62 protein-coding genes (1 of these 62 cut by a window edge) are annotated in these 56,344 nt (G+C 66.3%); 30 read left to right on the top strand and 32 right to left on the bottom strand.

The genetic code is table 11. From position 1 onward, the window contains the following. The 8 genes in view from A9X00_RS11765 to A9X00_RS11730 are tightly spaced (at most 57 nt apart) and all read right to left on the bottom strand, a layout consistent with a single transcriptional unit that may run on beyond the window. A protein-coding gene (locus tag A9X00_RS11765) for a DUF4190 domain-containing protein (RefSeq protein ID WP_067153069.1) crosses the window boundary here: on the bottom strand, positions 1-121 show its start. It extends 143 nt beyond the left edge of the window; the window shows 121 of its 264 coding nt (coding positions 1-121); its start codon is at positions 119-121; the stop codon falls past the left edge of the window. Between the two features lie 57 nt (positions 122-178). After that, entirely contained in the window at positions 179-925 is a 747-nt protein-coding gene (locus A9X00_RS11760; RefSeq protein ID WP_082975126.1) for an acyl-CoA dehydrogenase family protein, read from the bottom strand. A 51-nt stretch (positions 926-976) separates the two neighbouring features. Continuing rightward, positions 977-2,074, bottom strand: coding sequence for an acyl-CoA dehydrogenase family protein (locus A9X00_RS11755; protein ID WP_067153066.1), 1,098 nt, complete (start codon positions 2,072-2,074; stop codon positions 977-979). Between the two features lie 10 nt (positions 2,075-2,084). After that, a complete protein-coding gene (locus A9X00_RS11750; protein ID WP_067153064.1) occupies positions 2,085-2,507 on the bottom strand; it encodes a nuclear transport factor 2 family protein in 423 nt (140 codons plus the stop codon). Next, positions 2,491-3,705 (bottom strand): amidohydrolase family protein, encoded by a 1,215-nt coding sequence (locus tag A9X00_RS11745; RefSeq protein WP_067153062.1) that lies wholly within the window; start codon positions 3,703-3,705, stop codon positions 2,491-2,493. The genes A9X00_RS11750 and A9X00_RS11745 overlap by 17 nt, the downstream gene beginning before the upstream one ends. Positions 3,706-3,708: 3 nt before the next feature. Then, a complete protein-coding gene (locus tag A9X00_RS11740) occupies positions 3,709-4,035 on the bottom strand; it encodes a hypothetical protein (RefSeq protein ID WP_067153061.1) in 327 nt (108 codons plus the stop codon). After that, complete coding sequence (locus A9X00_RS11735; RefSeq protein ID WP_067153059.1) at positions 4,016-5,308, bottom strand: aromatic ring-hydroxylating dioxygenase subunit alpha; 1,293 nt, start codon at positions 5,306-5,308, stop codon at positions 4,016-4,018. The genes A9X00_RS11740 and A9X00_RS11735 overlap by 20 nt, the downstream gene beginning before the upstream one ends. A gap of 4 nt (positions 5,309-5,312) precedes the next feature. Beyond that, positions 5,313-5,846: a carboxymuconolactone decarboxylase family protein gene (locus A9X00_RS11730; RefSeq protein WP_067153058.1), complete on the bottom strand. Its 534-nt coding sequence runs from the start codon at positions 5,844-5,846 to the stop codon at positions 5,313-5,315. Positions 5,847-6,127: 281 nt separating this feature from the next. Here A9X00_RS11730 and A9X00_RS11725 point away from each other — a divergent pair, with 281 nt between their 5' ends. The 10 genes from A9X00_RS11725 (at position 6,128) to A9X00_RS11680 (ending at position 14,568) form a co-directional block, all read left to right on the top strand. Further along, complete coding sequence (locus A9X00_RS11725; RefSeq protein WP_066936757.1) at positions 6,128-7,426, top strand: amidohydrolase family protein; 1,299 nt, start codon at positions 6,128-6,130, stop codon at positions 7,424-7,426. A 106-nt stretch (positions 7,427-7,532) separates the two neighbouring features. After that, positions 7,533-8,699, top strand: a complete 1,167-nt coding sequence (locus tag A9X00_RS11720; protein ID WP_067153056.1) for an acyl-CoA dehydrogenase family protein — start codon at positions 7,533-7,535, stop codon at positions 8,697-8,699. Then, on the top strand, positions 8,699-9,460 hold the full coding sequence (locus A9X00_RS11715; protein WP_067153054.1) for an SDR family NAD(P)-dependent oxidoreductase: 762 nt from the start codon (positions 8,699-8,701) through the stop codon (positions 9,458-9,460). Before A9X00_RS11720 ends, A9X00_RS11715 begins: the two co-directional genes overlap by 1 nt. 5 nt (positions 9,461-9,465) lie before the next feature. Then, entirely contained in the window at positions 9,466-10,281 is an 816-nt protein-coding gene (locus A9X00_RS11710; RefSeq protein ID WP_067153131.1) for an enoyl-CoA hydratase/isomerase family protein, read from the top strand. After that, on the top strand, positions 10,274-11,419 hold the full coding sequence (locus A9X00_RS11705) for a thiolase family protein (protein WP_067153130.1): 1,146 nt from the start codon (positions 10,274-10,276) through the stop codon (positions 11,417-11,419). The genes A9X00_RS11710 and A9X00_RS11705 overlap by 8 nt, the downstream gene beginning before the upstream one ends. Before the next feature lie 103 nt (positions 11,420-11,522). Continuing rightward, positions 11,523-12,137 carry a TetR/AcrR family transcriptional regulator gene (locus tag A9X00_RS11700; protein WP_067153053.1) on the top strand — a complete coding sequence of 205 codons (615 nt, stop codon included), beginning with the start codon at positions 11,523-11,525 and terminating at the stop codon, positions 12,135-12,137. Beyond that, entirely contained in the window at positions 12,134-12,661 is a 528-nt protein-coding gene (locus tag A9X00_RS11695) for a hypothetical protein (RefSeq protein ID WP_067153051.1), read from the top strand. Before A9X00_RS11700 ends, A9X00_RS11695 begins: the two co-directional genes overlap by 4 nt. A 132-nt stretch (positions 12,662-12,793) precedes the next feature. After that, entirely contained in the window at positions 12,794-14,056 is a 1,263-nt protein-coding gene (locus A9X00_RS11690) for a cytochrome P450 (protein ID WP_067153128.1), read from the top strand. Then, positions 14,053-14,241: a ferredoxin gene (locus A9X00_RS11685; RefSeq protein WP_067153049.1), complete on the top strand. Its 189-nt coding sequence runs from the start codon at positions 14,053-14,055 to the stop codon at positions 14,239-14,241. Before A9X00_RS11690 ends, A9X00_RS11685 begins: the two co-directional genes overlap by 4 nt. A gap of 30 nt (positions 14,242-14,271) precedes the next feature. After that, positions 14,272-14,568 (top strand): DUF1330 domain-containing protein, encoded by a 297-nt coding sequence (locus A9X00_RS11680; protein ID WP_067153047.1) that lies wholly within the window; start codon positions 14,272-14,274, stop codon positions 14,566-14,568. Here A9X00_RS11680 and A9X00_RS11675 read toward each other — a convergent pair. The 9 genes from A9X00_RS11675 to A9X00_RS11640 form a co-directional block, all read right to left on the bottom strand. Beyond that, positions 14,565-14,765, bottom strand: a complete 201-nt coding sequence (locus tag A9X00_RS11675) for a ferredoxin (RefSeq protein WP_067153045.1) — start codon at positions 14,763-14,765, stop codon at positions 14,565-14,567. The genes A9X00_RS11680 and A9X00_RS11675 overlap by 4 nt on opposite strands. An 11-nt stretch (positions 14,766-14,776) precedes the next feature. Further along, entirely contained in the window at positions 14,777-15,982 is a 1,206-nt protein-coding gene (locus A9X00_RS11670; RefSeq protein WP_067153042.1) for a cytochrome P450, read from the bottom strand. 105 nt (positions 15,983-16,087) lie between these two features. Next, positions 16,088-16,888 carry an NAD(P)-dependent oxidoreductase gene (locus A9X00_RS11665; protein ID WP_082975093.1) on the bottom strand — a complete coding sequence of 267 codons (801 nt, stop codon included), beginning with the start codon at positions 16,886-16,888 and terminating at the stop codon, positions 16,088-16,090. 18 nt (positions 16,889-16,906) lie between these two features. Next, the gene (locus tag A9X00_RS11660) at positions 16,907-17,722 is read right to left on the bottom strand and encodes an NAD(P)-dependent oxidoreductase (protein ID WP_067153041.1); all 816 of its coding nucleotides are present in this window, start codon (positions 17,720-17,722) and stop codon (positions 16,907-16,909) included. Then, positions 17,722-18,609, bottom strand: a complete 888-nt coding sequence (locus tag A9X00_RS11655; RefSeq protein ID WP_067153039.1) for an alpha/beta hydrolase — start codon at positions 18,607-18,609, stop codon at positions 17,722-17,724. Before A9X00_RS11655 ends, A9X00_RS11660 begins: the two co-directional genes overlap by 1 nt. Then, positions 18,606-20,261, bottom strand: coding sequence for an OB-fold domain-containing protein (locus tag A9X00_RS11650; RefSeq protein ID WP_067153037.1), 1,656 nt, complete (start codon positions 20,259-20,261; stop codon positions 18,606-18,608). The genes A9X00_RS11655 and A9X00_RS11650 overlap by 4 nt, the downstream gene beginning before the upstream one ends. Positions 20,262-20,387: 126 nt before the next feature. Continuing rightward, positions 20,388-20,705, bottom strand: coding sequence for a hypothetical protein (locus A9X00_RS29815; protein ID WP_082975090.1), 318 nt, complete (start codon positions 20,703-20,705; stop codon positions 20,388-20,390). 80 nt (positions 20,706-20,785) lie between these two features. Then, a complete protein-coding gene (locus A9X00_RS11645) occupies positions 20,786-21,082 on the bottom strand; it encodes a ferredoxin (RefSeq protein ID WP_067153125.1) in 297 nt (98 codons plus the stop codon). An 8-nt stretch (positions 21,083-21,090) separates the two neighbouring features. Further along, complete coding sequence (locus A9X00_RS11640; RefSeq protein WP_067153035.1) at positions 21,091-22,371, bottom strand: NADH-ubiquinone oxidoreductase-F iron-sulfur binding region domain-containing protein; 1,281 nt, start codon at positions 22,369-22,371, stop codon at positions 21,091-21,093. A 31-nt stretch (positions 22,372-22,402) separates the two neighbouring features. Here A9X00_RS11640 and A9X00_RS11635 point away from each other — a divergent pair, with 31 nt between their 5' ends. Further along, on the top strand, positions 22,403-22,885 hold the full coding sequence (locus tag A9X00_RS11635) for a hypothetical protein (protein ID WP_067153033.1): 483 nt from the start codon (positions 22,403-22,405) through the stop codon (positions 22,883-22,885). A 5-nt stretch (positions 22,886-22,890) separates the two neighbouring features. On the opposite strand, the gene A9X00_RS11630 is transcribed toward A9X00_RS11635, so the two are convergent. The 4 genes from A9X00_RS11630 to A9X00_RS11615 are packed head-to-tail and all read right to left on the bottom strand — an operon-like array spanning position 22,891 to position 26,458. Then, positions 22,891-23,757 (bottom strand): alpha/beta fold hydrolase, encoded by an 867-nt coding sequence (locus A9X00_RS11630; RefSeq protein WP_067153031.1) that lies wholly within the window; start codon positions 23,755-23,757, stop codon positions 22,891-22,893. Between the two features lie 11 nt (positions 23,758-23,768). After that, entirely contained in the window at positions 23,769-24,182 is a 414-nt protein-coding gene (locus tag A9X00_RS11625; protein WP_067153030.1) for a Rieske 2Fe-2S domain-containing protein, read from the bottom strand. A gap of 1 nt (position 24,183) precedes the next feature. Continuing rightward, positions 24,184-25,329, bottom strand: coding sequence for an amidohydrolase family protein (locus tag A9X00_RS11620; protein ID WP_067153028.1), 1,146 nt, complete (start codon positions 25,327-25,329; stop codon positions 24,184-24,186). A 37-nt stretch (positions 25,330-25,366) separates the two neighbouring features. Beyond that, the gene (locus A9X00_RS11615) at positions 25,367-26,458 is read right to left on the bottom strand and encodes an amidohydrolase family protein (RefSeq protein ID WP_067153026.1); all 1,092 of its coding nucleotides are present in this window, start codon (positions 26,456-26,458) and stop codon (positions 25,367-25,369) included. A 267-nt stretch (positions 26,459-26,725) separates the two neighbouring features. Between A9X00_RS11615 and A9X00_RS11610 the strand changes: the two genes are divergently transcribed. Next, positions 26,726-27,388: a hypothetical protein gene (locus A9X00_RS11610; protein ID WP_156772043.1), complete on the top strand. Its 663-nt coding sequence runs from the start codon at positions 26,726-26,728 to the stop codon at positions 27,386-27,388. A gap of 93 nt (positions 27,389-27,481) precedes the next feature. On the opposite strand, the gene A9X00_RS11605 is transcribed toward A9X00_RS11610, so the two are convergent. Genes A9X00_RS11605 through A9X00_RS11595 form a run of 3 tightly spaced genes read right to left on the bottom strand, consistent with a single transcriptional unit; the run spans position 27,482 to position 30,254 of the window. Next, positions 27,482-28,384 carry an NAD(P)-dependent oxidoreductase gene (locus A9X00_RS11605; protein ID WP_067153022.1) on the bottom strand — a complete coding sequence of 301 codons (903 nt, stop codon included), beginning with the start codon at positions 28,382-28,384 and terminating at the stop codon, positions 27,482-27,484. A gap of 9 nt (positions 28,385-28,393) precedes the next feature. After that, entirely contained in the window at positions 28,394-28,774 is a 381-nt protein-coding gene (locus A9X00_RS11600) for a carboxymuconolactone decarboxylase family protein (protein WP_067153020.1), read from the bottom strand. 55 nt (positions 28,775-28,829) lie between these two features. Then, positions 28,830-30,254 (bottom strand): aldehyde dehydrogenase family protein, encoded by a 1,425-nt coding sequence (locus A9X00_RS11595; RefSeq protein WP_082975084.1) that lies wholly within the window; start codon positions 30,252-30,254, stop codon positions 28,830-28,832. Positions 30,255-30,379: 125 nt separating this feature from the next. Here A9X00_RS11595 and A9X00_RS11590 point away from each other — a divergent pair, with 125 nt between their 5' ends. The 10 genes from A9X00_RS11590 to A9X00_RS11545 all read left to right on the top strand — a co-directional run bounded on the left by A9X00_RS11590 (position 30,380) and on the right by A9X00_RS11545 (position 39,656). Continuing rightward, positions 30,380-31,012 (top strand): TetR/AcrR family transcriptional regulator, encoded by a 633-nt coding sequence (locus A9X00_RS11590; protein ID WP_232006766.1) that lies wholly within the window; start codon positions 30,380-30,382, stop codon positions 31,010-31,012. 19 nt (positions 31,013-31,031) lie between these two features. Next, positions 31,032-31,772: an alpha/beta fold hydrolase gene (locus A9X00_RS11585; RefSeq protein WP_067153014.1), complete on the top strand. Its 741-nt coding sequence runs from the start codon at positions 31,032-31,034 to the stop codon at positions 31,770-31,772. Between the two features lie 61 nt (positions 31,773-31,833). Beyond that, positions 31,834-32,448 (top strand): TetR/AcrR family transcriptional regulator, encoded by a 615-nt coding sequence (locus A9X00_RS11580; RefSeq protein WP_067153012.1) that lies wholly within the window; start codon positions 31,834-31,836, stop codon positions 32,446-32,448. 264 nt (positions 32,449-32,712) lie between these two features. After that, a complete protein-coding gene (locus A9X00_RS11575; RefSeq protein WP_067153011.1) occupies positions 32,713-33,432 on the top strand; it encodes a hypothetical protein in 720 nt (239 codons plus the stop codon). 10 nt (positions 33,433-33,442) lie between these two features. After that, complete coding sequence (locus A9X00_RS11570) at positions 33,443-33,892, top strand: hypothetical protein (RefSeq protein WP_067153009.1); 450 nt, start codon at positions 33,443-33,445, stop codon at positions 33,890-33,892. An 84-nt stretch (positions 33,893-33,976) separates the two neighbouring features. Continuing rightward, positions 33,977-35,323 carry a hypothetical protein gene (locus tag A9X00_RS11565; RefSeq protein ID WP_067153007.1) on the top strand — a complete coding sequence of 449 codons (1,347 nt, stop codon included), beginning with the start codon at positions 33,977-33,979 and terminating at the stop codon, positions 35,321-35,323. Continuing rightward, positions 35,320-36,702: an acyl-CoA reductase gene (locus A9X00_RS11560; protein ID WP_067153005.1), complete on the top strand. Its 1,383-nt coding sequence runs from the start codon at positions 35,320-35,322 to the stop codon at positions 36,700-36,702. Before A9X00_RS11565 ends, A9X00_RS11560 begins: the two co-directional genes overlap by 4 nt. A 69-nt stretch (positions 36,703-36,771) precedes the next feature. After that, positions 36,772-37,389, top strand: a complete 618-nt coding sequence (locus A9X00_RS11555) for a nitroreductase family protein (protein WP_067153123.1) — start codon at positions 36,772-36,774, stop codon at positions 37,387-37,389. 97 nt (positions 37,390-37,486) lie between these two features. After that, positions 37,487-38,497: an acyl-CoA dehydrogenase family protein gene (locus tag A9X00_RS11550; RefSeq protein WP_067153003.1), complete on the top strand. Its 1,011-nt coding sequence runs from the start codon at positions 37,487-37,489 to the stop codon at positions 38,495-38,497. Continuing rightward, positions 38,481-39,656, top strand: a complete 1,176-nt coding sequence (locus A9X00_RS11545; RefSeq protein WP_067153002.1) for an acyl-CoA dehydrogenase family protein — start codon at positions 38,481-38,483, stop codon at positions 39,654-39,656. Before A9X00_RS11550 ends, A9X00_RS11545 begins: the two co-directional genes overlap by 17 nt. 56 nt (positions 39,657-39,712) lie before the next feature. On the opposite strand, the gene A9X00_RS11540 is transcribed toward A9X00_RS11545, so the two are convergent. The 8 genes from A9X00_RS11540 to A9X00_RS11505 all read right to left on the bottom strand — a co-directional run bounded on the left by A9X00_RS11540 (position 39,713) and on the right by A9X00_RS11505 (position 46,541). Continuing rightward, a complete protein-coding gene (locus A9X00_RS11540) occupies positions 39,713-41,113 on the bottom strand; it encodes an alpha/beta hydrolase family protein (RefSeq protein ID WP_067153000.1) in 1,401 nt (466 codons plus the stop codon). Between the two features lie 115 nt (positions 41,114-41,228). Next, positions 41,229-41,843: a hypothetical protein gene (locus tag A9X00_RS11535; RefSeq protein ID WP_197515138.1), complete on the bottom strand. Its 615-nt coding sequence runs from the start codon at positions 41,841-41,843 to the stop codon at positions 41,229-41,231. Beyond that, entirely contained in the window at positions 41,840-42,673 is an 834-nt protein-coding gene (locus tag A9X00_RS11530; RefSeq protein WP_067152998.1) for a hypothetical protein, read from the bottom strand. Before A9X00_RS11530 ends, A9X00_RS11535 begins: the two co-directional genes overlap by 4 nt. 123 nt (positions 42,674-42,796) lie before the next feature. Then, complete coding sequence (locus A9X00_RS11525; protein WP_067152996.1) at positions 42,797-43,243, bottom strand: hypothetical protein; 447 nt, start codon at positions 43,241-43,243, stop codon at positions 42,797-42,799. 84 nt (positions 43,244-43,327) lie between these two features. Further along, positions 43,328-44,584, bottom strand: a complete 1,257-nt coding sequence (locus A9X00_RS11520) for a cytochrome P450 (protein ID WP_369830742.1) — start codon at positions 44,582-44,584, stop codon at positions 43,328-43,330. 134 nt (positions 44,585-44,718) lie between these two features. Continuing rightward, on the bottom strand, positions 44,719-44,919 hold the full coding sequence (locus A9X00_RS11515) for a ferredoxin (RefSeq protein ID WP_067152992.1): 201 nt from the start codon (positions 44,917-44,919) through the stop codon (positions 44,719-44,721). Positions 44,920-44,940: 21 nt separating this feature from the next. After that, the gene (locus tag A9X00_RS11510; protein WP_067152990.1) at positions 44,941-45,816 is read right to left on the bottom strand and encodes a mycofactocin-coupled SDR family oxidoreductase; all 876 of its coding nucleotides are present in this window, start codon (positions 45,814-45,816) and stop codon (positions 44,941-44,943) included. Between the two features lie 23 nt (positions 45,817-45,839). Beyond that, positions 45,840-46,541 (bottom strand): SDR family NAD(P)-dependent oxidoreductase, encoded by a 702-nt coding sequence (locus A9X00_RS11505; protein ID WP_067152988.1) that lies wholly within the window; start codon positions 46,539-46,541, stop codon positions 45,840-45,842. Positions 46,542-46,823: 282 nt separating this feature from the next. Here A9X00_RS11505 and A9X00_RS11500 point away from each other — a divergent pair, with 282 nt between their 5' ends. The 8 genes from A9X00_RS11500 to A9X00_RS11465 form a co-directional block, all read left to right on the top strand. Then, the gene (locus tag A9X00_RS11500; RefSeq protein WP_067152986.1) at positions 46,824-48,341 is read left to right on the top strand and encodes an aldehyde dehydrogenase family protein; all 1,518 of its coding nucleotides are present in this window, start codon (positions 46,824-46,826) and stop codon (positions 48,339-48,341) included. Then, on the top strand, positions 48,338-49,543 hold the full coding sequence (locus A9X00_RS11495; protein ID WP_067152984.1) for a CaiB/BaiF CoA-transferase family protein: 1,206 nt from the start codon (positions 48,338-48,340) through the stop codon (positions 49,541-49,543). Before A9X00_RS11500 ends, A9X00_RS11495 begins: the two co-directional genes overlap by 4 nt. Before the next feature lie 325 nt (positions 49,544-49,868). Next, a complete protein-coding gene (locus A9X00_RS11490; RefSeq protein WP_067152982.1) occupies positions 49,869-50,687 on the top strand; it encodes an ABC transporter permease in 819 nt (272 codons plus the stop codon). Between the two features lie 19 nt (positions 50,688-50,706). Then, entirely contained in the window at positions 50,707-51,552 is an 846-nt protein-coding gene (locus A9X00_RS11485) for an ABC transporter permease (RefSeq protein WP_067153119.1), read from the top strand. 143 nt (positions 51,553-51,695) lie between these two features. Then, on the top strand, positions 51,696-52,850 hold the full coding sequence (locus A9X00_RS11480; protein WP_067153117.1) for an MCE family protein: 1,155 nt from the start codon (positions 51,696-51,698) through the stop codon (positions 52,848-52,850). Continuing rightward, positions 52,847-53,869, top strand: coding sequence for an MCE family protein (locus tag A9X00_RS11475; protein WP_067152980.1), 1,023 nt, complete (start codon positions 52,847-52,849; stop codon positions 53,867-53,869). Before A9X00_RS11480 ends, A9X00_RS11475 begins: the two co-directional genes overlap by 4 nt. Then, the gene (locus tag A9X00_RS11470) at positions 53,869-54,987 is read left to right on the top strand and encodes an MCE family protein (RefSeq protein ID WP_067152978.1); all 1,119 of its coding nucleotides are present in this window, start codon (positions 53,869-53,871) and stop codon (positions 54,985-54,987) included. Before A9X00_RS11475 ends, A9X00_RS11470 begins: the two co-directional genes overlap by 1 nt. Beyond that, positions 54,984-56,344, top strand: a 1,361-nt coding sequence (locus A9X00_RS11465) for an MCE family protein (RefSeq protein WP_232006764.1), incomplete at its 3' end; no start/stop codon positions are given. The genes A9X00_RS11470 and A9X00_RS11465, both read left to right, overlap by 4 nt.

Below are 56,344 nucleotides of genomic sequence, written 5' to 3'. Positions count from 1 at the left end.
TTATCACCGCCGCGATGCCGAAGGGCACCCCGATCAGCAGCCAACAGGTGAGCAGCGCGACGATGCCGACGAGCAGCGAGGCGACACCGACCTCGTTTCGGGGTACGTCGGGGTGGCTCATCGCGTCCGATCCTCGTGGGTTGCGAGACGAGTGTACGCGCAGGCGCCCGGTGGTCCCTTACAGCTGCGCCAGCCGAGGCGCGAAGCCCTTGTTTCGCAATGCCGTTCCGGCTTCGCGGGTCAGTTCCCGCGCGCTGCCCAGCAGCCCGTCGAGAACCAGCGCCCGCTCCACGTGGTGGTGCAGCTGGTGCTCGGCGGTGAAGCCGATCCCGCCCAGCACCTGCTGGCAGTGGCGCGCCGCGGTCAGCGCCGCCACCTCGGCCGCGGCCTTGGCCAGCAGGGAAGCCAGGCCGTCGGCGTCGTCCGGCTGCGCGGCGGCGTTCAGGGTCGCCTCCGCGCCCTCGATCGCGACGAGTGTTTCGGCCAACCGATGCCGGATCGCCTGAAAGGAGCTGATGTGCCGGCCGAATTGGACGCGGTCCAAGGCATGCTGGCGCGCCAGCGACAACATCGCCCGACCGGTACCGACCAGCCACCAGCCCAGCGCCCGCCGTCCCGCGGCGAGCGGCACCGGATCACCCTGCGGCACATGGTGTATCGGCAGCCCGTCCAGCGTCGGGGTGGCCCGATCGTCTCGCTCCCACACCACCCACGAACCCCCGGCGAAGGGCAGGGGGAGGGTTCCGCCGTCTTCGCGTCCGGCCGCCCGCAGCACCACGTCGTTGAGTACGGGGGCGTGCGCGCCGGTCTCGCCGAGCAGCCGGAACACCAAAGGTATTGCGAATTCCGGTATTTCGTCGAGCATGTCGTGCCAGCCGAGGTCGGACAACGCCGCGTCGAGCTTGGCGCCGCTCGCGGCGGTCATGGTGGTGCGCAGGGAGTCGGCCAGCAGCTGCAACGCCTCGGGGTCCACCGTTCACTCCTTCCCGAGGTCGAGCAGCCGGCGGGCGATGATGTTGCGCTGGATCTCGGCGGTGCCGCCATAGATGGTGGCCGCGCGCGAGTACAGGTACTCCGACCGCCACGGGGTGTCGTCAAGCTCGAGCGCCCCGGGCAACAGGTCGCGGACGGTGTCGTAGAGCCGTTGCTCGGCGGTGGCCAACAGCACTTTGTCGATGGAGGTGTCGGGGCCCAACCGCGCGCCGTCGCGCAATCGGTGCTGGGTGTCACGGGATCGGCAGCGCAAGGTGTGCAGCGCCAGATAGGCCGAGCCCAGGGCGGATTCGTCGGCGTCGTGCGTTGCCGGAGTCTCGGCGATGAGCTCGTCGAAGCGGGAGTAGAGGTAGGCGATCCGCTGCCAGAAGCAGGCGGAGCGCTCATACGGCAGCAGGTCCATCGCGAGTCGCCAGCCGTCCCCGGGCCGGCCGAGCATCCTGCTCGCCGGGATCACCACGTCGTCGTAGTAGACCTCGCAGAATTCGTCGACGCCGTGCATCGTGCGTAGCGGCCGGATGGTGATGCCGGGTGAATCCAGGTCGACGAAGAACGCGGTGATTCCGTCGTGCCCCGGCGCGGTGCGGGTGAGCAGGACGCAGCGTGTGGAGAACTGCGCGTAACTGGTCCAGACCTTCTGCCCGTTGACGATCCAGTTGTCCCCGTCGGGGATCGCCCGGGTGGTCAGCGACGCCAGGTCGCTGCCGGAGCCCGGCTCGGAAAAGCCTTGGCACCATTGCTCGCGGCCGCTGAGCAACCGCGGCACCATCTCCGCGGCGAGTTCCGCGGGGGCGTAATCGATCATCGTGGGCGCCAGCACTTCGAGCATCGAGTACGGGCCGGGCTCGGCCAGCCGACGGCCCACGACTTCCTCGCCGACGATCGCGCGAAGCACGGCGGGACCACCCAGGCCACCCACTTTAACGGGCCAGCCGTAGCGCATCCAATCGGCGTCATACAACGCGCGGCTGACGCGGGCGAATTGCCGCATGTGGCCCTGCAGCGAGTGGTCGGGCCCCGGGGTCAGATCGTTGTCGTCGAGCCACGCGCACAGGCCGGCCCGGAACTCCTCGACATTCACGGCTCGGCTTTCACGGCTGTGGTCGGCCGACGGCGTGCGGGCGCCCGGAGTCGTGCACGCCGCTGCGTCGGATGAATGTCATGGCGCGGGTTTTCAGCCGCCATCCGTCGGCGGTGCGGGCGTAGGTGTCGCGGTAGTAGCCGATCCTCATGTCATGGGTGGCGTGGTCGATGAAGCACAACGGCTGGGTGCCGCTCGCGGAATCGCCGTCGATGTTTTCTATCAAGGCAGTTCCGGTGAGGAACAACCCCTTTGGGGCCGCCGCCACCAACTCGGGAAACCTGTCCAACTGGTACGTGGAGCCGAACGCGCTGTAGGTTCCGTCCGGCGTGAAGACGCCGATCAGGCCGTCGATGTCCTCCTGGGTGATGGTGACCGCGTAGCGGGCGAGCAGCTGCTGAATCTCGACCAGGTCGTCAGTTCTGGTTGGCATAGACCTTGCCGCCTTTCATGACGAAGCTGACGTGCTGGGTAACGGTGATGTCTTCCAACGGGTTTCCCGGTACCGCGATGATATCGGCGAGCTGACCCTCCGCCAGCCGCCCCCGGTCGGTCGAGTTGATCAGCTCGGCCGCGGTCACCGTGGCCGCGCGCAGCACCGCCAGCGGCGGCAGGCCCCATTCGACGAGCGTGACCAGCTCGTCGGCGTTTTTGCCGTGCGGTATGGCGGGGGCGTCGGTGCCGACGGCGATCTTCACCCCGGCTTTGTGGGCGGCGAGGATCGAGGTGCGCGACCGCGGGAACATCTCCGCGGCCTTGGCCTGTAGCTCGGGTGGGGCGTGCGAAACGTCCATGCCCTCCGCCAGGCGCCGGGTGGACACCAGAAACGTGCCGTGCTCGACCATCGTGGCGATCGCCTCGTCGTCGATCAGGAAGCCGTGTTCGATGCAGTCGATGCCGGCGGCGACCGCATGCTTGACCGCGTCGGCGCCGTGCGTGTGCGCGGCGACACGCAGCCCGCGCCGGTGCGCCTCGTCGACGATCGCGCACAGTTCCTCGTCTGAATAGTGTTGCGCACCAGGAGGTCCCGTCAACGACATCACCCCGCCCGAGCAGCAGACCTTGATCAGCTCGGCGCCGTGTTTGATCTGGTATCGCACCGCCTTGCGGATTTCGTCGATCCCGTTGGCGATGCCCTCTTCGACCGTCAGATCCAGCACGTGCGGCGCGAACGCGGCGAACATCGTCGGATCCAGATGCCCGCCGGTCGGGGTGATGGCGTGCCCGGCCGGCACCACCCTGGGCCCCTCGATCCAGCCGGCGTCGATGGCCTTGCCCAGCGCGACGTCAAGCAGGTAACCGCCGGTCTTGACGAACAACCCGAGGTTTCGCACCGTGGTGAAGCCGGCGCGCAGCGTGCGGCGGGCATTGCCGACCGCGCGCAGTACCCGCGTCGGCGGGTCGTCCTGGACCTGGGACAGGCCGGGTTTCTCGCCGCGCCCGCCCATCAGGAGGTTGACCTCCATGTCCATCAGCCCGGGCAGCAGGATCCGGTCGCCGAGGTCGATCAGCTCACCCTCGGGCTCACCGCCCATGCTCGCGATTCGGTCACCCTCGACCCGGACGACGCCGGGGGACACGATCTCGCCGGCGTCGACGTCAAGCAGCCCGGCGGCCTTGAGCGTCAACACCGGCTAGATCACCGGTTCGCGGATGCACTCCACCCACGCCGCGCCGCTGTCGGGCACCCGCGGCTGTTTCCACGCCTCTATCGGGAACGACACCATGACGAGCGACTGCATGATGTGCATGAGACTCTTTGCGTCGTCGGGCAAGTCGTCCAACGGGTACTTGTCGCAGTAGGCGATGGCGTCATTCAGGCGGGGGAACGCCGCGTCGTAGAACGCCTGCATCTCGGGCATCGTCGAGGCCAGTCGCTTGGCGTAGCGCTCGGGTTCGGTCGCCAGGTCCCATTCCAAATAGGGCTCCAGGTCGGCGAATTCAGACGGTAACTTTGCCATTGCCCTGGTACTCCTTCGCCCAATTAGATACGAAATCGCCGGTCGTCTTGTGCAGATGACGGATCAAGACCTCCTGATCGCACAGCAGGAATTCCTTCACCGCGCGGGTGCCGATCATGGTCTGGGTCGCTTCCAGGGTGTTGGCGTCCTGCAGCGCGTACTCCTTGAACGTCACGGCGGCCAGCTCTTGGGCCAACCGCTCCCGCGCGTTGCGCGGCGGAACGAAATACAGCGTGCACTCGAAGGTGTGCTTGTCGACGGCGGTCGGCCAGTAGTGGTAGGTCAAAAACCAGCCCGGCTCCCAGATCAGCAGCATGAAGTTGGGGTAGAACAGCCAGGAGTCGATGCCCCACTGTGGCACCCTCTTCACGTTGATGCCCGGCGGCAGCTCCAACTTTTCGATGATCTCCGGCTTGTCCCAGGGACCGAACAAACCGCTGCGCAACACCTGGTCCATCGGCTTGACCATGGACATGTCCGTCGGCGGCGCCTGACCACCCCAGGTCGACTGCAGGTTGTGCGGGCCGGCCAACTCGTAGTGCAGCGCCTCGTAGCCGTACTTCTGGATCTTGGCGGCTTCTTCCTTGGTGTACTGCCCCTGGTGCAGGATCGGCGCGTGGTAGAACTCGACGAACGCGTCGATGAACAGCTTCCAGTTGCTGCCGACCTCTGCCCGGTATGAGTAGGTCTCCGTCATCTCGCCGAAGGGGTAGCCCTCGATGCTCTTGGCCAGCGGCCCGAGGTAGTCGGTGAGCGGCGCCGCGTTGCTGTCGAAGTTGACGAAGATGAAGCCTTCCCACACCTCGCAGCGCACGGGCGCCAGGCCGAATTGGCTCTTGTCGAGGTCGAAGAATTCGTCTTCCTGTTGGACGAAGGTCAGGTCGCCGTCCAGGCTGTAGCGCCACGCGTGGTACTTGCACGTGAACTGCCGGCAGGTGCCCGACGTCTCCTCGTGGGGAAAGTCGTTCCACACCAGCTTGTTTCCGCGGTGCCGGCAGACGTTGTGAAACGCCTTGACGGTCCCGTCCTTGGTCTTGACGATGATCACCGACATGCCCTTGCCGGCCGACGGCAGCTCCTTTGTGAAGTAGCTGCCGGTGCGCGGCAGGCGATTGACCCGGCCGACGTTGAGCCACGTGCGCTTGAAGACCGCCTCGCGCTCGGCCTCGAAAAACTTCGGGTCGATGGAGTCGGTGTAATCGACCGGCGAGGTTCCCAGTTCGGGATAGTTCTGTGTCCAGCTTCCGGCAGCTGGTTTCGGGAAGTGGGGCAAGGCTCTAACCTTTCTCGTTCTCGAGCTGAACGCCAAAAGTGTTGATGGCCATCGCGAGTGCGATGTAGCCGCCGACGGTGAAGACGAAGTCCATCCGCTGACGTTCGTCAAGCCGTTCGCCGAGGGTGGCCCACGTCTGATCCGAGACGTTTGACTTCTCGTCGAGCTCGTCGACGGCAGCGAACACGGCGCGGTCGAACTCGTCGTCCGTCTCGCCGGTTTGGGCGGCCGCGATCTCGGCCTCGGTGAGTCCCGCGTCCCTCGCGATGTCCACGTGGTGTTCCCACTCATAGGCGCAGCTGCGCCGATGCGCGACGCGCAGGATCGCTTGCTCGCGGACGCGCACGGGAAGGGAGGAAGCGAACAGGAGATAGCCGCTGAACCGCAAATACGCGCGGGTCAACTTCGGGTGGCGCACGAGCGTCGACATGAGCGTGCCGGCGTCCCGGGGGTTTCGCCGTTCGGGCGGCAGCATGCCGGACAGCGAGTGCTCGACGGCCTCGTCCCACTGGTCCGCAGGCAGCGGGGGCAGGCGCATCCGCGCGCCTCCTCTCGGCGTTCTGTCTGGTAACTCTCGGTCAAGGAGAATCAGATTCTCATTTCCAACCAATAGACTTGCATGATTCGCTCGGTTGGTCAATGCCGTCGGCCGGGATCCGCGCTGGCCGGGCCCGCGACGTTCGCTGGATGTTGATTCTCGCTGCGCGAGAAGATAGTTTTCAAATTAGTGATCTTGGCGCCGGGCGATCATTCGCCGATGCTGTGCGGGAGCGGCGCGTCCGAATCGCTCAGCTGGATCAGACTTGGAGAGGACTGGCCATGAACAAAGAAGACATGATCCTGATCAGCGTTGACGACCACACCGTCGAGCCGCCGGACATGTTCAAGAACCACCTGGCGAAGAAATACATCGACGACGCGCCCCGGTTGGTCCATAACCCCGACGGCTCCGACATGTGGAAGTTCCGCGACACGGTGATCCCGAACGTGGCGCTGAACGCGGTCGCCGGCAGGCCCAAGGAGGAGTACGGCATCGAGCCGACCGGGCTCGACGAGATCCGCCCGGGTTGTTACAACGTGGACGAGCGGATCAAGGACATGAACGCCGGCGGCATCCTGGCCTCGATCTGCTTCCCGTCGTTCCCCGGCTTCGCCGGGCGGCTGTTCGTCACCGAGGACCACGACTTCTCGATCTCGCTGGTACAGGCGTACAACGACTGGCACATCGACGAGTGGTGCGGGGCGTACCCCGCGCGGTTCATCCCGATGGCGATCCCGGTGATCTGGGACGCCGAGGCGTGCGCCGCCGAGGTGCGCCGGGTGTCGAAGAAGGGCGTGCACGCGCTGACCTTCACCGAGAATCCCGCCGCGATGGGTTACCCCAGCTTCCACGACGAGTACTGGAACCCGTTGTGGAAGGCGTTGTGCGACACCAACACCGTGATGAACGTGCACATCGGGTCGTCGGGCCGGCTCGCGATCACGGCGCCCGACGCCCCGATGGACGTGATGATCACCCTGCAGCCGATGAACATCGTGCAGGCCGCCGCGGACCTGCTGTGGTCGCGGCCGATCAAGGAGTACCCCGACCTGAAGATCGCGCTCTCCGAGGGCGGGACCGGGTGGATCCCCTACTTCCTGGAGCGGGCCGACCGCACGTTCGAAATGCATTCCGCGTGGACCCACCAGAACTTCGGCGGCAAGCTGCCCAGCGACGTCTTCCGCGAGCACTTCCTGACGTGTTTCATCAGCGACAAGGTCGGCGTCGCGCTGCGCAACATGATCGGCATCGACAACATCGCCTGGGAGGCCGACTACCCGCACAGCGACTCGATGTGGCCGGGCGCGCCCGAAGAATTGTGGGACGTGTTGTCCATCAACAACGTCCCCGACGACGAGATCAACAAGATGGCCTACGAGAACGCCATGCGTTGGTACTCGTTCGACCCGTTCACTCACATTTCGCGCGAACAGGCGACCGTCGGCGCGCTGCGCAAGGCCGCCGAGGGGCACGACGTGTCCATCAAAGCGAAGGGCCACGACAAGGACTCCCGAGGCGGCTCGTCCTTCGCGGAGTTTGCCGCCAACGCGAAATCCCTTACCGGCAACACGGACTAAGCCGTACTGGCGCCGAGCAGACGCAAAAGCGCCAAATTTGTCGGCGTGTCGGGCGCTTTTGTGTCTGCTCGCGCTGAGAGGAGACCCAGCAGTGCCCGGCGGTGGAATGAATTTCGAGCTGACCGATGACCAGGAGCTGATCCGCCGGTCGGTCGCCGAACTGGCCCGCAAGTTCGACGACCAGTACTGGATGGAAAAGGACCAGGCGCACGAGTTTCCGGCCGAGTTCTACCAGGCCATCGCCGACGGCGGATGGCTGGGCATGACGATTCCGACCGAGTACGGCGGCCACGGCCTGGGGATCACCGAAGCCACCATCCTGCTCGAAGAGGTCGCCAAATCCGGCGGCGCGATGAACGCCGCCAGCGCGATTCACCTGTCGATCTTCGGCATGCAGCCGGTGGTGGTGCACGGTTCCGACGAACTCAAGGCGCGCACGCTGCCCAAGGTTGCGACGGGCGAGGTGCACGTCTGCTTCGGGGTCACCGAACCCGGCGCCGGGCTGGACACGTCGCGCATCACCACCTTCGCCAAACGCGACGGCGACCGCTACATCGTCAACGGCCGCAAGGTCTGGATCTCGAAGGCCATGGAGTCCGACAAGATCCTGCTGCTGACCCGGACTCAGAGCTATGACGAGGTCGCCAAGAAGACCGACGGGATGACGCTGTTCATCACCGATCTCGACCGCAGCCGGGTCGACATCCGGCCCATCCGCAAGATGGGCCGCAACGCCGTCAGCTCCAACGAGTTGTTCATCGACAACCTGGAGGTGCCGGTCGAGGACCGAATCGGCGAGGAGGGCAAGGGTTTCCAGTACATCCTGGACGGCCTGAACCCCGAACGGATGCTGATCGCCGCCGAGGCGCTCGGCATCGGACGGGTGGCGCTGGACAAGGCGGTGAAGTACGGCAACGAACGCGAGGTCTTCGGCCGGCCGATCGGCATGAACCAGGGCCTGCAGTTCCCGCTCGCCGATTCGCTGGCCCGCCTCGACGCCGCCGAGTTGATGCTGCGCAAGGCGACCTGGCTCTACGACAACGGGAAACCCTGTGGGCGTGAAGCCAATACCGCCAAGTACCTGTGCGCGGACGCGGGCTTCGCCGCCGCCGACCGGGCGTTGCAGACCCATGGCGGCATGGGATACGCGGAGGAGTACCACATCACGCGTTACTTCCGCGAGGCCCGGCTGATGAAGATCGCGCCGGTCAGCCAGGAGATGATTTTGAACTTCCTGGGATCCAACGTCCTGAAACTGCCGAGGAGCTATTGATGACCAATCCGCTGTTCGACCTCACCGGCCGATCGGCGTTGGTCACCGGGGCCGGCAGCGGGATCGGGGCGGCTGTCGCGCGGGCGTTGGCCGCCGCCGGCGCCGCGGTACTCGTCAGCGACATCGACGGTGACGCGGCTTCGGCTGTGGCACAAGGGATTTGCGCCAACGGTGGCAAGGCCGACGGCATCGCCCTCGATGTCCGCGACCGGCGGGCGGCCGCCGCGGCGGCCGGACGCGCAGCGGGGCTCACCGAGGGGGCGCTGCACATTCTGGTCAACAACGCCGGCGTGACCGCGCCCGCGATGTTCGCCGACCTCACCGACGAGAGCTTCCACCGGGTGCTCGACATCCACCTCATGGGCGCCTTCCACTGCGCCCAGGCCGCGCTCGGTTTCCTGCCGACCGACGGGACGGGCCGCATCATCAATGTCGTCTCGTCGGCGGGGATTACCGGCACCCTGGGCCAGGTGAACTACTCCGCCGCCAAGGCCAGCATCATCGGGTTCACCAAATCGCTGGCTCGGGAGATGGCGCCGAAAAAGATTCTCGTCAACGCGCTGGCGCCCTTGGCGGCGACGAAGATGACCGAGACCATCCGCACCAACGAGAAATTCGCGGCCAACATGATGGCTCGAATCCCGTTGAAGCGCTGGGCCGAACCGGAGGAGGTCGCCGGCGCGTTCGTCTTCCTGGCCTCCGACGCCGCCTCGTACATCACCGGGCAGGTGCTGCCGGTGGACGGCGGCATGGTGATGTGACCGATGTGACTGCGCCCAGCGATCCCGCGCTGCTCGTCGACGACCGGGGCGGCGTGCGGACACTGACCCTCAATCGTCCGCGCCGCAAGAACGCGATCAATCCCGAGCTGTGGCTCGCGCTGCGGGACGCCCTCGACGAGGCGGGGCGCGACCGCTGCGTGCGTGCGCTTGTCGTCACCGGCGCCGGCGGCGCATTCTGCTCCGGCGCCGACATCTCGGTACCCGACGACATTCATCCGAAATACAAGCTGCAGCGCCTGACCGACGTGGCTCTGGCCCTGCACGAGCTCCCGATCCCCACCGTCGCCAAAGTGACCGGCGTCGCGGTGGGCGCCGGATGGAACCTGGCGCTGGGCTGCGATCTGGTGGTCGCGACCCCGGAATCCACGTTCTGCCAGATCTTTTCCAGGCGGGGCCTCTCCATCGACCTGGGTGGTTCCTGGCTGTTGCCGAAACTCGTTGGCCTGCAGCAGGCCAAGCGTCTGGCGCTGCTCGCCGAGACCATCGATGCGGACGAGGCCCAAGCCCTCAACCTGGTGACCTGGGTGGTGTCCGCCGGCGAGATCGACACCTTTGTCGGGGATCTCGCCGGTCGGCTCGCGTCGGGTCCGCCGTTCGCGCTGGCACAGACGAAGGCCCTGCTGAACGAGGGCGCCGATGGCACGATGCGCGACGCGCTGGCCAACGAGGCGCGGGCACAAATCGGCAATTTCGCGACGGCTGACGCGGCCGCCGCCTATGCCGCTTTCGCCGAGAAACGCGAGCCGTCGTTTACTGGTCGGTGGGCGTTATCGAAAACTGATGGAGAACAAGATGCGTGAGACAGTCATCGTCGAGGCGGTCCGGACGGCGGTAGGAAAGCGCAACGGCGGATTGTCCGGCATGCATCCCGCGGACCTGTCCGCGATCGTCCTCAACGAGCTGCTGGAACGCGCCGGGGTGGGCCCGGACGTCGTCGACGACGTGATCTGGGGATGCGTGTCCCAGGTCGGCGACCAGTCCAGCAACATCGGGCGCTACTCCGTCCTGGCCGCCGGGTGGCCGGAAACCATCCCCGGGACGACGGTCAACCGGGCGTGCGGTTCGAGCCAGCAGGCGCTCGATTTCGCCGTGCAGGCGGTGATGTCGGGTCAGCAGGACGTCGTCGTGGCCGGTGGCGTGGAGGTGATGAGCCGCGTTCCGCTGGGCGCGGCCCGGGCTTCGGGGATGCCCTACGGGCCGAAAGTCCTTGAGCGCTATGACGATTTCTCGTTCAACCAGGGCCTGTCGGCGGAGATGATCGCCACGAAGTGGGGGTTTTCCCGCGGCCAGCTCGACGAGTACTCGGTCCGGTCCCACGAGCTGGCCGCCGCCGCCCAGGACGCGGGCGCCTTCACCGATCAGATCGTTCCGGTGTTCACCGATGACGGGACCATCGTCGCCGACGAGGGGGTGCGCCGGGGCACCACCGTGGAGAAACTGGCCGGGCTCAAGCCCGCGTTCGCCGACGACGGTGTCATCCACGCGGGCAATTCCTCGCAGATCTCCGACGGGGCGGCGGCGCTGCTGGTGACCACGGCGGAGATGGCAGTCGAGTTGGGTTTGACGCCGCTGCTGCGCTACCGGGCCGGCGCCGTCACTGGGGCCGATCCGGTGCTCATGCTCACCGGGCCCATCCCGGCGACCGAGAAGGTGCTCACCAAGGCCGGCGTCTCGCTGGCGGACGTCGGGGTCTTCGAAGTCAATGAGGCGTTCGCGCCCGTCCCGCTGGCGTGGCTCGCGGAAACCGGGGCGGACCCCGATCGCCTGAATCCGCTGGGCGGAGCGATCGCGCTGGGACACCCGCTGGGCGCCTCCGGCGCGGTGCTGATGACGCGCATGGCCCACCACATGCGCGATAACGGGATCCGATACGGCCTGCAGACCATGTGCGAGGGCGGCGGCACCGCCAACGCCACCCTGGTCGAACTGGTCTCGTAACGCCGGCCGCAATCCGGCGCAAATGCGACGCTTGTCACAGCCGCCAAACCAACCTACTGTGTGTTCAGTAGGTTGTTGCACCCGCTAGTTCAGAGGGAGCCCGGTGCCCGTCGCACGGCGATACGACACGCTTCTCGCCAAAGGTGAGGACCGCAAGCAGCGGATTCTCGAGGTCGCGCAACGCCTGCTCACGCGCAACGGTTGGCGCAACACCACGCTCGCCCAGATCGCCGGCGAGGCCGGGGTCACCCCCGCGGGCCTGCTGCACCACTTCGAATCCAAAGAGCAGCTACTGAACGCGGTGCTCGACGCCCGTGACGCCGATGACGACTCCCACGCCGACCGGGCCGGCGACCTGCTGGTCGAGATCGCGCGGGTCGCCGATCGCTTCACGCGGGCACCCGACATGGTCGGCACTTTCACTGTGCTGCTGATCGAAAACATCGATCCCGAGGCCCCGCTGCACGACCGCATGCTGTCCCGGCAGCGTCAAGCCATCGACATCGTCGCCGAACTCATCCGCCGCGGTCAGGCCGACGGCCGGTATCGCACCGACATCGACCCGGCCGTCAAGGCGGTGGAAATCCTCGCCTTCGTCCACGGAATGGAAACGATATGGTTGCTCGACCCTTCGATACCGCTGACCGACGCGTTCAAGGAGTACGCGGAGGCGCTGGCACGGGACTTCGCGCCGCCGACGACCAACGGCAAGACATGAGGTACCGCCTCGACGTGGTCGCCTCCAGCGTCGCCGACGTGGTGCGGTTCGCCGGCGGCTGGCTCTTCGACCGCGCGATGGCGGGCTGGGACGTCACCGTGCTGCTGACCGACCTGGCCGACCGCCCCGACCTCCGGCCGCTGCAGATCATCGGCGCCCGGACGCTCGACCTCGAGGACGCGCTGGCCGCGGTGGGATCCCGGCCGCACCCCCAGGCGCTGGCGGCCGCGGCGGACCTGTTCGGATGCGACTCCCGGGTGCGCAAAGGCGTGCTGCAGGCCCTCGACCAGGGCGTCACCGAGGTCACGCTGTGGGGCGAGAGTTGGCCGGCCGAGCTGGACGACAGCGTTGGCCTGGTACAACACCGGCTGAGCATGGCGGCGAAGATCTTCAAGGGCCAGGCCCTCGCAGCGGCGATGAACGGCGGCGGGACGGCGCACAGCTCGATCGGCTGCCACGAAACGTTCCGCAGCGGGCTGCTGGCGTGGCCGCCGGTGGCCGCCGACCTGGTCCCGGCCGGCTAGTCACCGCTTGCAAACTAGGCAGCCGTCGTTTGACGACGACCAGGCCGTGTGGAAATGTAATACTCATCTCTGAGAGGCTCATTCTCACTGCTGAGATTCGAACGGAGCGACACGGTGAACGACTTCACCAAGATGGATTTCTTCCGCGGCAAAGAGCTCATCGCGGACCCGTACCCTTACTACGAGTCGCTGCGGCAGCAATGCCCGGTGGCCAGGGAACCCCACCACGGGGTCACCATGGTGACCGGCTGGGACGAGGCCTGCACCGTGCTCAACGACGCCCAGACCTGGTCCTCGTGCATCTCGGTGACCGGCCCGTTTCCCGGCTTCCCGGTGAGCCTCGAGGGGCTGGGAAACAGCGACATCACGGAGCTGATCGAGCAGCACCGCGACGAGCTGCCGTTCAGCGACCAGCTGCCCACGCTGGATCCGCCGACCCACACCAACCACCGCTCCCTGCTGATGCGGCTGATCACCCCGAAGCGCCTCAAGGAGAACGAGGACGCGATGTGGGCGCTGGCCGACCAGGCGCTCGACGATTTCCTGGCGCCCGGCCGCGGCGACTGGATCAAGGGCTTCGCCGGCCCGTTCACGCTGCTGGTGATCGCCGATCTGCTGGGCGTGCCCATGGAGGATCGCGACAAGTTCGTCAAGGGCATCGCCGAGCATGCGGGTGGCGGCATCGGGGGCACCGGCAAGGAGTCGCTGTCACACAGCCCGCTGGAGTTCCTCTACGGCCTTTTCTCCGATTACGTGCGGGACCGCCGTCGCGAGCCCCGCGACGACGTGCTGACCGGCCTGGCGACCGCCACCTTCCCGGACGGCTCGATTCCCGACGTCGAAGACGTCGCCCGCGTCGCCAGCAACGTCTTCTCGGCGGGCCAGGAGACCACCGTGCGGCTGCTCGGCGCCGCGTTGCAGACAATCGGGGAGCGCCCCGACATCCAGGCGCAGCTGCGCAGGGACCGCAGCCTGATCCCCAACTTCATCGAAGAGTCGCTTCGCCACGAGAGCCCGGTGAAGGGCGACTTCCGGTTGAACCGCAGGCCGGTCAACGTCGGCGGCGTCGATCTGCCGGCGGGCACCACCGTGATGATCGTGCAGGCGGCCGCCAACCGCGATCCGCGTCGGTTCGAGGAGCCGACCACGTTCGATCCGGCCCGCAAAAACGCCCGCCAGCACATCGCGTTCGGGCGGGGGATCCACAGCTGCCCCGGCGCGCCGCTGGCGCGGGCCGAAACCCGGGTGGCGATCGAGCGGCTGCTCGACCGGACATCGGACATCAGGATCGACGAGAACGTGCACGGTCCGGCGAATGACCGCCGCTACCAATATGTTCCGACGTACATCCTGCGCGGCCTGACCGAACTGCATCTGGAGTTCACGCCGGCATGAAAGTTTCGGTCGACGACCAACGCTGTCGGGGCCACGGCGTGTGCACGACGCTGTGCCCGGAAGTCTTCAGCCTGACCGACGACGGGTACGCCGAGGCGATACCCTCCGACGTCCCAACGGAATTCGAAGCCGCCACCGAGGAAGCCATCGAGTGCTGCCCGGAACAGGCGATCAGCAAGATCTAATCAGACACGCACGCAGGCAAGGAGATTCGAGTGGCTAAGGGGCCGAAGGGGTACGTCATCCTGACCGAGGCCATCAAGGACCCGGAGGGCATGAAGGCCTACGGCCGGGCCGCGGGAGCGGCGATGGGTGGCGTGAATGTTCTTGCGGTGGACACCGCTCCCAAGGTCCTGGAGGGCACGTGGCACGGCGACCAGACCGTCGTGCTGGAATTCGAATCGGTGGACGCTGCCCGGGCGTGGTACGAGTCCGACGCCTACCAAAAGGCCGCGAAGCTGCGCCAGGCGGCGGCCGACTGCAACGCCGTCATCCTTTCCGGATTCGGCTAGCCCTCCACGATGGAGATCGCCTGCCTGGGGCATTGACGGACGGCCTCGCGCACGTCCGATTCGATCTCCGGGGTGACTTCCTCTTGCAGCACGGTCAGCATGTCGTCGTCGCCGAGGTGGAAGATCTCGGGGTTGATGCCCATGCAGACGCCGTTGCTTTCGCACAGGCCCCAGTCGACTTCGATCTTCTTCGTCATCGCGATTCCCCTTACCGAAGTATCTTGACGGGTACATTCTTCCAGCCGGCGACGTTCTGCATGTTCACCCGCTTGCACCCCGCCCAGTCCACCTCGTAGCGCGGCATGAAGTCCAGCAGCCGCTCCAGCGCGAGCCTGCTCTCCAGCCGGGCCAGCGCCGCCCCGAGGCAGCTGTGGATCCCGTACCCGAGACCCAGATGTTGCGCCTCGGTCTGGTCGCGCTCGATGTCGAACGTGTCGGCGTCGGTGAAGGCCTCCGGGTCGCGGTTCGCCGCGGCGCCACACAGGAACACCGGTTTGCCCGCGGGGATCACGCCCCCACTGACGTGGGCCTCCTTCAGGGTGTAGCGGACGTTGTATTGCACCGGCCCCTCGTAGCGCAGCAGCTCTTCCACCGCGCCCGGGATCTTGCTGCGGTCGTCTTGCAGCTTCTGCCACTGGTCGGGGTGATGGGCGAAGATCACCGCGGCGTTGCCGAGCAACTTGGTGACGGTCTCGGCGCCCGCGCCGCCCAACAGCGTGGCGAAGCCGGTGATTTCGATGTCGTCGAGCTTGCGGGGCTGACCGTTCTCGCCGGGGATCTCCGCCGCGATCAGCCGGCTGATCATGTCGTCCTGCGGGTCTGCGCGCCGCTCCTGGATGAGGCCGAAGTAGTACATCGCGGTATCGATGTTGGCCTGCATCCCGGCTTCGCTGATCTCGATCTGACCGGGTTCGTGATGCAGGCTGGTGTCGATCCAGTGGCGCACCTGCTGGCGGTATTCCTCGGGGACGCCGGCCATCCGGGTAATGACCTCCACCGGGAACGGGCCGGAGAAGTCCTGCACGACGTCGAAATTGTCGGGGTCCGCGGCCCCCAGGTACTTCTCGATCACTTCCTTGATCGTCTCGACCTGCGACTGAATGGCGCGCGGGGTGAACGCCTTGTTGAGCAGGCTGCGCATGTGGCGATGCTCCGGCGGGTCCATGAAGATGATCGACTTCTGTTCGGGGGGGATCCCTTTGCGCACCATCGCGAGGTCGCAGCCGCGCGCCGAGGAATACGTCTCGAAGTCCTTGAACCCGGCCGCGACATCGACGTGCCGGGTCAGCGCGTAAAAGTCCTCTTTTTCGTCGTAGTACAGCGGCGCGTCCTCGCGCATCCGTCGATAGATGTCGAACGGATTGTTGAAGAACTCCTCGGAGAACGGATCAAAGACGACCTTGGGCTTGGTCACTGCATGCTCCTCATCGGCGGGCTGAACCGTTACAGCGGATTGCCTGACTGTAACGCTAACGGTAGCGGTTTCGTGACGAGGCGAAAAGACCAAAACACCTCCATGTCAGACCTTCCCGCCGACCTCGACGGCCTTGATGACTTGCTCCAGTGCGCCCAGGTTGCCGCCCAGCTCCGCAGCGATGCCGCGCACCACCGCCACGTCTTTGCCGACGAATTCGCCCGCTACCTCGACAAACGAGCCGACGGAGCCCCGGGCGGCGACGATGTCCAGCACCCGGCTGGTGGCGCTGCCGTGGGGGGGGGCCCCAAGCCGCGCCGACTCGGGGACGCCCAGGCTGTCGCCCAACCGGACGGCCTCCGCGAGCAGCCCGATCTGGCCGGCGAACAGCGCGTTGTTGACCAGCTTCACCTTCTGGCCGGCGCCGATCGGCCCGACGTGCAGGACCGGATCGCCGTAGCAGTCCAGCACGGGTCGCGCTCGGTCCACGGCGCCGTCGGCGCCACCGACGAAGAGCGTCAGCATGCCGGCGGCGATGTCGTGCGGGCCGCCGCTGACCGGGGCGTCGACCACGCCGACGTCGCCGGCGCGGGCGGCGATGGCCTCGATCGTCTTGGGGCTGGCGGTGGTGTGCACCACCAGGGTGGAACCCGGCCGCATCGTGCGCAGCAGGGCGCCGTCCAGGCAGACCTGCCGCACCTGTTCGTCGGTGAACACGCAGACCACCACGATGTCGGCCCACGGACCGAGGTCACCCACGTCGTCCACCGCATGGGCACCGAGCCACGCGACGTCGCGGCGTTGCTGGTCCGAGCGGGCCACGGCCCGGACGTCGTGGCCGGCATCGATGAGCCGGACCACCATGGGGCTTCCCATCCGGCCCGCGCCGATGAAGCCGACTTTCATCGGGCCCTCATCGGGTCCTCATCGGGGATGCCCCATCAGGGTCAGCGTGGCGTCGGCCGCGTCGAGCACGGTGCCCCCGCCGGCCGCGGCCCGCTCGGCGAGTTCGACGATCAACCGGACGTCCTTCTGCAGCAGCGTCCCGGCCAGCCCGGCCAGGCGGTCCAGGCCGTCGATCCCGCCAAGGACGTTGAGCGCGAAGCTGTTTGCGCTGCCGCGCGAGACGACTTCGACGAGCCGGTCCGGGGCGACGCCCAGCGCGTTGGCCAGCGACAGGGTGGCGGCCGCGGTGCCCAGGTTGGCGGTGAACAGCAGGTTGTTGAGCAGTTTGGTGGTCTGCCCGGATCCCAGGTCGCCCAAGTGCACGACGGGGTCGGCGTAGGTTTCGAGGACCGGACGGCACCGCTCGACAACCTCGGCGTCGCCGCCGACCATCACCAGCAGGCGCCCCTCCGCCGCCGCCCCTCCGCCGCCGCTCACCGGTGCGTCGATGACCGAAACTCCATGATTTTCAGCCTGTTTCGCGAGCTCGCGGCAGGTGTCGGGATGGACCGTGCTGTGCACGGCGATGACGCTGCCCGGTGTCATGGCCGCCAGCAGGCCATCGTCGCCGCCGGTGAGTTCCTCGATGTCGGCGTCGCCGACGACGCACAGGCAGACGAGATCGCTCGCCGCGGCGAGATCGGCCGGCGTCGGGGCGATCTTGGCCGGGGTGTCGGCGAACGGCTCCAGCGACGCGGGCCTGCGCGCCCACAGTGTCGTCTCGTAGCCGCCCTCGACGATCCGGCGCGCCATGGGGCCGCCCTGACTGCCCAGGCCGATGAACCCAACCCGCATCAACCGGCCTCCAAATCGTCGGCTTCCGCATCCGTTGACCGCTCGTCCGCGCATTCCGCCACGAACGCAAGCACTTTCGCGTGGTAGTCGGGGGCGGTATGGCCGAGGCTGATGTTGTGCCCGGCGTCGGGTTGACGATGCACCACGAACCGCGGCGCCGCGGAGAACAGCGCACTGATCTGGGTCACCGCCGCGTCGTCGGCCTGCCAGACCTTTTCGTGCTCGGCGATGCTGAAGTGCACGGGGACGCGCACGGCGGGCGCCAGCTGCGGGAAGGTCTGCCGCGCCCAATCGGACACCATTTGGTCCTCGTAGGCCGGGGCCGTGGGGGAAACCGTTGCGCCGCCGAGGACCTCGGGCGGATACAGCTCCGCCGGGCTCCACAGCAGGTCCCGCATGCCCGGCGGGCGGCGTTCACGGGTAGCGGTTTTCAGTATTTCCTTGGCCGCGGGGTGGTAGTGCCGACCGGTGCCGGCCAGTTCGATGCCGAGCAGGTCGGCACCGCGCGCGTCGGCGGCCATTCGCATCGTCAGCTCGCAGCCGCCGGAATGGCCCCACACGAATACGCCCGCGCCGCGCGGTCGTTCGCCGAGGATGCGCTCCACCGCCCCGTACGCAAGGTCGACTCGTTGTTCGCCGGTGATCATCGCGTCGGGATACGGAGCGGAACTGCCATAGCCGGGCCGGTCGAGGGCGACGACGGTGAATCCGTTCGCTGCGCCGGTGCGCAACAACGAATACGGCGGGTGGCCGGGGCAGTCGAAATACAGCGCGGTGGTGCCCCCGCCGTGGATGGCGACGATCACGGCCTTGGGCGCTTCGGCCTCGGCGACCAGGGCCGACATCGGCACCCCGTCGACGATGACCAGCCGGGGACGGACGGTCATGTGTCCGCCCGCAACAGGAGCACGCCGCTGGGGGTGAGGCCACCGCTGCTGACCACGCCGACGCGGGCGTCGGTCACCTGCCGGTCGCCGGCCTCGCCGCGCAGTTGGCTGACCGCTTCGTGCAGCAGGCCCATGCCGTGGGTGCGGCCGTGCGACAGTTGGCCGCCGTGGGTGTTGAGCGGCAATTGTCCGTCGCGCGCAATGTTCTTGCCGCCGTCCAGGAATTCCTTGGCCTCACCGATGCCGCAGAATCCCAGCGCCTCGATCCAGGACAGGCAGTTGAAGGAAAACCCGTCGTAGAGTTCGGCGACGTCGACATCGTTGGGCCGCAACGAGGTACGGGTCCACACATGCGCCGCCTGGCCCAGCACCTGTGGCTCGTGCGTCAAAGTGCTTTGGTCCCAATCGAGTCGCTCGACGATCTGGGTTCCGACGGCCTCCACCAGCACGGGCGGCTTGGCCAGGTCGCGGGCCGCGTCGACGGCCGAGACGATGACGGCGATCGCGCCGTCGCACGGCACGTCGCAGTCGTAGAGCCCGAACGGCGTGGTGATGGGCCGCGCGCCCAGGTAGTCGTCCATCGTCATCGGGGTGCGGTAGATGGCGGTCGGGTTGAGTTCGGCGTTGGCGCGCTGGTTCAGGGCAATCCAGCCCAGCGTCTCTTTCGTTGTGCCGTAACGATGGAAGTGCCGCTGAGCGTTCATCGCCAGCGTGTGTGCGGCCGAGGTGGCGCCGAATGGCATCTGCCAACCCGACATCCGGCCCATCGAGGGCGCGATCTTGCCCTGCTTCATCAGCTCGCCGTGGGTGGCTTCCCACAGCGTCCGGAAGCACAGCACGTGCCGGGCCAGGCCGCAGGCCACGGCGAGCATCGCGGCGATCACCGAACCACCCGGGCCGAACGTCTCCATGGCGCCGTTGTGCCACACCGGCCGAATACCCAGCGCGGCCTCGAGGGCGGTGACGCCGCCCTCCCCCATGCCAGCGACGGTCAACGCGCCGGGGTAGGTGGACAGGCCGTCGATGTCGGCATACGTCAGCCCGGCATCGGCGATGGCCGCCTCGCACGCCTGAACGGTCAGCGACAGCGGCAGCTGCATCAAGCGGCGGCCGATCGGCGACATGCCGATGCCGGTGAGCGCGACCTTGTCCTCGAACTTCTCCGGAGTCAGCATGGGTTGCACGTGTTCGCCGAAGCGTTCGGGCGCGATCTCGTCGGACGGCAGGGCTGCGGGTTCGGCATCGGGAACCGGCCGAAACAGCGGAAACCACACGTCCTCGACCTGCTCGAAGACCACCTCTACCTGTTGACCGAGCTCCAGGCGTTCGAAATCGCACTCGACGATGTTGGTGGTCAGCCGCACGCGCGGGTCCTCGGCGATCGCCACCTGGGCGACAACGTAGGGCGCGGCCAGCCCCGGCAGGCTGAACCGCTCGTTGATCGTGAACCCCGCGAGCGTCGCCCTGCCGGAGAGGTCCCGCACGCCCACGTCCCGGGACCGGCAGTACCGGCACACCGGCGCGGGCGGATGGATCAGCGCATTGCAGCTGTGGCATTCCTGCAGCCGCAGCGTGCCGTCGGCGCCCGACGTCCAAAAGAACTCGTTGTCCTGCGTGAGGAGGGGCAGCGGTCGTCCGGGTGCGGCTGACACGTCACCTCCGGGAAGTCGAAACGGTCCGCCAAAAACGCGGTAGGCCCGTTATACGAATCGGAGAATTACGTTATCACCCCGCAGGCAGGACGCCGCCGTGTGGGGAGTCCCCGAGATGGGCAGCCGTCAGACTGGCACCCAGAGGGTGCCCAAGACGACGCCCCAACGCTGAAAGCCGTTACTCCACACCGGCGCCTCCGGTGCCCACCACGGCTTTGGCGGGGGCGGCGGCACATTCAGCGGCGCGAACGACGGCGCGTACGGCGGCGGAGGCGTGTACCAGGCCGGCGGCGCTGGTGGCGGACCGCACACCCCGGTCGCCGTATTCCATGACATGTTGCGGTCGCAGTCCGCCCAGCTGACTGCCGGCGTCGCGACCGCAGCGGCCATTGACACGAACGGGACCGCGACAAGAGCGGCCAGACGACGACCAAACCACCTCATGGAGGCCTCCCAAAGGGAACCATCCCGACCTTGGACGGCTTCAGCTTATGCGTTCGACGCGGCCATAACCAGGCGTCCCATCAACGCGTGAAGCCCCATTCGGCTTCGTTAGCTTCGGTGTTGACGTGCGCGGCCGGGTCCGCGTCGGTGCTCGGCGGCGGCGGCACGACGTCCGGTCGGCGTTCGTCCATTTCCATGATGGCGTGCACCGGGCAGTCCATCAGGGCACGCATGACCGCGTCGCGGTCGGCCTCGGGCACGGTGCCGTCGCCGATCAGGCACGCGTATCCCCAGTCGTCGAGCGAGAAGTATGCGGGCGCGTGCTTGGCGCAGATGCCGAAGCCGTCACAGAGGGTGCGGTCCAGGTGGATTCTCATGCCCTCGCTCACGCGTAGATCACCGCCTCCACCTCATAGGGCCGCCCGGCGCTAAAGGCGTTGGCGCGGCACGGTTCACAGGCGTTGTCGAGATGCTGGGCCACCGCCTGGGGGAACTGGTCGAGCATGCTGGCGGCCACGTTCGTCGCCGCGTCCAGCGTGGCGCAGGCCCCGCGGCCGCGCAGCGTCACCGACCAGTGGCGCAGCCGGTCCACGTCTTCGGGGGCGGCGGCGCCGTCGCGGAGCGCCGCGGCGACGGCGGCCATCGCGGCGGTGCCGTTGAAGCAGGAGCCGCATTGGCCCGCGTTCTCGCGATCGAAGTAGGCCAGCACCGACGCGGCGACCGCCACCGGGCAGTCGTCGGCGATCACCGCGATCGCACCGCAGCCCAGCCCGCTGCCGAGGCCACGGAACGTCTCGTGGTCCAAGGTGGCGTCCAGCACGCTGCGGTTCAGCAGCCCGGCGAAGTAGCCACCCAGCAACGCGCCTTGGACCCGATCCGGCGAAATACCATGCAGGGCAAGCAGATCGGCGAACGGCAGCCCATGCGGAACCTCGTAGAGGCCCGGCGGCCGACCGCCGCCGGTCAGGGTCACCAGGAAGGTTCCGGGGGAGGACGGCGTGCCCAGCGAGCGGAACTCCCCGGAGCCATGGCGCTGCAGGTAGGGCAGGTTGGCCAGGGTCTCCACGTTGCTCACCAGGGTGGGCCGCCCGCCGACGCCCTGCTGAAATGGCCGCGGCGGCTTGTCCGTTGGCTTGACCGGTCCGCCGTTGATCGCGCGGGTCACCGCGGTCTCCTCGCCGGCGATGTATCCCGGGGCGACGTTGACCACCTCGATCGCGACGTCGCCGGGCGTGTGCTCCGTGAGCGCCGCCTGGACACTGCGGGCCGCTTCCGCGTCGGACAGGTAGACGTAGGCGCTGTCGGCGCCCACGATCGCCGCGGCCAGCCGCAGCCCGTCGAGGACCAGGTGCGGCCGGTGCCGCAGCAGCCATCGATCCTTGATCGAGGCCGGTTCGCCCTCCTCGCCGTTGGCGACGACGACCGAGCCACCCGCCGCGCGCCCGTTGTCGCGCACGGCGCGCAGTTTCACTGCCATCGGAAAGGCCGCGCCGCCCCGGCCCTGCAGCCCGCTGCGTTCGACTTCGCCGAGCAGGTCGTCGGGGTCGGCGAGCGGACGATAACCGCCGAATTCGAGGTAGGCCTGGTAGTTTTCGCTCCCTTGGCCGGGTTGATCCCCCAGCAGCCGCGACGGGCAACCGGGCCAGGTGGTGACCGTGATACCCATCGCCTAGCTCCACATCGTTAGTCTGGCGCACATGCGAACCGCGGTTGTGCGCGTCAACGTGGATCCTTCCGGTGTCCTCACGGCTGAACAGTTAGGACACGGCATGACCGCACTCCTCGGGCTTGCCGGCGAGCTGGGCTTGGCGGTCGTCGAGAACAACCTGGCGGCCATGCCGTCCGGCCGTCGCGAGGTGGAGATTCTGATTGCAGGCGACGACGCCGACGCCGTCAAGCGCGTCGGGCTTGAGTTGTGCCGCAGAGCTTTTGGTGATTTTGACGCCGCGCCGGTGGTCGGCGTGGTGACGTTCATCAGCCGGGGAACCGACGACGACGCGCACGGTGTGTTGTCCGGTTTCGGGCTCACCGGCGAGATCGTCCGCGTGCCCGGCGACGACGGTTTCGACATCGTCCAGGTGACCCTGCGCGAGGCCGACCTGGAGCGCGTTCCGGAAAGCCGGATACACACCGCACTCGAGGCGTCGCTCAACTGCGAGGTTCGCATTCGCACCGTGTAATCGCATCAGGAGCCCAAGAATTCGAGGATCGCCGGGGCGGCCTGGACCCAGGTGTCGAACATGTTGAAGTGCGACACCCTGCCCGCCGCGCGGTCTTCGGATGCCCGCTCCCAGGCGTCCTCCGGCCAGGGTGGGTCGATCAGCTTGGAGCCTTTGATCAGGCAGCTGACCTCCAGCGACGTCCGTTTGGGGTGATCCATGTCGTTCTCGCCGCCGCGAATGATCAACGTGGGGACCTTGATTCGATCGAACATCTCGTCCTCGACCCCGGGAATCGTCTGCCCGGGCTTGGAGACGAACGCATTCAGCCAGCGCAGCATGACCTTGAGAAACTCGTCGGAGTCGAAGTCGAGGAACCGCTGCTTGTTGGCGGGGTTCTGCTCGATGCGCTCGCGCCATTCCTGCACCTTCATCACGCCGTCCATTCCGGTGCCGCGCACCGCGAGAATGCTCGGGATGATGTAGAAGGAGCCCAGCACGAACGTGCCGTAGATGCCGCCGACGATGTTCCACACCACGAGTTTGGTGACCATCTCTGGGTAGAGCATTGTCGTCAGCATGGAATCCCTTGCGCCGCCGGAGCCTCCGGCGAGGATGCAGCGCTCGAAGCCCAAACCCGTCACCAGCTTGTGCAGCGTCTCGGCGCGCATGTGCGACTCGCTTTGGCCGTAGAACTGCACATCCGAGGCCCCGCAGTTGGGCCGGTCCCACAGCAGCACCCGATAGCCGCCGGCGGCCAACGCGTCGGCCAGTGGACGCAGGCCCTCGATCTCCTTGCTGAACCGGCCCCCCGGCGTCAGGGCAATGAGATCTCCGGTATCACCGAGGATTTCGTAGACGACGTTCCCGCCATTCACCTCGAATGTCGACACAGATGCTCCCGTCACGCCATCACCAGAACGTCGTTGCCGACGACTCGCACCGGGTAGGTGCGGATGCTCCACTCCGGCTTGACCGCGGTCGTGCCGGTCGCAAGCTCGAAACCCCATTGATGCCAGGGGCAGTAGATGAACTCCAGGTCCCGCACCATGACCGCGTCGCCAGCAGCGGTCTCGTCGACGATCGTGCGTCCTCGCGCGCGCCCCGAGCACAGCGGACCGCCCTGGTGCGGGCAGTAATTCGCGATGGCGTAGAAGGAGCCGTTGACGTTGTAGACGCCGACGCCGTGTCGCCCGATGGGCACCAGTTTGTGGCTGCCGGGCGGGATTTCGTCCACCGTCGCCACGATGTGTTCGCGGCCCTGCGCGAGGCGGGGCTGGGGCGGCCTGCTGGTTGCCCCTTCTTGTTCTGCCGCCAACTCAGTACACCCGGGTCTGGCCCTCGAGGACCGGCACCGTCTCCGGAAGGTGGTACGTCGCGATCCCGTTCTTGAACATCACCGCGTCCCGCGCCGCCTTTGGCAGGTGCTTGACCAACCAGCGCGGGTCATCGAACGTCCAGTGCGGGTAGTCGGAGGAGAACAGCAAGATCTTGTCGCACTCCATCCACTCCAGGGCGCGGGTCAGCTCGGTCTTGTCTTCCGGGTAGTCCAGCGGCTGGGTGGTGAACTTGATGTGCTCCTTGACGTAGTCCGACGGCTTGCGCTTGATGTCCACCCGCGACTTGCGGGCCTCATAGAGCCGGTCCATCCGCCACATCAGCGGCAGGATCCAACTGAATGCGTGCTCGACGAACACGATGCGCAGCGTGGGGAATCGGTCGAAGACGCCGTCGAAGATCAGGCTCATCACCTGGTTGGCGGCCAGCAGCGAGTAGGTCACCATGAAATCGTGGTTGTAGCTCGGCAAACCCACCGGCGGCGTCGGCAGCATCTCGTAGTTGCTGCGCGACAGGTGGCAGCTCACGGTGATGTCGTGCTTGGTGGCGGCCTCCCAGATCGGGTTGTACCTTGGGTGGCCCCATGACGGCCGCGGCTCGGCCTTGATCAGGATCTGCGCCATGTACGGATGGCCGGCCCACGTCTCGATCTCGCGCGCCGCCCCCTCGGGATCCTCGATCGCCGCGCAGATCGAACCCCGCCAGCGCTCGTGCCAGTTGTTGTGGCTGTCGAGCCAGTGGTTCGCCTGCCAGTGATTGAGCGCCGTCGAGAACGCCTGGTGCGCCTCGGCCAACCGCGGTGTGCGCCCGCCGGGCTCCAGGATCGCGATGTCCGAGCCCGCTTGCATGATCAGTTGCCGGAACGCCATGTCCGGGTCGCTGCAGGCGAACTCGCCGTCGGGCGGAAAGGCGTCGGCGCGCATCGCGAAGGTGTGCGCGTAGTCGGGAGCGTCGTAGTAGATCAGCTCGCCGACCTTGTGGTCCAGGAAGAACTTGCTGCGCCACGGCTCCGGGATGTACTGGGTGAGCTCGCCGCGCTTCGGCACCGGGTGGACATCGGAGTCGACGCACCGGACGGCTATACGCTCGGCGGCGGGAACCCGTTCGTGTATGTGAGTCAGCGTCATCTTTGTCTCCTCCGTCTCCCTTGTCCTAATTCTGCGACTAGCCCGCTGCCAGGTCGACCGAAATGTCGATCCCGTACAAGTTGGCCGCGTTGCGCCAGCACAGCTTGTCGCGCTGTTCGGCGGACAGCGATGCCGGCACCCTGCCGACGTCGTTGCTCTGCCAGTGCGGGTAGCTCGAGCCGAACATCACCATGTCTTCCTTGCCGGTGAAGCCGAACCATTCGCCGGCGAACTCGGCATCGGGCGGACCGTCGAGGCTGCCCTGCACGAAATACACGTGGCCGGGGATGTAATCGCTCGGAATTCGCGGCGCCCAGGGCGTCTGTTCCAGGTGGGGCCGGCCGAAGGTGTCCATGCGCCAGATGAACGGCGTGAGGAAGTCCGCGGCGCCGTCGGCCCAGACGAACTTCAGGTTCGAGAAGCGCTCGAAAACACCCTCGGCGATCATGTTCATCAGGTGATACAGGTAGTTCAGCGCCATGAAGCTGACGTACTGCTCGTAGGTCAGGGTGTGTCCGGACGGCGTCGGCGGGAAGCCGATGCCCTCGCCCGTCTCGATGTGCACGGCGACCGGGAGCCCCGCGTCGGCGGCGGCCTCCCACAGCGGCCAGAACTGCGGCTTGCCGTACAACTCGCGGGATTGCAGCGGGATGCCGATCTGGACGACGCGCGGGTGGGCGCGCCACTTCTCGATTTCGCGCAGGGCGCCGGCGATGTCGTCGGGGTTGACGCGGATGGTGCCGCGGAAACGCTCGCCGAACTCGGCGGAATCCAGCCAGCGCGACACCATCATCTCGTTGTGGGCGGCGTGCAGCGCGGTGCCCAGGTGACGGTCGGGCATGATGCCGCGTCCCATCGGATGCAGGATCGCCACGTCGACGCCGCGCTTCGAAAACAGCTCGCTACCAACAAATTCCGGATCCGAACCCGGATACTGGCGGTCCGGGCCCTGGGTGTTCGGCGCGTATTCGCCGCCCGGCGCGCCGTACCAGTCCATCTCGTAGTCGGGAAAACCGCGGCTCTTGAAGGGCTCCCGCAGGAACGAGCGCAGGTCCTTGTTGGACGGAAAGAAGATGTGCACGCTCGCGTCGATCAGCGGGGTGCGGGTTCCGTCAGCGTGTTCGATCACGTAAGCCGTCCCTCGGCTCGGGAAGCCAAAATGAGCCCGATGAGGGCATCTGATAGATAATCTAACATTCTCGTCGGTCGCCAATCAAACGGTGTTTTCGGTAAGCGTTTCGGTTAATCATCGGCCCTGGTGGCCATTGGTTTTGCAAACGTTTGGGTAAGTAGCGTTCTTGGATAAGGATAATAGCATTCTCAATCTTGTTGGTGGACTCGCGCGGTGCACGCCGGACGCCGAAGCGGGCCTGCAGCGGACGGTACGATCCGTCGCGTGGTGAGGACCGTGCACGCGTCCATGGTGCGCTGGACCGGCCTCCTCTTCGTGATCGGCGCGGCGCTGTTCGCGCTCGGTGTCCTGCTCTCGCTGCTCCGCGCTTTGCCGCCGCTGCTCTCGGCGCTGACCTACGCGGTCGGAGCGGTGTTCTTCACGGCCGCCGCAACGCTTCAGCTCGTCCTCGCGCGCCGCGCGCTGCCCGAGGCCGAGCGGCACTCGTTGCCGTTGCGGGCGCGCACCGCCGATTGGCTGGCCGCGGCCATCCAGTTGGTGGGGACCGTGCTGTTCAACATCAACACGGTGGACGCCGCGGTAACGATCGGCGCGCGCCCGGAGCTCATAGACGTCGACGTGTGGGTGCCCGACATGGTCGGTTCCGTCGCGTTCCTGGTGTCCTCGGCCATCGCGATCGTTCCCGAGGTCCGGGCCCGCCGGCACTCCCACGTCGCCAGCGCCTCGCAGCGCATCGCGTTCCTCAACTTCGCGGGCTCGGTGTTGTTTCTCGCCTCGGCCGCGGGCGCGCTGGTGTTGCGCTCGGGGGCCGACGTCAGCCTGGTGTGGGCCAACGTCGGCACGTTCTTCGGCGCCCTGTGCTTCCTGTTGGCAGCCTGGCTTTTCGGCTGGCCGCCTCCTAACCGGGCCTTCGGGCGTCGCGTGTGAACTGTGGGCCTAGCGTGTGAATGCTGGGCGGAAAAATCGCCGAATTCCCTCCGCTGGTACACAATCAAAGCCGTTAGTGCACACTCGACGCGATTAGCCCGGAAGCGGCCCCACCGGGCCCACGGTGACGCCGGCGGCCCGCTCGAACGGTTTGATCACCGATGTGAAATCGGAATCCGGGCCTTCCTCGATCGCGGCGGCCTCCCAGAGCCGGCCCACCGTTTCGGCGACGTCGGCCGGTGCGCCAAGCGCTTTCACCTCGTCGAGATACAGCCGCACGTCTTTGACCATCAGCCCGGTGGCGAAGCCGTAGTCGAAGGTGCGCGGGAGGATCGCGCGGGGGAACTTGTCGCGGCTCGCGCTCGTCGCACCAGAACCCGCGTTGAGCACCTCGATCATCACGCCCGGATCGAGCCCGGCTTTCACGCCCATCACGACGACCTCCGCCGTCGCGGCCAAAACGTTGGCCGCCAGGATGTTGTTGGCCAGCTTCATCGTCTGCGCCGAGCCGGGTTTCTCCCCGATGTAGTAGGGACGCCCGATCGCCTCGAGAGCGGTTCGTATGGCGTCGAATTCGTCACGCGGGCCGGACACCATGACCGCGAGCGAGCCCCTTTCGGCTCCGCCGACGCCGCCGCTGACCGGGCAGTCGATCGCGGCGATGTTCCGTTGCGCCAGCAGGTCATGGATGCGCACCGCCGTGCGGCTGCCGACGGTTGAGAAGTCGACGTAGCGCTTGACGCGCGAACCCTCGATCACGCCTTCGGCACCGGTGGCCACCGCGACCGACGCCGCCGGCGTCGGGAGGCTGGCCATGACGGTCTCGACCCGATCGGCGACCTCTTTTGACGACGACGCGGCGCGCGCCCCGGCGGCGACGAGGCGCTCGAGCGCCGCGCCGTTGGTGTCAAACGCGACGACGTCGTGGCCTTGTTGGATGAGGCGACTCGCCATGGGAAACCCCATGTTTCCCAGGCCGATGAACCCGACCTCCATCGCGAACCCCTAGGCCTCATCCACTTCGGCGAACGCCTCCCGCGCGATGCGAAAGCTGTCGACCGCGGCCGGCATGCCGGCGTAGATGGCGACCTGGAGGAATACCTCGCGAATTTCGTCGCGCGTCACGCCGTTCGTCAGCGCCGCCTTGACGTGCAACCGTAATTCGTTGGGGCGGTTGAGGACCGAGATCATGGCCAGGTTGAGCATGCTGCGGGTCTTGAGGGCCAGTCCGTCGCGTCCCCAGACCGCGCCCCAGCAATACTCGGTGACGAGGTCTTGCAGTGGCTTGGTGAAGTCATCCGCGCCGGCCAACGCCTGGCTGACATACTCTTCGCCCAACACGGCCGAGCGGATCTCGAGGCCGCGCTGGTATGTTTCGCGATCCAATGGTCTTCTCCTTCGGGTTCATTGCGAGGACGAATCGTACGAGAGCGCGGGTGCGTCACAGCCGAACCACGACGGTCTTGGTGGCCGTGAACTCATCGAGCGCCTGATAGCCCTTCTCCCGGCCGTATCCGGACTTCTTGAAGCCGCCGAACGGCAGCTCCACGCCGCCGCCGGCGCCGTAGGTGTTGACATAGACCTGGCCGGCGCGGATCTCGGCCGCGAGCCGGTGGGCGCGGGACAGTTCGGCGGTCCACACCGCGCCCAGCAGGCCGTACTGCGTGCCGTTGGCCAGTCGGATCGCCTCGTCCTCCTCGAAGAACCGGTTCACGGTGAGGACGGGACCGAAGATCTCCTCTTGTGCGATCGGCGATGCGGGGTCGACGTCGGCGATGACAGTGGGTGCGAAGTATGCGCCGTCCGCCAGCCGTGCATCAGCTGGGGGCGCACCACCGCAAAGGATTTCGCCTTTGGCGTTGTCGGAGACCATCGACTGGACCCGGCGCTGCTGCTTGCGCGAGATCAGCGGTCCGAGATCGTGATCCTCGACCCCGGGCCCAATCGTCGCCGACGACATGAGCTGGCAGACCATCTCCACCAGGGCGTCGTGAACGGAATCGTGCACCAGCAGCCGCGAGCCGGCCGAACAGGTTTGACCGCCGTTCTGCAGGATCGCGCGCACAATCGATTCCGCGGCAGCTCCCAGGTTTGCGTCCGGAAAGACGATTTGTGGGGACTTACCGCCCAACTCGAGGGTGGTGGGAACCACCCTGTCCGCGGCGGCATGGGCGACAACCGATCCGGTCTCCGTCGATCCGACGAAGCCCAGGTGGTCGACGTCGGGGTGCGCCGCCAGCGCGGCGCCGGCCTCGGCGCCTATCCCGGTCACCACGTTGAGCACCCCCGGCGGCAGGCCCGCCTGAACTGCGATGCGTGCTAATTCGACCGCGGTGCGAGGGGTTTCGTCGGCGGGCTTGACCACGGCGCAGTTGCCCGTCGCGATTGCTGGAGCCACGGCGCGCGCGAGCAACTGCATCGGATAGTTCCAGGCGATGATATGCCCGGTGACACCGAACGGCTCGCGACGGGTATATGCGTGCAAATCCGTTGACAGCGGGATGGTTTGGCCGTAGTAGCTGTCGATAGCGTGGCCATAGAAGCGGAAGTACCGTGCCGCGACGGTGGCGTCGCCACGTGCCTGCGTCAGTGGCTTTCCGGTGTCTTCACTTTCGATTCGGGCCAACCGCTGGTGGTTTTGGTCGATCAGATCGGCGATCCGGGTTAGCAGTGTTGCCCGCTCGGCCGGCGGCGTGTCGCGCCAGCGCTTGGATGCCGCGCGCGCCGCCGCGACCGCGCGATCCACCTCGTCCGCACCGGCGCGAGACACCGATCCCAGCGGCCAGCCCGTTGCCGGGTCGATGTTGTCGTAGACCTTTGTTGACGCCACCGATGCGCCATCGATGAACGACTGCGTGATGGTCACGATGGCCCCTGACTCGATTGCGTCCTACCCACGGTTATCTATACGCAGTTGTATATTTCTGTCAACCGGTTGGGCCCGGGCTGGTCAAATAGACAGATATGCGCAAAAGCGTATATTTAGCGCTCGTGGTGACACCGACCCGGCGCGGAAGGCCTACGCAGGCGGAAGCCAAGAAGCTGCATCAAAAACTCCGCAAGGCCGCCGTCGCAACGTTCGTCAAGAACGGCTATGACGGGGCCACCATGGACGCGATCGCCAAAGCGGCCGGCATCACCCGCCGAACGTTGTATGCCCGCTATCCCGACAAGCGCGCCGTTTTCCTCGACGTCATTCCCTGGGCGCTCACGCGTCGGACCGAGCGGGAAGCGGACTACGACCTCGACGACGGCGACCTGCGCGCATCCCTCGTCGCCGTCGGCCGCGCCGGGCTCGCGCGGGCGATAGACCCGGACATCGTGCGCCTGACGCGGATCGCGATGAACGAATCGGCCCGGTTCTCGGAGTTCGCAGTCAGCGCGCACTCGATGACCTGGTCGCCCCGACATCGACAGGTGATGGACTTGCTGCGCCGGCACCATGAAGCCGGAACCATCGAGGTCGGAGATTTCGAGTCAACCGCCGGCCACTTCATCGCGATGATCGAACACCTGCCCGCCCGGCTGGCCGATTTCGGCATCTATCGCAGCGCCGAGGAAGAGGAGCGACACTTGCAACACGCGGTCGATCTGTTCCTTTACGGCATATTGCGCCGCAACTGATTTCGCGGACAATCATCGGATGGCACTGCCCGGCCTCGTCCTGATCCACGGCGGCGCGCATGCCGCCGACTGCTGGGAGCTCACCGTCGCAGAGTTGGCCGCCCAGGCGCCCGAATTGCGGGTACTCGCGGTCGACCTGCCAGGCCGCGCCGGTAGGCCGGCGGACCTGTCGACGGTCACGATCGCGGACTGGGTGAAGTCTGCGGTCGCCGACGTGGATGCCGCCGGGTTCGGCGAGGTTGTGGTCGTTGGGCATTCGCTGGCCGGGCTGACCGTCCCGGGCGTCGTCGCCAAGCTGGGGGCCGGGCGGGTTCGCGAGATGATCCTGCTGGCGGCGTTCGTTCCGCCCCAGGGAAAGTCGGTGGTCGACGCCCTGCGCGGGCCCTTGGCTCCGTTGGCGAGGTCGGCCCGCACGATGGAACGAAGGTCGTTCCCGATGCCCGTCGCCCTGGCGCGATTCGCGTTCTGCAATGGCATGACGCGTGAGCAGCGCAGGCTGACGCTGTCGCGGCTGTGCATGGAGTCGCCGAACGTGATTTTCGAAACCGCCGATGGCAGCGACCTGCCCGATGGCGTACCGCGGACCTGGATCATGACGCTGCGCGATCGGGCGCTGTCGGTCCGACAGCAGCTCGCGGCGATCGAATCGCTCGGCGGCGTCGACACGATGATCTGCATGAACGCTTGCCATGACGTGATGTTCAGCGAGCCGAAGTTGGTGGCCAAGGTTCTGGCGGATCGGTGCCGGGCGCGCTCCTAGAATATTTTCGTTGAAATTTGTCATTGACAATTGTCAGTGATTCGGGTCACGCTAGCTGGCGATGACAGCGCATGCGAACGAGAAGCCAAGGGGCCGCGAAGCGCAGCGGCTGGAGACCCGCCGGCGGGTCTACGACGCCGCGATGGGCGAGTTCAGACGCTCGGGCGTAGCGGACGCCGACATCGGCGCCATCATCTCGACGGCGGGCGTTGCGCGTGGGACCTTCTACTTTCATTTCCCCACCAAAGAGCACGTCCTCGAGGAGGTCGAACGCGATCTGGTCACGCGGCTGGCCGGCGACTTGGGCCGCTTTGTCTCCTCCGGGCCCGACCTGTGGGCGACCATGTCGGAGGTGGTCCGCCTCGTTGTGGCGGGCGAATCCCGGTTGGGGCCAAAGCTATTCAGAGACGTTCTGGCGCTGCACTTTTCCCAGACCCGCCCGCCTGGATTCGGTAAACCTGCCGACCACCCCCTGGTAGCGCTCATCGCCCGGGAGATCGCTCGGGCGCAGCGACAAGGGATGGTGAGGGCAGAAGTCAATGCCGAGAACGGCGCCCTGTTCTTCCTGTTGGGGTTCTACGCGCTGCTGGTCACCAACCATGACTCCAAACCCGCCCGCAGCCGCGTGATCGACGAGTTTGTCGCGAGCACGCGTCACGGTCTCGAGGCGCGATAAGCCGACCGGGTGTCCATCGATCGATTGGAGGTTCAACCATGTGGCAGGACGTATTGCGCCTCGGGCTCGGATGGGGCGGAGCGGCTGCGCTGGTGGGCTTTTGGTACTACGTGATGCGCGGCATCGGAACGTTCTGATGAACGAGCGAGACAGGCAGCGACGGCGGGCGTTGATCGTCTTCCAGATCTTCATCTACGGCTATCTGCTGCTCATGTTCGGCATCCAGCTGTCGATGTGGGCGACCAGGAATTGGTAGGAGAAACCGTGAAACTGCCGAAGACAACCGTTTCGAGGGCTGCATCCCCCACCTCCGGCGCGGTGACCCTCGACGAGCAACTAGAGCAGAGCCGCTTGGCGCAACGCCGCGCCGACAAATGGCTTATCGCGGGGGCATTGCTGATGGGGGCCAACGTACCCGGCATCTTCGGCCTTCCGCTGTTCCTGTACGGGCTGGCGTTGCTTCGACGGGCGCAGAAGGCCGGCCTGTCCGTGCGGCCGCTCATGGTGACCTTGATCGGCTACCTGGTCATCCTGGATGCCGGGCTCAACCTGCAGGGCTGGATCCTCGATATGGTTGCCAACCACTCGCTGATCTACCGCGTCCTATACACGGCCTGGGGCAACGCTTTTGACGCCGGCTACTTCTGGCACTACAACCAGTTGTGGATCGGTGGCGCGACCGCGCCGGGGGAGAAGGGCTGGGAAGTCGCGCTCATCCTGACGGTGTTTCCGATGCGGATCGCCGCCGCTATTGCCTTCCTGCAGATGAAGCGCTGGGGCTATCAATGGCTGCTGGTGACCTGTTGGTTCGGTGTCGTCATCTGGATCGGTTACGTGATGAACATGACCGTATACGCCGATGTTCGTTATGCCGGAGTAGTTTTCCCGGTCCTGGGCTGGTGGATCTACGACATCATGTACATCACGCCGTTCTTCGCGATACCGTATCTGCACACCGTGAACCGCGAAATCTTCTCGGAATAAGGAGAATTCGATGAAGCGGCGCAAAACCGACGATACGTCCGAGTCCATGGCCGATGACCTCCCGCTGGGTACCACGGAGCAGTGGGCCGGAATGCATAAGTGGCTCAAGCGCGGCATCATGGTGTGCCTGGTCGGGCTTGTGATCGAGGGTTCGTTCACCCTGCCGTTCCTGGCGATCTGGTATGGATACCCGACGCTGGGTTTCCGCGACATTTGCAGCGAGCTGATGAAGGTGCGTTACAACAACGAGTCGCTGGAATGTCAGTATCCCTACCCGTTTCCGGGTCCTCCGATCAGCGGTGCGCCCGAAGGGGCTGGGGTCACTACGGCCAAGGATCGGTGGGGAGTCCAGCCCGTGCCCGAATACCCGCGCCTCGGCTTCCGCGAGCTGGTCCGGATCCACGATCAACGGATAGCGCGGCAAAAAGCCGAGCATGACGCGGCGACGCGGCATCCGTGACTGCGCCACCCCCCGCCCTCGACGGCCCGGCACTATTAATATACAGTCATGTTTACTTAATGCCCGGGTGAAGAGGAGTCACCGATGACGTCAGCAACTGAGCGCCTCGTGCAGTTGGTCGGGGCCCAGGATTGTTTCGACATCACCCCCGAGGATCTGCTGCCGGTCCAGCTGGAGGCGGCGAACGAGCGCCTGCAAGGCCAGGCCGACGCCATCCCGCTCTTGGCGAACCGGGCCGAATCGGCTGGGGTGAAAGAGATCAAGCGCGTCGATGACCTGGTGCCGCTGCTGTTCGCCCACACCACGTACAAGACCTACGCGGAAGGTTGGCTCAACGAGGGGCGCTGGGAGCGCATGGGCAAGTGGCTGGCCACGGTGTCCACCCGTGCGGTGGAGGGTCTCGACATCGCAGGCGTTGACACACTCGACGACTGGATCAAGCGACTGGAAACCGTCGGCCACTACCTCTCCTGCTCGAGCGGGACCACGGGAAAACCGGCCATGCTGTCGTGCACCGAGGGCGACATCGAACTGTCGGCGAAGATCAACATCGAGGCGCTGTTGTGGGCAACGGGCCTCGCCCGCGGCGAGGACCGCAAGTTCCTGGGCCTGGGGCCACAATTCGCCGCACCGCGCGAGGATGCGATCCGGCAGGCCATGGTCGACTGCTTTTCCGGGCGATATGTGCCCTATCAGTTCGGCGACGGCGAGCCGATCACCGTCGGGTCGATGGTGGACATGATCACGTTGCGGCGCAAGCTGACCGACGGCACGGCACGACCGAATGAAGTCGCGGAGTTCGAACGCATCGCCGCGCAGCGAGCGAGCGACATGGAGACGTCGGCCAAAAAGGCGATCGACGCGGTGATCGAGGCCCGCGAGGTACCGCTTCTGGCCACCGGCATGTTCGCCACCCTCTATCAGATCGCCGACGGCATCCGCGCCAAGGGCCATGGCGGGGCGGACTTCGACCCGACCAACGCGATGATGGTTGCCGGCGGCCTCAAAGGCGCTGCGCTGCCGGACAATTACCGCGAATACATCCTCGAGACGTTCAACGTCGCCGAGGAGCGGCTGTACCACGCGTACAGCATGCGGGAGATCAACGCGACCTTCCCGCTGTGCCATGCGGAGCGTTATCACATTTCCCCGTGGGTGATCATGTTGCCGCTGGACACCGCCGGTGAGCAGATCCTTGCCGCCGACACAGCTGAGATCGAAGCTCGGGCAGCGTTTTTCGACGCCTCCATCGAGGGCCGCTGGGGCGGGGTAATCAGCGGGGACAAGGTAAGCGTCAGCTTTGCGAAATGCCAATGTGGCCACCAGGGTCCGACCGTCGGGCGCGACATCACGCGCTACGCCGATCTGCCGGGCGGTGACAAGATCAGCTGCGCGGGCAGCATCGACGCCTACGTGCGCGGTGTCGCATGACCACGTTATCGGCGCCGCATTTCGTCCGGGGCGCTCTTGTCGAAGGCGAGGCCGTTCGTCACCGCTCCCGCGATCTCGGCGCCGATTTCGTCACCCCGGCAATCGATCTCGACGCTCTGGTACTGCCGCGCTCGGAGCTGCCCCCGCTGCTGGACGTCAAGCTCGCCGAGATCATCGACTTCCTGGTCGAAACGGGCGAACGACTGCGGCTGGATCGCAACCCCCACTTGCAGGAATGCCTCGAACTGATCGCGGCGACCAACCCGTTGCCGCGGCGCGTGGTGGAGAACCTCTACCGTCAGGCGCCGTTCTATCTCAACAGGCAGCTGCTCGAGAGCATCGTCGATTCGAACTTCACCAACCGCGAGGCCCTCGATGGGTGGGTCGAGCGGATCGACGCGTACGGCAACAAGGGTGCGGTCCGGGCCTTCCCGCCGCGCGTCGTCCACATGCTGGCGGGCAACGCCCCGTCGGGCTGTGTCTCCTCGATCGCCCAGGGCGCGCTGGTCAAGGCCGTCAACCTGTTCAAAATGCCGTCGAGCGACCCGTTCACGACCGTGGCCGTGCTGCGCACCATGGCGGAGATCGATCCCAAACACCCCGTGGTGCGGTCGATGTCGGCGGTGTACTGGCCCGGTGGAGACACCTCGATCGAGCGCACGCTCTACCGGCCGCAGTACTTCGACAGGATCGTCGCCTGGGGTGGTGGCGATGCCATCGCCAACGTGATCCAATACCTGGGCCCCGGAATCCAATTGATCTCCTTCGACCCGAAGTCGTCGATCTCGATGATCGGGCGCGAGGCGTTTGAATCCGAGGACCGCATCGCCGAGGTTGCCGAGCTACTGGCCGCGGACACCACGGTGTTCAACCAGGAAGCCTGCCTCGCCAGCCGCTATGCCTTCGTGGAAGCCCAAGGGACCCAAGCTGAATCGCTCTGCGCCAAGCTGGCCGAGCGGCTCAATGTGGACCGGGACTTCGCCTCGGCGCAGGGTCCGCCATTGCCGACGGAATCGCGGGAAGAGATCGAAGTCATGGAGGCGATGGGTGACCTCGAGACCTGGGGTGGTTTCGACGGCCGCGGCCTGGTGATCCTCTCGGATCGGCCCGTCGAGTTTCAGCCCACCAACAAGACATCGAACGTCGTGTCGGTCGATTCGCTCGACGACGCCGTCCGCTACGTCAACGTCGCCACCCAGACCATCGGCGTGTACCCGTACGAACGCAAGGCGCGGCTGCGCGATCGATTGGCCAGCGCCGGTGCGCAACGCCTGTGTCGCCTGGGAACGGCCAACGCGCACGTCCTCGGCAGTCCGCACGACGCCATGTACCCGCTGCAGCGGTTCGTTCATTGGATGGGCGACGACGACATCGCATAGGTTGCATCGGGGAGTCGACGCTGGAAGGGAGCGGTCGTGACGGGAGCAACCAGTGACGTCTGGGAGGTCATGGCCACCGCCCGAACGATCCGTCGGTTCACCGACGAGCCGGTCGACGACGCGACGCTGGCGCGCTGCCTCGAGGCGGCGAGGTGGGCTCCGTCGGGCGCCAACGCGCAGGGCTGGCGGTTCGTCGTGCTGCGCTCGCCCGAGCAGCGCGCCGTCGTGGCCAAGGCGGCCGCCCACGCCCTGGAAGTGATCGAGCCGGTCTACGGGATGAGCCGGGCCGCCGCCGACGACAGCAGCCGACGCGCCCGCACCTACCGCGCGACCTACGAATTGCACGATCGTGCCGGCGAGTTCACCTCGGTCTTGTTCGCGCAGCAGCACTTCCCGGCCGCGTCCGAGCTGCTGCTGGGCGGGTCGATTTTCCCCGCCATGCAGAACTTCCTGCTGGCCGCGCGCGCCCAGGGCCTCGGCGCATGCCTCACCAGCTGGGCTTCGTACGGCGGCGAGCAGTTGTTGCGGGAGGCCGTCGGCATACCCGAGGACTGGTTGGTCGCCGGGCACGTCGTGGTCGGGTGGCCCAAGGGCAAGCATGGGCCGCTGCGCCGGCGCCCCCTTTCCGAGTTCGTCAACCTCGATCGGTGGGACGAGCCGGCCGACCAGATGCTGGGTGCCAGGTAGGGCTTTCGGACACCTCGTAACCGCTTTTCGAGATTATTACTTCCGACAGGGAGAATGCTATTCTCGCGATTGGCGGTGACGACAGGAGGCGGCCCGGATGCTGTTGGAGTTCGATGCTGATCAGCGGCTATGGCAGCAGACCGTGCGCGACGTCGTCGCCAAGCAGTGCCCGCCATCGCTGGTGCGCAGCGTGGCCGAGGACAATGGCGACCCAACGCCCCTCTGGGAAGGATTGTGGAAGTCCTACGTCGACCAGGGCTGGACCGAGCTGAACGACGCGGCCAGCGCCGTGGAGCTGGCCATCGTGCTCGAGGAGCTGGGGCGCGCGACCGATCCCACCCCGTTCCTGGCGACGATGAGCCAGTTCGCGCCGCTCGCCGCGGCTCGGTTCGACCCGCACGAGGCCGGAACCGCGGTGTACGGCGGGGTCTGGGCGCACCGGGACGCCGACGGCTGGGTGCTGGACGGCACGGCGCGCCACGTCCTCGACGGCGATCGCGTCGACCGGTTGGCGGTGGTGACCGACGCCGGGGTGTTCGTCGTCGCGGCCAACCAGGTGTCGGCACGCCGCTCGGCGGTGTTCGACCCCGTCCTACATGTCGCCGACCTGTCGTTCGGCGAGGTCCGGGTGCCCGACAGCGCCCGGCTCCCCGTCGACGCGGAACGCGCCGAGCACGTCGCGCTGACGGGCATGGCGATCACCATGGTCGGCGCCTGCCAACGCATCCTCGACCTGGTCCTCGAGCACGTGCGCAGCCGGCAGCAATTCGGCGTGCCGATCGGCTCGTTCCAGGCCGTTCAGCACAAGGCCGCCGACATGCACATAGCGGTGGAGCGCGCCCGGGCGCTGGCCTACTTCGCCGCGTTGACGATCGCGGCCGACGATCCGCGGCGCCGGCTGGCGGCCGCGATGGCCAAGGCATCGGCGGGGGAGTGCCAGTCGCTCGTATTCCGGCACGGCTTACAGCTTTTCGGCGCGATGGGCTTCACCTGGGAGAACGACCTGCAGTTCGCGCTGAAGCGGGCCAAGGCCGGTGAGCTGATGCTCGGCGGCGCCGCGCAACACCGGGCGCGCATCGCAGAGGAATACCGTGCAGCTGACTTTTGATCCCGACGTCGAGGCGTTCCGGGCCGAGTTCGCGGCGTTCCTCGACGAAAACCTTCCCGACGCAAGCGAAACGCTGGAGCGCCCGCGCTCGGTGTCGCACATGCCGCAATGGGCGCGCGACTGGCAACGGCTGCTGTTCGACAACGGCTGGTTGCTGCCGAGTCAGCCACCGGAATTCGGTGGTCGCAACGCGACGGTCATTCAGCAGTTCGTCTACCTCGAGGAACTCAGCCGCCGCCGGATGTATCACAGCTTCAACCCGCAGGGCGTGAATATCGTTGGCGCTTCGCTGCTTTCGTTCGGCAGCGACGAACAGAAGCGGCGCTGGGCGGTGCCGATCCTGCGGGCGGAGATCACCGCTTCACTTGGGATGAGCGAACCCAGCGCCGGCTCCGACCTGGCGTCGTTGCGCACCCGCGCCGTGCTGGACGGCGATCACTTCGTGGTCAACGGGCAGAAGGTGTGGACTTCGGGCGCCCACGATGCCGACGTCTTGCTGACGTTCGTGCGCACCAATCCGGATGCGCCGAAGCACAAGGGAATCAGCGCGCTGATCATCCCCACCGACAGCCCGGGTCTGGTGCGCCGCCCGTTCCCGTCGATCTGCGGCGCCGACGATCTGGATTTCAACGAGGTGTTCTTCACCGACGTGCGGGTGCCGGCCGAGAACCTGGTCGGCGAGCTCGACCAGGGCTGGCGGGTGGCCAACGGGTCGCTGGGCCACGAACGCACGATGATGTGGCTGGGTTTCGCCGACCGACTCGACAACATGATCGCCGACTTCCGTCCCATTACCGAAGTCGAGCGCGACCAGTACGCCAGCACGATAATGGACAAGCAGGCGCTGCGCCTGCTGGGTTCGGTTGCGCTGGCGCGTGCCTCGCGCGGCGAAGACGACGTGGCCGCGATCTCGGTGCTCAAGCTGCTCGGCTCCGAGGCGGAGCTGCGGGGCATGGATCTGGCGTTTACGTCGGCGGGATCCGACGGGCTGATCCACCCCGGGCAGACCGGCCCGTACGCGCACATGAACCTGGACCACTACTTCGCCAGCTGGTTCGAGCGTTATGCCCGAAGCTTTTCCGGCACCATCGCCGGTGGCACCTCGGAGATCCAGCGCAACATCATCGCGCAGCGAGTGCTCGGCCTGCCCCGCGGCTAGGCTTTGCGCCGAATGTGCGGCCAGCCGCACACTCGACGCCGAGCGTGCGGCCAGCTTCACGCTCGGCCGTAGGCCGCAGATGCTATGCCGGGCAACGGGATCCGGGCCACGTCCGGGGTGCCCAGTTGGCCGGCCAGCCAGGGCAACGCGGTCGCGAAAGCTGCGCTGGCGGTGGGCCAGTCGTGCCTGCCCGGCTGGGCGACCACCGCGCAGTCGATGCCGTTCGACCGGCCGAGGCCGCACAGAGCTGCCGCGGCCGCGGCCTGGTTACCCGGGTCGGTGGCGGCGCCGCGGCCGGCGACGGCCATCGCGGTGCTGTCGACGACGGTGAGGTCGCGATGCGGCGCCGGAGCACCGCCCGACGTGATCGCGAACCAACCGGACACCCCGGTGTAGCGGCCGTGCCGGCCGATCACCGTGGCGGGGTCGAACGCCGCCCACGCCTCGGCATTTCCGCCGAACAGGCCGGCGATGGTTTGCGCCTTGCTTCCCGTGTTGGGGGTCAGGTCGCCCTCGATGTCGACGAACGTGCTGAACAGCGTGGGGTGCATGACGGTCAGGTCCACCGCGCAGGTTCCGCCCATCGAGAAGCCCACGATGCCCCAGCGCGCCGGGTCGGGGCTGACCCCGAAATTCGAGACCATATAGGGCACCACGTCTTTGGTGAGGTGGTCGGCCGCGTTGCCGCGGCTCCCGTTCACGCATTCGGTGTCGTTGTCGAACGCCCCGCCCGGATCGACGAACACGAGCACCGGTGCGTTGCCGCCATGCGCGGCCGCGAAGGCGTCGATGGTGTCCACCGCGTTGCCGGCGCGCACCCAGTCGGCGGGCGTGTTGATCATGCCGCCGATCATCATCACCGTCGGCAGCTGCGGCGGCGGAGAGGTCGCGAACCAGGCCGGCGGCAGGTACACCAGTTCCTCGCGGTGCTTGAAATGCGATGCGTCGGAAGGGATCTGCACCGGCACCAGGCGGCCGCGGGAGGGCTTGGTGCCGCTCGCGGCCATCGCGGTAACGGTGGCCTTGTCGGTCTGGCCGGGTAGCGGGGCGGAGGTGAGCTGGTCCCACGCGCTTTGCACCGTCTGCACGTACCCGAACCACTGGTTCAGCACCAGCAGCGAGCAGAGCACACACAGCGGCAGACACAGGATCGATACGACATGCCGCCACCAGCGGGCACCGCGCCAGCCCACGATCAGGGCGGCGCCGGCCATTCCGGCCAACGCGATCCACACATACAGCGCGGGCGGCGCCGGTTCGGTCGCCACACGGACGAGGTACCAGTGCGCCCCGGCGGCCGCCACGCCGCCCACGACGACAGCCACGGGCAGCCACCACAGGAGCCAACGGCGCGATCGCCGGCCGACGGCCAGGCCCAGCGCGATCGCGGTGGCCGCGTTAATCGTCATCGGCACCCAGCCGTGCATCAACGAGATGTGGTTACTCAGAAGCTGCATCGTGATTCCTCCTCCCGGCGGCCAGCGATCCGCGCGTGTAAGAGAAGGATTAGATGTCGGCCTCTACGAAGCCTCTACAGATTCTTGGAGCCCCGCGCCTGGAAGGCGCCTCGCTTTAAACGGGGTCGAATTTGGTGATCAGCCAGCTGCCGTTGACGCGGGCCATGCTCACCAGCACGGTGCTGGCCGCCAGCGTGGGATCTGGCCGGTCCTTGCTTGTTGTGCTCTGGTCGACGTACACCAGAACCACGGCCGAATCCGGATGCAATTCCTGCACCCCCGCGCCCATGATGTGCGCGGTGGTCTTGAGCGACTTCTGCTTGGCCGCCGGAGCCACGATCTGATCAGTGAACTGGGTGTAGTACGACAGGAAATCCCCGGAAAGGTGCGACTTGGCGGCCGCGAAGTCCTTATCGAGCGACTCGGGCGAATAAGACAGCAACGCAACCGTTCCCTCGGACGCCGCTTTGACCACGGCGGTGGCGACCCTGGGGTCGGTGCGCTGGTTTGGCTGGTACCGCGCGAAGTACATCCACGCCGCCGCACCGGCGGACATCAGCACCAGCAGAACCAGGATCACGGGAACGAGAGGGATGTTGCGAAGCATCCGGGGCCGGGCCCGTCGCGGGCGCGTCTCCCGCTCGGGTGACTCCTCTACCGAGGCGTCAGGCGAGTCCGCTTCCTTCGCTTCTTCGGTAGTCTCGTCGGGTTCAATGTCGCGATCTGTCACGCTACGAAGTCCACTTTCGACATCTTGTACTGTCCGCCGTCTTCGGTCACGGTTACCCGGAGCCGAAACACGCGCGGTTCGTCCTTGGCGCCCGCGGCATTGGTGATCTTGGACGTCGCCGAGACCAGAACCGAGGCGGTTTTCCCGTCCATGGACTCGAGCGCCGCTGCGTTGACCGTTCCCTGCGTCGTCACTTTGGACTGCTCGACCACCGACGTGAAATCCTTTGCCCGCTGTTGAAAGTCGTCCCTGAACTGGCCGGTGGAGCTGTCGATCACTCGCTGGACGTCTTCCTTGGCGTGGTTGAAGTCGAGGGAGGTCATGTTGATGATCCCCTGCCTGGCCCCGGCCACGAAGTTGGCGGCGCGCCGTGTTCGGTCGGTGGCCTCGTGGTCTTGCCACGCCATGTATCCGGTGATGCCGACAAAGCCGACGATGAGGACGATGGCCGCCACCTTGAGAGTGGCCGACAGCGACGGCAACCTGAGCCGCCTTCGGGGCGGCTTGGATTCCGGTTCTTTGGGTGCGACGGTTTCGTCGGGCGCGTCCTCATCGGTCTTCGCGCCGGAAGCTTCGACGGCGTCGTCGGCGCCGTGCGCGTCGGAGTCCGGTTCTTCGGTCTCGGCGGCCTCGGTTGTCTCGGCGGCCTCGGTTGTCTCGGTGGCCTCGGCCAATGCTTCACGCCGGAGCCGGGCTGCGCGGGCTCGGGCGCGCGCGGCGGCGGCCAACGCCTCGGCTTCTGCTGCCTCTGCCTCGGCTTCTTCGAGCAACGCCTTCGCGTCGGCTTTCGAGGTGGCCGCGTCTTCCGGCGGCCCTTTCGTCTCAGCCATCGCGCCTACCGCCCGTCACAATCCTCATCGACCGAACTCCGGTATCTCGTACTGTACTGACCATTCTTAATGGCCAGCTGGCCGGCGAAATCGATGGGCTTCCGAGGGCAAGGGTGGTCGCGGCTACCATCGCACGAGCGAGAACGGCCAGCGGTTGGTGCCCCCCGGTCCGCCTCCGCAGCCCGTGTCGAACGTCGAGACGACCTCGCCCGCCTGCGTCGCGGCGTCCCACGTGTAGACGTCATGCGAGGGAAAGAACTGGACCACGCAGCGCACACCGTCGGGAACGTCGACAGCCAGGGTGTAGCGGCCGTTGGACAGGTGAGCATTTTCCTTCCAGAACGCCGCTTGCCCGTTGGGCTGCGGAATTGCTTGGACGGTCAGGCATTCCGGTCCTTGGTCGTATCGGCACGGCCGGATCTCAAAAATCCAAACGTGGCCGGGATCCCGGTCGGTAAGCAGCCTGTAATTGCCGATCTGCATGTCCGCGCGCGCTGTCGGCATGAGAGTCAACGCGGCCGTGGCAAGCGCAAGGCTCACTGCGAAAGTCTTCACCGGCGCGTCTCCCATCTGTGCAAACGCCCTTGGCCAAATATAAGGGCGCGGTCACGCTGAACATGCCTACTCGCAAAAATTGCGGGGGTCAACGCCGGCTCAGTCGATTACCGCGGCTTCCTTGCGCTCGGTGATCGGCCTGGCCAGCTCCTGCTCGTCGCAGATGCGCTGCAGTTTGTCCAGCGTCTCGTCCAGGCCGGCGCCGATCCGGCGGCCGGGCGTGAAGGTGGCCGGCAGCTTGCGCATGCCCTGGATGACGCCGATGGTCTCGTAGTGGACGGTGCCCTCGGGGTCGCACGTGTAGTCCGGCATCCGGTCGAGGACCGCGGTCAGCATGGACTTGAACACCGTGCGGGCCACGTTCGATCCGGCGCAGCGGTGAACCCCGAGCCCAAAGCTGAAGTGCCGGTTGCCTTTGCGGTCGAGGATGATCTCGTCGGGGTCATGGAATACCGCGGGGTCGCGGTTGGCCATGGCCCACGAAATCCACAGCCGCTCACCCTCTTTGAACGTGACACCGTCGAGCTCGACGTCGTCGGAGAAGGTCCTGCCGTCGCCGGGGGCCGGGGTGAAGTAGCGCAGGAACTCTTCGGTCGCGGGATCGAGCAGCGTGTCGCGTTGCTTGCTGAGCAGCTCCCGCTGATCGGGGTGCTGCGAAAGCCATTCCAGGGAATGGGCGGTCAGCGCCGTGGTGGTGTCGAAGCCGCCGCCGATGATCAATCCGAGATTTCCGATGATTTCCAGATCGGGCGCGGGCTCGCCGTCGATGCGCATTTCGAGCAGGGCATTGACCAGGCCGGGCCGCGGATTCTGGCGGATCTCGATCATGTTGTTGATCAGGTCGATCCCCATCTGCCGGTGCATCTCGGTGACCCGCTGGATGTCCGGGGAATGCTCCGGGGTGTACACCGCGGCGTGCGTCGGCTCGCTGTACATCTGCCAGTTCTTCAGCGGGATGCCCATCATCGCCAGCGTCAGTACGGCAGGCACGATGTTGGCCAGGTCGTCGACGAAGTCGATGCGGCCCTCCTCGATCTTCTCGTCGAGGCAGGCGCGCGTCACGTCGTCGATGAACGGCTCCCAGCGCTTGACCGCGGCCGGCGACAGGTAGGGGTTGAGCACCGCGCGGTAGGTTTTGTGCTCGGGGTTGTCCATCTCCAGGATGCCGCCCCGAATGCCGTTGATGCGGCTGGCCGTCGGGATCGAAATGCCTTTGTAGCCGCGGCGTTCGTTGTTCACATCGTGGTCGTTGGACACCGCCGCGCAGCGGGCGAGCTCGAAGACCTCGTGGCTGCCGGCCGCCACCCAATGTCCGCCGTAGGTGTCGCTCCAGGCCATCGGGCACCGGGCGTGCATCTCCTCGGTGATGTCTTTGAACCGCGACCGGTACTCCGGGGAGTGCCGATCGAAGTGATACCGGTTCCGCTTACGGTCGCTGTCGCTGACTTGGTCATCAACGCTGTCGTCGACACTCAAGGCACTGTCTCCCTTTACGTTTCATCCGTGATGATGATGGCCTGCTCCGGGCAGGAGTGAGCGGCCTCGCGGACCTGATCCTCCTTGTCGGCCGGCACCACCTCGTCGATCGCCGACGAACTGCCGTCGATGTCGCTGAGCTGGAACGAATCCGGCGCGATCATCGCGCAAAGGGTGTGGCCCTGGCAGCGTTCCGAATCAACCCAGACCTTCACGGTGTCTCCTTGCGAGTTGTCTTAATTCTCGTAGTCGTACCACTTGAGGTAGCCGCCGGCATCGACGCGCAATTGCACGCCGGTGACGTACCGGGCCTCGTCGGAGGCCAGCCACAGCACGGCATTGCTGATGTCCTCGGGTTCGACGTAGGGGATTTTCATCGCCTGCTGCACGCCGAAAACCGGCTCGGCGTCGGCCCGCGTGGGGCGCTCGAGGTCCGGCCGGAACGAGCGGTACATCGGCTCGCTCTGCAGCATCGGGGTGTTCGTGTTGGTCGGGTGGATGACGTTGGCGCGAATGCCCAACGGCGCCAGCTCCGTCGCCAGGTCGTGGACATAATGCGACAGCGCCCGCTTGGAGTGGATGTAGGCCATGCCTCCAGGGTCGTTGCCGGGGTTGTCCTTCTTGGCGGTGTCCATCAGCGCGGCGGTGGATCCGGTGGCGACGATCGAGCCGCCCTCGCGGAGGTGCGGCAGCGCGACCTGGATGGCGTTGATGGTGCCGATCAGGTTGGTGTTGATGACGTCGCACCACGCCTGCAGGGGCGGCCGGCCCTTCATGCCGGCGACGCCGGCCTGCGCCACCACGATGTCCAGCCCGCCGAACTCCGCGACGCCGTGCTCCAGGGCCGCGCTCAGTTGGCCGGCGTCGCGCACGTCGGCCTGGGCGACGATTGCGCCCTGGCCGGTCTTCTCGATGAGCCGGGCGGTCTCCTCGAGGTCCTCGGGTGCCGCCATCGGGTAACCGATGGTGTCGAGGTCACGGCACAGGTCGACGGCGATGATGTCGGCGCCCTCCTCGGCCAGCCGCACCGCGTGGCTGCGGCCCTGCCCGCGAGCCGCGCCGGTGACGAAGGCGACCTTTCCCTTGACGCGCCCTGGTGCGCCGTCTGCCACACTCTCTCCTTTTGTGTCGATGCTCAGGTGTTTCGGCCGCCGTTGACGCCCAGTATTTGGCCGGTGATGTAGCCCGCCTCTTCGGAGATCAGAAAAGCGCACGCGGCCGCGATGTCCTCCGGCCTGCCCATCCGGCGCACCGGGGTCCGGGCGATGGTCGCCTCGATGTCGCCGAGATGTCCGTGTTGTTCCGCGGCGCGCAGCATCGGGGTGTCGATAAACCCCGGCGGCACGGCGTTCACGGTGATGCCGTTGGGGCCGTACTCGAGTGCCAGCGACTTGGTGAGGCCGTTGACCGCGGACTTGGCGGCCACGTAGTGGCTCATGTAGGGCGCACCGGAATGAGTGCTCGACGACGAGATGTTGACGATCCGCCCCCACCCGGCCTCGACCATGTCGGGCAGCACCGCCTGGGTCACGTGGAAGACGCCGTTGAGGTTGACGTCGACCACCCGTTGCCACTCGTCGAAGGTGATGTTGGTGAAGCGCTTGAACCCGTCCAGGCCCGCGGCGTTGACCAGGATCGTCACGGGTCCCAGCTGCGCGCGGATCGCCGCGAGCGCGGCATCCACCTGCGGCCGGTCGGTGACGTCGGCGGTGAAAGCGAAATCGGCTTCCGACGGTCTGAGGTCGATCGTGGCGACATCAAGACCGTCCGCGCGCAGGCGCTGCGCGACGGCTTGACCGATGCCGGATCCGCCACCGGTGACCACCGCGGTCTTCACGTCGAGACCTCATCTCCAAACGGGCCCGTCTCAGCCACAAAGAATCTCCCTTACAATTATGAGAACCTTACTCTCGCCGCGAAGCGGCATGCAACATAGCGACAAAACCGCGCACGGCCTGCGCCGAGACGTCCGCTACCCCTACACATGCGCAACAACGCCGCTGGTCGGCGGGTCCGTCCCATTCCTGAGACTTTCTTGAATTATCGAGACCCGAATGTAAGATTCGCCGGGGAAGAGAATGAAATTTTCGTGACCGTCACCACATGAGGGAGCCAGGGGATGCCAGTGCAGGACACGGCAGAGACCACCGCGAAGACGATCGCGGATGCCGCGCCCGAGTCACAGGTCGATCGCCGACTGCTGATTGACGGCCGGCTCGTCACCGCCGAGGCGACGTTCCCCTCGATCAACCCCGCCACGGGTGCGGTCATCGGGCATGCCCCGGATGCCGGCGTCGAGCAGGCCCAGGCCGCGATCGCGGCGGCCCGGCACGCCTTCGACACGACCGACTGGCCGACCAACGTGGAGTTGCGGATCCGCTGCCTCGACCAGTTGCACGCGGCGCTGGTCGAGCACGCCGAGGAGCTCCGCGAGCTGACCATCGCCGAGGTCGGCGCGACCCGGGCGCTCACCCAGGGCGCTCAGCTCGACGACCCGATCAAGATCGTGCGCTTCTACGCCGATCTGCTGCGCACCTATCAGTTCTCCGAAGATCTCGGCGAGATCGAATCGCGGGGCATGCGGCATCACCGCTGGGTCGAGAAGGAAGCCGCGGGGGTGGTGGCCGCCATCATCGCCTACAACTATCCGAACCAGCTCGCCCTCGCCAAGCTGGCCCCCGCGCTGGCCGCCGGGTGCACCGTGGTGCTCAAGGGCGCGCCGGACACCCCGCTGGTCACCCTGGCGCTCGGCGAGCTGATCGCCAACCACACCGACATCCCGGCCGGCGTGGTGAACGTGCTGACTTCCTCGGACGCGGCCACCGGGGTCGCGCTGACCACCAGCCCCGACGTCGACGTCGTCACCTTCACCGGATCGACCGCGGTCGGGCGCAAGATCATGGCCGCCGCGAGCGAGACCGTCAAACGCGTCTTCCTGGAGCTGGGTGGCAAGTCGGCCGTGATCATGCTCGACGACGCGGATTTCGCCAACGCGAGCCTGTTTGCAGCGTTCAGTATGGTCACGCACGCCGGGCAGGGCTGCGCGCTCACCTCCCGGCTGTTGGTGCCCAAGTCGCACCACGACGAGATCGTCGAGCTGATCGCGCAGAACTTCGCCAAGGTGCGCCACGGCGACCCCGCCGATCCGAGGACGCTCATGGGACCGCTCATCAACGAGCGCCAACGCGACAAGGTCGACGGCATGGTGCAGCGGGCCGTCGCCGCGGGGGCGACCCTGGTCACCGGTGGCAAGCTGTTGGATCCCGGCTACTTCTATGCGCCCACGTTGCTCACCAACGTCGACCCCGACAGCGAGATCGCCCAGGACGAGGTCTTCGGGCCGGTGCTGGTGGTCATCGGATTCGAGGACGACGACGACGCGGTGCGCATCGCCAACAACTCGATCTATGGGCTGGCCGGCGCGGTCTTCAGCCGCGACCACGACCGCGCGTTGGCAGTGGCGCGGCGGATCCGGACCGGATCGTTCTCCATCAACGGCGGCAACTACTTCGCCGCCGACAGCCCGTTCGGCGGCTTCAAGCAGTCCGGTGTCGGCCGGGAGATGGGCGTCGCCGGGCTGGAGGAGTTCTTGGAAGGCAAGACTTTTGCGGTTCCCGTTGTGGGGGCGCCCGCATGAGGCCGCTGGAGGGCATCCGCGTCCTGGAGGTCGCCATGTACGGGTTCGTCCCGTCGGCGGGCGCGGTGCTCGCCGAGTGGGGCGCCGACGTGGTCAAGGTCGAGCACGCGGTGACGGGTGACCCGCAACGCGGGCTGCGGCAGACCGGCATGTTGCGTGTCGAGGGTGACCCGAACCCCAACATCGAACACGCCAACCGCGGCAAGCGCAGCATCGGACTGGACATGTCGGTGCCCGAGGGCAAGGAGGTGCTCTACGAGCTGGCCCGCCGGTCCGACGTGTTCCTCACGAGCTTCCTTCCCGCTCACCGGAAGAAGTTCGGGATCGACGTCGACGACATTCGTACGGTCAATCCGAACATCGTCTACGCCCGCGGGAGCGCGCTCGGTCCCCGGGGAACCGAATCGGAAAAGGGCGGCTACGACATGACCGCATTCTGGTGCCGGGCGGGAACCGCCGCGACCATCACGCCCACGGGGATGCCCGGCATGATCGCGCCGCCGGGACCGGCCTATGGCGACACCATCTCCGGCACCAACCTCGCCGGCGGCATCGCGGCGGCGTTGCTCAAACGGGAACGCACCGGCGAACCGTCGGTCGTCGACGTGTCGTTGTTGGGCAGTGGTTTCTGGGCAATGGGACACACGGTCGCGTTGACCAAGCATCTGGGTCAGCGGCTGGAAGCGCCGCCGCCCGGGGTGCATGGTGCGCCCAACAACCCGTTGGTGGGGCTGTACACCACGTCCGACGGACGCTACATCTCCTTCGTGATGATGCAGCCCACCAAGTTCTGGGCCGACGTCTGCCGGCACGTCGAGCTGCCGGAGCTGGCCGACGATCCCCGCTTCACCACCGTCGAGAAGATCGCCGCCAATACCGCGGACGCGGTCGAGATCTTGACCAAGGTGATCGCAACCCGCACGCTTGCCGAGTGGAGCGAACGCTTTGCCACGCTTGCCGGCCCGTGGGCGCCCGTGCAGGACACATTGCAGGCGGTCGACGACGCCCAGATCCGTGCCAACGAGTACCTGGTTCGCGCAGGCGAACTCGATCTCGTCGCCAACCCGGTCCAGTTCGATGTCGCGGCCCCGCGCACCGGCCCGGCGCCCGGGTTCGCCGAACAGACCGAAGAAATCCTGCTGGAAATCGGACTCGATTGGGACCGCATCATCGAACTCAAGACGGCCGGCGCGGTCACGTGAGGGCCACCGGGACGCGAGCCATGCCCGAATTCTCCGTGCCGAACATGGACTGTCCGATAACGGTTTTAGATTTTCCGTTCCCTCGGGACGAGGCATGAGTCATAATCGCCGGACGCTTCAAGACGCGGAGGCCCACGTCCTGGAGCGCCAACTCACGCAAGAGAATGGAGGCCTGGCGTGAGGATGGTGGCGGTTGTTGCTCCGGAGTCAGACGCCGGAATGTGGCTGCCCGCTAGGCATTTCGCCGTCGCTTCGTCGAGTTCGTGGCCGGCTCGGCCGATTTTTCAGACTGTCGGTCTTGTGGCGTTCGAAGGAATTGACGTACATGGCAGATAAGAGCGCCGACCGATGGTCACCGGGATTGCCCCCGCTGAAACTGAAATGGGACCTTTCTGGGCCCCTGCAGGCGATCGGGGGCCTATTTGCGATGTCGGCCGACGCGATCAAGTTCGCGTTCCGCCGGCCCTTCCAAGGGCGTGAATTCCTGGAACAGTCTTGGTTCATCGCCCGCGTTGCGTTGGGTCCGACTTTGTTGGTGGCCATCCCGTTTACCACCCTGATCAGTTTCACGCTCAACATCCTGTTGCGTGAACTCGGTGCTGCCGACCTCTCGGGTGCCGGGGCGGCGTTTGGTGCGGTCACGCAGGTCGGCCCGGTCGTGACGGTGTTGATTGTCGCCGGGGCGGGTGCGACGGCCATTTGCGCGGATCTCGGCTCGCGCACCATCCGCGAAGAAATCGACGCCATGGAGGTGCTAGGCATCAACCCGGTCCAACGCTTGGTCACGCCACGCATGCTGGCCTCCGGGCTGGTGGCGTTGCTGCTGAACAGCTTGGTGTGCATCATCGGCATCGTCGGCGGCTACGTCTTCTCGGTGTTCGTCCAGGACGTCAACCCGGGTGCGTTCGCCGCGGGGATCACTTTGTTGACCGGCGTGCCCGAAGTGATCATTTCTTGTACCAAGGCAGCGCTTTTCGGCCTCATCGCGGGGCTGGTCGCCTGCTATCGCGGCCTGATCATCAGCGGCGGGGGCGCCAAGGCCGTCGGCAACGCGGTGAACGAAACGGTGGTCTATGCCTTTATGTCCCTGTTCGTGGTCAACGTTCTGGTCACCGCGATCGGCATCAAGATGACGGCGAAGTGACGGCGGGCAGGCGCGGATGATGACGCTGCGGGCCGCCTATCCCAGGCTCTTCAACCAACTCGACCGGCCGGTCGGAACGTTGGGTCGAATCGGCGATCACACACTTTTCTACGGGAAGGCGCTTGCCGCGGCACCGTTCGCCGCCGTGCACTACCGGCGCGAAGTGATTCGGCTGATCGCCGAGATCAGCATGGGCGCGGGCACTTTGGCGATGATCGGCGGCACCGTGGTGATCGTCGGGTTCTTGACGCTTGCCACCGGCGGCGTCCTTGCGGTGCAAGGGTATTCGTCACTGGGCAATATCGGCATCGAGGCATTGACCGGCTTTTTGGCCGCGTTCATCAATGTGCGGATCTCGGCGCCGGTCGTCGTCGGTATCGGCCTGGCGGCGACGTTCGGGGCCGGGGTGACCGCCCAGCTGGGCGCGATGCGGATCAACGAAGAGATCGACGCGCTGGAAAGCATGGCTATTCGCCCGATTTCGTACCTGGTCAGCACCCGGATCCTGGCCGGAATGCTCGCGATCACGCCGCTGTACAGCATCGCCGTCATCCTGTCGTTCGTCGCGAGCCAGTTCACCACAACGTTCTTGCTCGGGCAGTCTTCCGGCCTGTACGAGCACTACTTCGACACGTTCCTGAACCCGATCGACTTGTTGTGGTCTTTCCTGCAAGCAATCCTCATGGCGCTCACCGTCTTGCTGATCCACACCTATTACGGCTACTTCGCGTCCGGTGGGCCATCGGGGGTGGGCGTAGCGACCGGAAACGCGGTGCGCACCTCGCTCATCGTCGTGGTTTCGGTAACGCTACTGGTCTCGCTGTCCATTTACGGTAGCAACGGCAACTTCAACCTGTCGGGATAGGCGACGATGGGAACAGCAACGTGACGCGAAATCTCGGGCCGGGACCCATCCACCGGTCCGAAACCACCAGTGCGGCATCGCCGGTCCGCGCCAGGCCGGGCCAGCACTTCGGTGCCCGATCGTACGCACGCCCGTTGGCCGGCCTGGCCACCATCGGCGTGATCGCGGGCATCTTCGTGCTCGCGATCGGCCTGTTCCAAGGCAGCTTCACCTCCAGCGTGCCGGTGACGGTCTTGTCGCCGCGCGCCGGCCTGGTCATGAACACGGACGCCAAGGTGAAGTTGCGCGGGGTGCAGGTGGGCAAGGTCGCCTCGATCGAAACCTTGCCGAATGGGCAAGCGGCCCTTCACCTGGCGATGTACCCGTCGGAGTTGCGTTTCATTCCGGCCAACGTGCTCGTCAACATCACCTCGTCAACGGTGTTCGGTGCCAAGTTCGTCGAGCTGGTAGCGCCCGCCGAGCCCTCGGCCCAGCGGCTGCACGCCGGCCAGACGCTCGAGGGCCAACACGTCATGGTCGAAATCAACACGGTATTCCAGCAACTGGTGTCGGTGCTGGACCAGATCGACCCTGCGAAGCTCAACGAGGCACTCGGGGCGCTAGCGAAGGCGTTCAGTGGCCGGGGCCCACAACTGGGCCAGTCGCTCAGCGACTTGGACTCGTTTCTGGCCAGACTGGAGCCGAGCCTTCCCGCGTTGCGGCATGACCTTTCGGTGTTGCCGGCGGTGTCCAACGCATATGCCGACGCGGCGCCGAACCTGGTGAGCGCAGCGGCTAACGCCACGAAGATCAGCAAGACGATCGTCGATGAGCAGCACAACCTGGATGCGTTGCTGATCAGCGCGATCGGCTTGGCCGACATCGGCAACGATGTCTTGTCGACGAACCGCGAGCCGCTGACGAACGTGCTGCATCTGCTGGTGCCGACCACCGATCTGACCAGCGAGTACCACGAGGTGTTCACCTGTGGTTTCGGCGGGCTGATAACCCTTTCGCACGGTGCGCCGTTGTCGGAACCGAGCATCAACATCTCGGCGAGCCTCACGTGGGGCGGCGAACGTTATCGGTATCCGACCAACCTGCCCAAGGTCGCGGCGACCGGCGGCCCGAAGTGCATGGGTCTGCCGACCCTGCCGTTCAACACGGCTCCGCAGCAACTGATCACCGATATCGGCGCCGACCCGGTGGGGTACGGAAACCCGCAGGTGCTGATCAACTCCGATCTCCTCAAACAGCTCTTGTACGGGCCGATCGCCGGCCCGCCACGCAACTCCATTGGGATCGGACAACCCGGATGAGAACGCGCGCCACGCTGATCAAGTTCGCGATCTTCACGGTCGTGATGGCCATGCTGACCGGCTTCCTGTTCTTCATCTTCGGCCAGTACCGGACGGGTTCGACGACCGGGTATTCGGCGGTGTTCACCGACGTGTCGCGTCTCAAGCCGGGGCAGTCGGTGCGGGTCGCCGGGATCCGGGTGGGCACCGTCAACAGCGTTTCGCTGCAGCCGGACAAAAAAGTTGTGGTGAAGTTCGACGCCGACCGCAACGTCGTGCTCACCGAGGGCTCCAGGGCGGCGGTCCGCTACCTGAACCTGGTGGGCGATCGCTACCTCGAGCTCCTCGACGGTCCGGGCCCAACCAAGCGGCTACCGGCCGGCGGTCAGATTCCCGTCAGCCGCACCGCGCCGGCGCTCGACCTCGATCTGCTGCTCGGCGGACTGAAACCCGTTACCCAGGGCCTGAATGCGCGCGATGTCAACGCGCTGACCTCAGGACTGCTGCAGGTCTTCCAGGGTCAAGGCGGCACTCTCGAGTCGCTGTTCGCCAAGACGACGTCGTTTTCGAACGCCCTGGCCGACAACGATCAAACCGTGCAGCAACTGATCGACAACCTGAACACCACGGTGGCGTACGTGGATAAGGAAGGCGGCAACTTTTCGGCCGCAATCGATCGACTCCAGCGGCTCGTCAGCGGGCTGTCCGACGACCGCACCACTATCGGGTCCGCCATCGACGCCCTGGACAACGGGACCGCTTCGCTGGCGGATCTGCTGAGCAACGCGCGGCCGCCGCTGTCCGGCACCATAGATCAGCTGAATCGCCTTGCGCCGATTCTCGATAACGACAAGGACCGCCTCGACGCCGCGATCGGCAAAGCGCCAAGGAACTACCGCAAGCTGGTCCGACTCGGCGTGAACGGCGCCACCATCCCGTACTACCTGTGCATGTTGGAACTGCGCGGTACGGATCTTCAGGGCAGGACGGTGAAGGCCCCCATATTCAGGTCAGAAGCGGGAAGGTGCACGGAACCCTAATGCTTAGGTATCGCGGAACTGGGCTCGTCAAGGCCGGACTGATCGGCGCGGCCCTGATCGCACTGGTCATCCTGGTGGGTTTGTCGCCCGACCGGTTTATTACCTGGGCGACGATGGTCAGGTACCAGGCGCTGTTCTCGGAGGCCGGAGGCCTCGCGACGGGCAACCCCGTGACGGTGTCGGGGATGAAGGTCGGCTCGGTGTCGGATGTGAAGCTGCGCCACGGCGAGGCTCTGGTCACGTTCGCGGTGAAGGGCAACGTCCTGCTTGGCTCGGAGACCTCCGCGCACATCCGCACCGGCACGCTCCTTGGCGAGCGAATGGTGACGTTGGAGTCCGCCGGCACCGGCACCATGCGTCCGATGGCGCTGATTCCCGTCTCACGCACGTCTTCGCCTTACTCGCTGACGGAAGCGGTCAGCGACTTGACAACCGACACTGCCGGAACCAACACCACCGCGTTGAACCAGTCGTTGGACACGCTGTCGGCGACGCTTGATCAGATCGCACCCCAAATGGGGCCGGCCTTTGACGCAATCACCCGGCTGTCGCGAACTCTCAACAGTCGCAATAAGAGCCTCGGCGAGCTATTCAAGAGTGCCGGTGACGTCACCGGGATTCTTTCCGAACGCAGCCAGCAGGTCAACAAGCTCATCCTCAACTCCGACGATCTGCTCCAAGTCCTGGTGGCGCGCCGACAGGAGATCGTGGACCTGTTGGCCAACACGTCGGTGGTGGCCAAGCAGCTGACGGGTTTGGTGCACGACAACGAAAGCAAACTGGCGCCGACGCTGCAGCGGCTGAATTCGGTGCTGGCGATGCTGGAAAAGAACCGCGACAATATCAGCAAGGCGCTGCCGGGTCTCGCGAAATTCGAAATTACGGTCGGTGAGGCGATCTCCAGTATGTACGCCTATTCGGCGTTCGTCCCGAACTTCCTTGCCCCGCAACTCTTCCAACCGTTCCTCGACTACCTTTGGGGATTCCGCACCTTCGACACGACCAAGGGTCCGGGCTACCCATCGCCGGTACCTCGGTCGCTGATTCCCTGGCCGTACAACGGTATTCCGGTATGCCCGAACTGCACGTTGGGCGGCAGGATCGGGGGATCGCAATGACCTTCCGGATTCCCCGCACCAGGCTGATGGCCGTGGCGGCCGTTGCTCTGGTCGCACTCGTCATTGCCGGCGCCGCCGTGCTCGTCCGCAATACCGTCTTCGCCCAACAGACGATTACCGCATATTTCACCACCGCCACCGCGATCTATCCCAATGACGAGGTGCGGGTCTCGGGTGTGAAAGTCGGCCGGATCAAATCCATTCAGCCGCAAGGCACACAGGCCAAGATGGTCCTCAAGGTCGACCACGGCGTCCCGATTCCGGCGGACGCGAAGGCGATTATCGTCGCCCAGAATCTGGTGTCCGCCCGCTACGTCCAACTCTCGCCGGCTTACCGAGACAGCGGGCCGGTCATGCGCGACGGGGCAGTCATACCGGTCGAACGGACCGCGGTGCCGGTCGAGTGGGACGAGGTCAAAACCCAGTTGATGCGGCTGGCAACGGATTTGGGACCCAAGAGCGGTGTCTCGGGCACGTCGGTGGGCCGGTTCATCGACAGCGCCGCCAACGCTCTCGAGGGCAATGGTGACAAGCTCCGTCAGACACTCGGTCAGTTGTCAGGGGTGGGACGGATCCTCGCCAACGGTAGCGGCAACATCGTCGACATCATCAAGAACCTGCAGACCTTCGTCGGTGCGCTGCGGGACAGCAACGTCCAGATCGTGCAGTTCAACGACCGCTTGGCCACGCTCACCAGCGTGGTCGACGACAGCAAATCCGACCTGGACGCGGCACTGACCGACTTGTCGACGGCGGTCGGCGAGGTGCAGCGCTTCATCGCCGAGACTCGCGACCAGACCAGCGAGCAGATCGCCCGATTGGCCGATGTCACGCAGATCCTGGTCGATAAGCACATGGCGCTGGAAAATATCCTGCACGGCGCGCCGAATGCGCTCGGCAACTTCTTCAACGACTACAACGCCGACACCGGAACCATCGTGGGCGGGTTCGGGATCATGAACTTCGCGAATGCCACGTTTTCGGGGTTGCTGGTTCCGATTCCCGTGCCCGGTTGCACGGCCGTCGGCGCGATCGAGAATGTCACCGCGGTTGAATCGGGCAAGCTGTGCTCCCTGTTCCTCGGGCCCGGGCTGCGGGTGCTCAACTTCAACAGCCTGCCGATTCCCATCAACATCTTCCTGCAGAAGTCGGTAGACCCATCCAAGATCCTCTACAGCGAACAGCGCCTGGCACCCGGGGGCGAGGGCCCCAAACCCGGACCACCCGAGATCCCGCCCGAGGTGTCGGCCTACACCGGCCTGCCCGGCGATCCGGTCGGACCGCCGGGGGCGGTGGTGCGGGCATCGGCGTCGACGGTGGCGGTGGCAGCGGCATCGCCGCGCCCGGGATCGGCGCC

The organism is Mycobacterium sp. 1245805.9, from assembly GCF_001672915.1.
Classification (GTDB): Bacteria; Actinomycetota; Actinomycetes; order Mycobacteriales; family Mycobacteriaceae; genus Mycobacterium.
Note: the sequence above shows the minus strand (reverse complement) of the source record. Positions and strands in the feature narration are given on the sequence as shown.

Coding starts and splice junctions, on each gene's coding strand:
- A9X00_RS11760 (WP_082975126.1), bottom strand. CDS start 925: ATGACCGCCGCGAGCGGCGCCAAGCTCGACGCGGCGTTGTCCGACCTC.
- A9X00_RS11750 (WP_067153064.1), bottom strand. CDS start 2,507: ATGCCAACCAGAACTGACGACCTGGTCGAGATTCAGCAGCTGCTCGCC.
- A9X00_RS11740 (WP_067153061.1), bottom strand. CDS start 4,035: ATGGCAAAGTTACCGTCTGAATTCGCCGACCTGGAGCCCTATTTGGAA.
- A9X00_RS11730 (WP_067153058.1), bottom strand. CDS start 5,846: ATGCGCCTGCCCCCGCTGCCTGCGGACCAGTGGGACGAGGCCGTCGAG.
- A9X00_RS11725 (WP_066936757.1), top strand. CDS start 6,128: ATGAACAAAGAAGACATGATCCTGATCAGCGTTGACGACCACACCGTC.
- A9X00_RS11720 (WP_067153056.1), top strand. CDS start 7,533: ATGAATTTCGAGCTGACCGATGACCAGGAGCTGATCCGCCGGTCGGTC.
- A9X00_RS11715 (WP_067153054.1), top strand. CDS start 8,699: ATGACCAATCCGCTGTTCGACCTCACCGGCCGATCGGCGTTGGTCACC.
- A9X00_RS11705 (WP_067153130.1), top strand. CDS start 10,274: ATGCGTGAGACAGTCATCGTCGAGGCGGTCCGGACGGCGGTAGGAAAG.
- A9X00_RS11695 (WP_067153051.1), top strand. CDS start 12,134: ATGAGGTACCGCCTCGACGTGGTCGCCTCCAGCGTCGCCGACGTGGTG.
- A9X00_RS11690 (WP_067153128.1), top strand. CDS start 12,794: ATGGATTTCTTCCGCGGCAAAGAGCTCATCGCGGACCCGTACCCTTAC.
- A9X00_RS11685 (WP_067153049.1), top strand. CDS start 14,053: ATGAAAGTTTCGGTCGACGACCAACGCTGTCGGGGCCACGGCGTGTGC.
- A9X00_RS11675 (WP_067153045.1), bottom strand. CDS start 14,765: ATGACGAAGAAGATCGAAGTCGACTGGGGCCTGTGCGAAAGCAACGGC.
- A9X00_RS11665 (WP_082975093.1), bottom strand. CDS start 16,888: ATGAAAGTCGGCTTCATCGGCGCGGGCCGGATGGGAAGCCCCATGGTG.
- A9X00_RS11660 (WP_067153041.1), bottom strand. CDS start 17,722: ATGCGGGTTGGGTTCATCGGCCTGGGCAGTCAGGGCGGCCCCATGGCG.
- A9X00_RS11655 (WP_067153039.1), bottom strand. CDS start 18,609: ATGACCGTCCGTCCCCGGCTGGTCATCGTCGACGGGGTGCCGATGTCG.
- A9X00_RS29815 (WP_082975090.1), bottom strand. CDS start 20,705: ATGAGGTGGTTTGGTCGTCGTCTGGCCGCTCTTGTCGCGGTCCCGTTC.
- A9X00_RS11645 (WP_067153125.1), bottom strand. CDS start 21,082: ATGAGAATCCACCTGGACCGCACCCTCTGTGACGGCTTCGGCATCTGC.
- A9X00_RS11640 (WP_067153035.1), bottom strand. CDS start 22,371: ATGGGTATCACGGTCACCACCTGGCCCGGTTGCCCGTCGCGGCTGCTG.
- A9X00_RS11635 (WP_067153033.1), top strand. CDS start 22,403: ATGCGAACCGCGGTTGTGCGCGTCAACGTGGATCCTTCCGGTGTCCTC.
- A9X00_RS11620 (WP_067153028.1), bottom strand. CDS start 25,329: ATGACGCTGACTCACATACACGAACGGGTTCCCGCCGCCGAGCGTATA.
- A9X00_RS11605 (WP_067153022.1), bottom strand. CDS start 28,384: ATGGAGGTCGGGTTCATCGGCCTGGGAAACATGGGGTTTCCCATGGCG.
- A9X00_RS11585 (WP_067153014.1), top strand. CDS start 31,032: ATGGCACTGCCCGGCCTCGTCCTGATCCACGGCGGCGCGCATGCCGCC.
- A9X00_RS11580 (WP_067153012.1), top strand. CDS start 31,834: ATGACAGCGCATGCGAACGAGAAGCCAAGGGGCCGCGAAGCGCAGCGG.
- A9X00_RS11570 (WP_067153009.1), top strand. CDS start 33,443: ATGAAGCGGCGCAAAACCGACGATACGTCCGAGTCCATGGCCGATGAC.
- A9X00_RS11565 (WP_067153007.1), top strand. CDS start 33,977: ATGACGTCAGCAACTGAGCGCCTCGTGCAGTTGGTCGGGGCCCAGGAT.
- A9X00_RS11560 (WP_067153005.1), top strand. CDS start 35,320: ATGACCACGTTATCGGCGCCGCATTTCGTCCGGGGCGCTCTTGTCGAA.
- A9X00_RS11555 (WP_067153123.1), top strand. CDS start 36,772: ATGGCCACCGCCCGAACGATCCGTCGGTTCACCGACGAGCCGGTCGAC.
- A9X00_RS11550 (WP_067153003.1), top strand. CDS start 37,487: ATGCTGTTGGAGTTCGATGCTGATCAGCGGCTATGGCAGCAGACCGTG.
- A9X00_RS11540 (WP_067153000.1), bottom strand. CDS start 41,113: ATGCAGCTTCTGAGTAACCACATCTCGTTGATGCACGGCTGGGTGCCG.
- A9X00_RS11530 (WP_067152998.1), bottom strand. CDS start 42,673: ATGGCTGAGACGAAAGGGCCGCCGGAAGACGCGGCCACCTCGAAAGCC.
- A9X00_RS11525 (WP_067152996.1), bottom strand. CDS start 43,243: ATGGGAGACGCGCCGGTGAAGACTTTCGCAGTGAGCCTTGCGCTTGCC.
- A9X00_RS11520 (WP_369830742.1), bottom strand. CDS start 44,584: ATGCACGCCCGGTGCCCGATGGCCTGGAGCGACACCTACGGCGGACAT.
- A9X00_RS11500 (WP_067152986.1), top strand. CDS start 46,824: ATGCCAGTGCAGGACACGGCAGAGACCACCGCGAAGACGATCGCGGAT.
- A9X00_RS11495 (WP_067152984.1), top strand. CDS start 48,338: ATGAGGCCGCTGGAGGGCATCCGCGTCCTGGAGGTCGCCATGTACGGG.
- A9X00_RS11490 (WP_067152982.1), top strand. CDS start 49,869: ATGGCAGATAAGAGCGCCGACCGATGGTCACCGGGATTGCCCCCGCTG.
- A9X00_RS11485 (WP_067153119.1), top strand. CDS start 50,707: ATGACGCTGCGGGCCGCCTATCCCAGGCTCTTCAACCAACTCGACCGG.
- A9X00_RS11475 (WP_067152980.1), top strand. CDS start 52,847: ATGAGAACGCGCGCCACGCTGATCAAGTTCGCGATCTTCACGGTCGTG.
- A9X00_RS11470 (WP_067152978.1), top strand. CDS start 53,869: ATGCTTAGGTATCGCGGAACTGGGCTCGTCAAGGCCGGACTGATCGGC.